57 protein-coding genes and 2 tRNA genes are annotated in these 53879 nt (G+C 45.1%); 1 reads left to right on the top strand and 58 read right to left on the bottom strand.

Going from position 1 to position 53879, the window contains the following annotated elements:
• Positions 1 to 320: 320 nt before the first annotated feature.
• The 48 genes from lysS to metG form a co-directional block, all read right to left on the bottom strand.
• Positions 321 to 1814, bottom strand: a complete 1494-nt coding sequence (gene lysS / locus QYF49_RS25485) for a lysine--tRNA ligase (protein WP_290402357.1) — start codon at positions 1812 to 1814, stop codon at positions 321 to 323.
• A 10-nt stretch (positions 1815 to 1824) separates the two neighbouring features.
• A complete protein-coding gene (locus QYF49_RS25480) occupies positions 1825 to 2247 on the bottom strand; it encodes a GreA/GreB family elongation factor (RefSeq protein ID WP_290402356.1) in 423 nt (140 codons plus the stop codon).
• 136 nt (positions 2248 to 2383) lie between these two features.
• Entirely contained in the window at positions 2384 to 3379 is a 996-nt protein-coding gene (dusB, locus tag QYF49_RS25475) for a tRNA dihydrouridine synthase DusB (protein ID WP_290402355.1), read from the bottom strand.
• A 6-nt stretch (positions 3380 to 3385) separates the two neighbouring features.
• Positions 3386 to 3610 carry a helix-turn-helix domain-containing protein gene (locus tag QYF49_RS25470; protein ID WP_290402354.1) on the bottom strand — a complete coding sequence of 75 codons (225 nt, stop codon included), beginning with the start codon at positions 3608 to 3610 and terminating at the stop codon, positions 3386 to 3388.
• Positions 3562 to 4089, bottom strand: a complete 528-nt coding sequence (folK, locus tag QYF49_RS25465; protein WP_290402363.1) for a 2-amino-4-hydroxy-6-hydroxymethyldihydropteridine diphosphokinase — start codon at positions 4087 to 4089, stop codon at positions 3562 to 3564. The genes QYF49_RS25470 and folK overlap by 49 nt, the downstream gene beginning before the upstream one ends.
• On the bottom strand, positions 4086 to 4448 hold the full coding sequence (gene folB / locus QYF49_RS25460) for a dihydroneopterin aldolase (RefSeq protein ID WP_290402353.1): 363 nt from the start codon (positions 4446 to 4448) through the stop codon (positions 4086 to 4088). Before folB ends, folK begins: the two co-directional genes overlap by 4 nt.
• A 6-nt stretch (positions 4449 to 4454) precedes the next feature.
• Positions 4455 to 5300, bottom strand: a complete 846-nt coding sequence (gene folP, locus QYF49_RS25455) for a dihydropteroate synthase (protein ID WP_290402352.1) — start codon at positions 5298 to 5300, stop codon at positions 4455 to 4457.
• Between the two features lie 14 nt (positions 5301 to 5314).
• The gene (gene pabC, locus QYF49_RS25450; protein WP_290402351.1) at positions 5315 to 6175 is read right to left on the bottom strand and encodes an aminodeoxychorismate lyase; all 861 of its coding nucleotides are present in this window, start codon (positions 6173 to 6175) and stop codon (positions 5315 to 5317) included.
• Positions 6160 to 6759: an aminodeoxychorismate/anthranilate synthase component II gene (gene pabA / locus QYF49_RS25445; protein ID WP_290402350.1), complete on the bottom strand. Its 600-nt coding sequence runs from the start codon at positions 6757 to 6759 to the stop codon at positions 6160 to 6162. Before pabA ends, pabC begins: the two co-directional genes overlap by 16 nt.
• 25 nt (positions 6760 to 6784) lie before the next feature.
• Positions 6785 to 8188 (bottom strand): aminodeoxychorismate synthase, component I, encoded by a 1404-nt coding sequence (pabB, locus tag QYF49_RS25440; protein ID WP_290402349.1) that lies wholly within the window; start codon positions 8186 to 8188, stop codon positions 6785 to 6787.
• Between the two features lie 183 nt (positions 8189 to 8371).
• Positions 8372 to 9304: a cysteine synthase A gene (gene cysK, locus QYF49_RS25435; RefSeq protein WP_290402348.1), complete on the bottom strand. Its 933-nt coding sequence runs from the start codon at positions 9302 to 9304 to the stop codon at positions 8372 to 8374.
• A gap of 123 nt (positions 9305 to 9427) precedes the next feature.
• Complete coding sequence (gene hslO / locus QYF49_RS25430; protein WP_290402347.1) at positions 9428 to 10309, bottom strand: Hsp33 family molecular chaperone HslO; 882 nt, start codon at positions 10307 to 10309, stop codon at positions 9428 to 9430.
• A 43-nt stretch (positions 10310 to 10352) separates the two neighbouring features.
• The gene (locus QYF49_RS25425) at positions 10353 to 11123 is read right to left on the bottom strand and encodes a type III pantothenate kinase (protein WP_290402346.1); all 771 of its coding nucleotides are present in this window, start codon (positions 11121 to 11123) and stop codon (positions 10353 to 10355) included.
• 110 nt (positions 11124 to 11233) lie between these two features.
• Positions 11234 to 13141 carry an ATP-dependent zinc metalloprotease FtsH gene (gene ftsH / locus QYF49_RS25420; protein WP_290402345.1) on the bottom strand — a complete coding sequence of 636 codons (1908 nt, stop codon included), beginning with the start codon at positions 13139 to 13141 and terminating at the stop codon, positions 11234 to 11236.
• A gap of 69 nt (positions 13142 to 13210) precedes the next feature.
• Positions 13211 to 13750, bottom strand: coding sequence for a hypoxanthine phosphoribosyltransferase (gene hpt / locus QYF49_RS25415; protein WP_290402344.1), 540 nt, complete (start codon positions 13748 to 13750; stop codon positions 13211 to 13213).
• Positions 13751 to 13764: 14 nt separating this feature from the next.
• On the bottom strand, positions 13765 to 15165 hold the full coding sequence (gene tilS, locus QYF49_RS25410) for a tRNA lysidine(34) synthetase TilS (protein ID WP_290402343.1): 1401 nt from the start codon (positions 15163 to 15165) through the stop codon (positions 13765 to 13767).
• 122 nt (positions 15166 to 15287) lie between these two features.
• Positions 15288 to 16265 carry a serine/threonine protein kinase gene (locus tag QYF49_RS25405; protein WP_290402362.1) on the bottom strand — a complete coding sequence of 326 codons (978 nt, stop codon included), beginning with the start codon at positions 16263 to 16265 and terminating at the stop codon, positions 15288 to 15290.
• Positions 16231 to 16977 (bottom strand): VWA domain-containing protein, encoded by a 747-nt coding sequence (locus tag QYF49_RS25400; RefSeq protein ID WP_290402361.1) that lies wholly within the window; start codon positions 16975 to 16977, stop codon positions 16231 to 16233. Before QYF49_RS25400 ends, QYF49_RS25405 begins: the two co-directional genes overlap by 35 nt.
• A gap of 94 nt (positions 16978 to 17071) precedes the next feature.
• Complete coding sequence (spoIIE, locus tag QYF49_RS25395; RefSeq protein ID WP_290402342.1) at positions 17072 to 19567, bottom strand: stage II sporulation protein E; 2496 nt, start codon at positions 19565 to 19567, stop codon at positions 17072 to 17074.
• Positions 19568 to 19756: 189 nt separating this feature from the next.
• Positions 19757 to 19831: transfer RNA gene (locus QYF49_RS25390), tRNA-Glu, on the bottom strand.
• 24 nt (positions 19832 to 19855) lie between these two features.
• A tRNA-Met gene (locus QYF49_RS25385) sits at positions 19856 to 19932 on the bottom strand.
• Positions 19933 to 20270: 338 nt separating this feature from the next.
• Positions 20271 to 20762, bottom strand: a complete 492-nt coding sequence (locus QYF49_RS25380; RefSeq protein WP_290402341.1) for a S1 domain-containing RNA-binding protein — start codon at positions 20760 to 20762, stop codon at positions 20271 to 20273.
• Between the two features lie 66 nt (positions 20763 to 20828).
• Positions 20829 to 21209, bottom strand: coding sequence for an FtsB family cell division protein (locus QYF49_RS25375; RefSeq protein ID WP_290402340.1), 381 nt, complete (start codon positions 21207 to 21209; stop codon positions 20829 to 20831).
• Between the two features lie 10 nt (positions 21210 to 21219).
• Positions 21220 to 21822, bottom strand: a complete 603-nt coding sequence (gene yabQ / locus QYF49_RS25370) for a spore cortex biosynthesis protein YabQ (RefSeq protein ID WP_290402339.1) — start codon at positions 21820 to 21822, stop codon at positions 21220 to 21222.
• Positions 21819 to 22127 carry a sporulation protein YabP gene (yabP, locus tag QYF49_RS25365; protein ID WP_290402338.1) on the bottom strand — a complete coding sequence of 103 codons (309 nt, stop codon included), beginning with the start codon at positions 22125 to 22127 and terminating at the stop codon, positions 21819 to 21821. The genes yabQ and yabP overlap by 4 nt, the downstream gene beginning before the upstream one ends.
• Before the next feature lie 128 nt (positions 22128 to 22255).
• A complete protein-coding gene (locus QYF49_RS25360) occupies positions 22256 to 22537 on the bottom strand; it encodes an RNA-binding S4 domain-containing protein (RefSeq protein ID WP_290402337.1) in 282 nt (93 codons plus the stop codon).
• The gene (locus tag QYF49_RS25355; RefSeq protein ID WP_290402336.1) at positions 22538 to 22810 is read right to left on the bottom strand and encodes an HU family DNA-binding protein; all 273 of its coding nucleotides are present in this window, start codon (positions 22808 to 22810) and stop codon (positions 22538 to 22540) included.
• 117 nt (positions 22811 to 22927) lie between these two features.
• Positions 22928 to 24379: a bifunctional methyltransferase/pyrophosphohydrolase YabN gene (yabN, locus tag QYF49_RS25350; RefSeq protein WP_290402335.1), complete on the bottom strand. Its 1452-nt coding sequence runs from the start codon at positions 24377 to 24379 to the stop codon at positions 22928 to 22930.
• A gap of 1 nt (position 24380) precedes the next feature.
• Entirely contained in the window at positions 24381 to 25976 is a 1596-nt protein-coding gene (locus QYF49_RS25345; RefSeq protein WP_290402334.1) for a putative polysaccharide biosynthesis protein, read from the bottom strand.
• Positions 25977 to 26175: 199 nt separating this feature from the next.
• Entirely contained in the window at positions 26176 to 26712 is a 537-nt protein-coding gene (spoVT, locus tag QYF49_RS25340) for a stage V sporulation protein T (RefSeq protein WP_290402333.1), read from the bottom strand.
• Positions 26713 to 26870: 158 nt separating this feature from the next.
• On the bottom strand, positions 26871 to 30404 hold the full coding sequence (gene mfd, locus QYF49_RS25335) for a transcription-repair coupling factor (RefSeq protein ID WP_290402332.1): 3534 nt from the start codon (positions 30402 to 30404) through the stop codon (positions 26871 to 26873).
• 178 nt (positions 30405 to 30582) lie between these two features.
• Complete coding sequence (gene fin, locus QYF49_RS25330) at positions 30583 to 30813, bottom strand: anti-sigma-F factor Fin (RefSeq protein WP_290402331.1); 231 nt, start codon at positions 30811 to 30813, stop codon at positions 30583 to 30585.
• A gap of 71 nt (positions 30814 to 30884) precedes the next feature.
• Positions 30885 to 31445, bottom strand: a complete 561-nt coding sequence (pth, locus tag QYF49_RS25325; RefSeq protein ID WP_290402330.1) for an aminoacyl-tRNA hydrolase — start codon at positions 31443 to 31445, stop codon at positions 30885 to 30887.
• Positions 31446 to 31652: 207 nt separating this feature from the next.
• Positions 31653 to 32321: a 50S ribosomal protein L25/general stress protein Ctc gene (locus QYF49_RS25320; RefSeq protein WP_290402329.1), complete on the bottom strand. Its 669-nt coding sequence runs from the start codon at positions 32319 to 32321 to the stop codon at positions 31653 to 31655.
• A gap of 100 nt (positions 32322 to 32421) precedes the next feature.
• The gene (locus QYF49_RS25315; RefSeq protein ID WP_290402328.1) at positions 32422 to 33375 is read right to left on the bottom strand and encodes a ribose-phosphate diphosphokinase; all 954 of its coding nucleotides are present in this window, start codon (positions 33373 to 33375) and stop codon (positions 32422 to 32424) included.
• Between the two features lie 52 nt (positions 33376 to 33427).
• Positions 33428 to 34798 (bottom strand): bifunctional UDP-N-acetylglucosamine diphosphorylase/glucosamine-1-phosphate N-acetyltransferase GlmU, encoded by a 1371-nt coding sequence (glmU, locus tag QYF49_RS25310; RefSeq protein ID WP_290402327.1) that lies wholly within the window; start codon positions 34796 to 34798, stop codon positions 33428 to 33430.
• Positions 34799 to 35013: 215 nt separating this feature from the next.
• Positions 35014 to 35304, bottom strand: a complete 291-nt coding sequence (spoVG, locus tag QYF49_RS25305) for a septation regulator SpoVG (RefSeq protein ID WP_053356264.1) — start codon at positions 35302 to 35304, stop codon at positions 35014 to 35016.
• Between the two features lie 162 nt (positions 35305 to 35466).
• Positions 35467 to 35844, bottom strand: a complete 378-nt coding sequence (locus tag QYF49_RS25300; RefSeq protein ID WP_290402326.1) for a RidA family protein — start codon at positions 35842 to 35844, stop codon at positions 35467 to 35469.
• Entirely contained in the window at positions 35845 to 36675 is an 831-nt protein-coding gene (gene purR / locus QYF49_RS25295) for a pur operon repressor (protein ID WP_290402325.1), read from the bottom strand.
• Positions 36676 to 36764: 89 nt separating this feature from the next.
• Positions 36765 to 37649: a 4-(cytidine 5'-diphospho)-2-C-methyl-D-erythritol kinase gene (gene ispE, locus QYF49_RS25290; protein ID WP_290402324.1), complete on the bottom strand. Its 885-nt coding sequence runs from the start codon at positions 37647 to 37649 to the stop codon at positions 36765 to 36767.
• Between the two features lie 136 nt (positions 37650 to 37785).
• Positions 37786 to 37962, bottom strand: coding sequence for a small, acid-soluble spore protein, alpha/beta type (locus QYF49_RS25285; protein WP_290402323.1), 177 nt, complete (start codon positions 37960 to 37962; stop codon positions 37786 to 37788).
• Between the two features lie 130 nt (positions 37963 to 38092).
• Complete coding sequence (gene veg, locus QYF49_RS25280; RefSeq protein WP_290402322.1) at positions 38093 to 38353, bottom strand: biofilm formation stimulator Veg; 261 nt, start codon at positions 38351 to 38353, stop codon at positions 38093 to 38095.
• Positions 38354 to 38567: 214 nt separating this feature from the next.
• A complete protein-coding gene (gene yabG / locus QYF49_RS25275) occupies positions 38568 to 39443 on the bottom strand; it encodes a sporulation peptidase YabG (RefSeq protein WP_290402321.1) in 876 nt (291 codons plus the stop codon).
• Positions 39444 to 39529: 86 nt separating this feature from the next.
• Positions 39530 to 40405 (bottom strand): 16S rRNA (adenine(1518)-N(6)/adenine(1519)-N(6))-dimethyltransferase RsmA, encoded by an 876-nt coding sequence (gene rsmA, locus QYF49_RS25270; RefSeq protein ID WP_290402320.1) that lies wholly within the window; start codon positions 40403 to 40405, stop codon positions 39530 to 39532.
• Positions 40402 to 40959, bottom strand: a complete 558-nt coding sequence (gene rnmV / locus QYF49_RS25265) for a ribonuclease M5 (protein ID WP_290402319.1) — start codon at positions 40957 to 40959, stop codon at positions 40402 to 40404. The genes rsmA and rnmV overlap by 4 nt, the downstream gene beginning before the upstream one ends.
• A gap of 147 nt (positions 40960 to 41106) precedes the next feature.
• Positions 41107 to 42303: a G5 and 3D domain-containing protein gene (locus QYF49_RS25260; RefSeq protein WP_290402318.1), complete on the bottom strand. Its 1197-nt coding sequence runs from the start codon at positions 42301 to 42303 to the stop codon at positions 41107 to 41109.
• Positions 42304 to 42521: 218 nt separating this feature from the next.
• Complete coding sequence (locus QYF49_RS25255) at positions 42522 to 43289, bottom strand: TatD family hydrolase (RefSeq protein WP_290402317.1); 768 nt, start codon at positions 43287 to 43289, stop codon at positions 42522 to 42524.
• A gap of 175 nt (positions 43290 to 43464) precedes the next feature.
• Positions 43465 to 45426: a methionine--tRNA ligase gene (gene metG / locus QYF49_RS25250; protein ID WP_290402316.1), complete on the bottom strand. Its 1962-nt coding sequence runs from the start codon at positions 45424 to 45426 to the stop codon at positions 43465 to 43467.
• A gap of 592 nt (positions 45427 to 46018) precedes the next feature.
• Here metG and abrB point away from each other — a divergent pair.
• Positions 46019 to 46303, top strand: coding sequence for a transition state genes transcriptional regulator AbrB (gene abrB, locus QYF49_RS25245; protein WP_290402315.1), 285 nt, complete (start codon positions 46019 to 46021; stop codon positions 46301 to 46303).
• 52 nt (positions 46304 to 46355) lie between these two features.
• On the opposite strand, the gene rsmI is transcribed toward abrB, so the two are convergent.
• The 10 genes from rsmI to QYF49_RS25195 all read right to left on the bottom strand — a co-directional run bounded on the left by rsmI (position 46356) and on the right by QYF49_RS25195 (position 53470).
• Complete coding sequence (rsmI, locus tag QYF49_RS25240) at positions 46356 to 47240, bottom strand: 16S rRNA (cytidine(1402)-2'-O)-methyltransferase (RefSeq protein ID WP_290402360.1); 885 nt, start codon at positions 47238 to 47240, stop codon at positions 46356 to 46358.
• A 29-nt stretch (positions 47241 to 47269) separates the two neighbouring features.
• Positions 47270 to 48013: a tRNA1(Val) (adenine(37)-N6)-methyltransferase gene (locus QYF49_RS25235; protein WP_290402314.1), complete on the bottom strand. Its 744-nt coding sequence runs from the start codon at positions 48011 to 48013 to the stop codon at positions 47270 to 47272.
• Positions 48014 to 48085: 72 nt separating this feature from the next.
• Positions 48086 to 48439 (bottom strand): DNA replication initiation control protein YabA, encoded by a 354-nt coding sequence (gene yabA / locus QYF49_RS25230; RefSeq protein ID WP_248251024.1) that lies wholly within the window; start codon positions 48437 to 48439, stop codon positions 48086 to 48088.
• 15 nt (positions 48440 to 48454) lie between these two features.
• Positions 48455 to 49282, bottom strand: a complete 828-nt coding sequence (locus QYF49_RS25225; protein WP_290402313.1) for a PSP1 domain-containing protein — start codon at positions 49280 to 49282, stop codon at positions 48455 to 48457.
• Positions 49283 to 49288: 6 nt separating this feature from the next.
• A complete protein-coding gene (gene holB / locus QYF49_RS25220) occupies positions 49289 to 50275 on the bottom strand; it encodes a DNA polymerase III subunit delta' (protein ID WP_290402312.1) in 987 nt (328 codons plus the stop codon).
• 9 nt (positions 50276 to 50284) lie between these two features.
• The gene (locus QYF49_RS25215; protein ID WP_290402311.1) at positions 50285 to 50719 is read right to left on the bottom strand and encodes a YaaR family protein; all 435 of its coding nucleotides are present in this window, start codon (positions 50717 to 50719) and stop codon (positions 50285 to 50287) included.
• An 18-nt stretch (positions 50720 to 50737) separates the two neighbouring features.
• Positions 50738 to 51067, bottom strand: a complete 330-nt coding sequence (locus tag QYF49_RS25210; protein ID WP_290402310.1) for a cyclic-di-AMP receptor — start codon at positions 51065 to 51067, stop codon at positions 50738 to 50740.
• Between the two features lie 22 nt (positions 51068 to 51089).
• Positions 51090 to 51731 carry a dTMP kinase gene (gene tmk / locus QYF49_RS25205; RefSeq protein ID WP_290402309.1) on the bottom strand — a complete coding sequence of 214 codons (642 nt, stop codon included), beginning with the start codon at positions 51729 to 51731 and terminating at the stop codon, positions 51090 to 51092.
• Between the two features lie 2 nt (positions 51732 to 51733).
• Positions 51734 to 53173: an aminotransferase class I/II-fold pyridoxal phosphate-dependent enzyme gene (locus tag QYF49_RS25200; RefSeq protein ID WP_290402359.1), complete on the bottom strand. Its 1440-nt coding sequence runs from the start codon at positions 53171 to 53173 to the stop codon at positions 51734 to 51736.
• A 111-nt stretch (positions 53174 to 53284) separates the two neighbouring features.
• The gene (locus QYF49_RS25195) at positions 53285 to 53470 is read right to left on the bottom strand and encodes a sigma factor G inhibitor Gin (RefSeq protein ID WP_290402358.1); all 186 of its coding nucleotides are present in this window, start codon (positions 53468 to 53470) and stop codon (positions 53285 to 53287) included.
• Positions 53471 to 53879: the final 409 nt, after the last annotated feature.

Genomic DNA, 53879 nt, shown 5'->3' with positions numbered 1-53879 from the left:
ATTGTAAAATCCCTGACTTACCTGGCTTTTGTTTGGTTTTCAAAGAACATTTTGTGTCAAACTTCACCGTTTATGCTGTCGTTTGCCGTCGCTCATTGGCGACTTTATTATCTTACCACGCTGCCTTTAAGCTGTCAACATTCTTTTTTAAAAAGTTTTTATAAAGTTTGTTGAGCAGATATGCTTTGCAGCGACAGGTAATAATATATCACCTTTTCGAATGTCTTGCAACACTATTTAAGAAAAAAGTTGAGATTTCTTTTGAAAGCATAAAAAAACCGTCTGCAAACGTTGTGCAGACGGTCTGAACCTGAGCGCCATTACTTATCGCTATGGCGCATTTGAGGGAATAACAGTACATCCCGGATAGAAGGAGAGTCGGTCAGAAGCATAATGAGGCGATCGATTCCGATCCCTAGTCCGCCAGTAGGAGGCATACCGTACTCCAGTGCTTCGACAAAGTCCTCATCCATCATATGCGCCTCGTCGTTCCCCTGGTCACGCTCTTTGAGCTGGGCTTCGAAACGCTCTCTTTGATCGATTGGATCATTAAGCTCAGAGAATGCGTTCGCGTGCTCACGGCCGACGATAAACAATTCAAATCGGTCAGTGAACCTTTCATCTTCAGGATTTTTCTTGGCAAGCGGAGAAATCTCAACTGGGTGGCCGTATACAAAGGTAGGCTGGATGAGTGTCTCTTCCACGAATTGTTCAAAGAACTCGTTCACGATATGTCCGTAAGACATATTGTCTGTTACAGGAACATTATGTTCTTTAGCCAGTGCCACAGCTTCCTCACGGCTCATTTGCGGCCAGAAGTCTACACCTGTTGCTTCTTTTACAGCATCAACCATGTGAACTCGTTTCCAGCGGGGCTCGAGATTTACTTCATAATCGCCGTATTTTACGGTCGTGCTGCCGTGTACCTCTTTCGCAACATGAGCAATAAGGTTTTCGGTAAGTTCCATGATGTCGTGATAGTCCGCATAAGCTTCATATAGTTCGATCATCGTAAATTCAGGATTATGGCGGGTAGAAACACCTTCGTTCCTGAATACGCGGCCGATCTCATACACCTTTTCCAAACCGCCGACAATGAGGCGTTTCAGATGAAGCTCAATAGCGATTCGCATGTAAAGCTCCATATCTAGGGCGTTATGGTGCGTAATGAACGGCCGCGCAGATGCCCCTCCAGGAATGGAATGCATGGTTGGAGTTTCAACTTCCAAATATCCGTGATCGTCCAGGTAGCGTCTCATGGAGCGGATGATCTTACTGCGGGCGATAAAGGTATCTTTTACTTCAGGGTTCATGATCAGATCGACATACCGCTGACGGTAGCGCTGTTCTACGTCTTTAAGCCCGTGGAATTTATCAGGCAGCGGACGGAGTGATTTCGTCAGCAGCTGAAAATCTTTTGCTTTTACGGAAAGTTCCCCTACTTTTGTTTTGAATACAGTGCCTGTGATTCCTACGATGTCACCGATATCAATCGTGTTGAACAGATCATACTGCTCCTCGCCTACTGCATCTGTTCTCACGTAGATCTGAATTTGTCCTGTAAGGTCCTGAACGTGGGCAAACCCGGCTTTTCCTTTTCCGCGCTTGGTCATGATGCGTCCTGCAATCGTCACTTCAATTGCTTGCTCTTCCAGTTCTTCTTTGGATACATCTTGATATTGGGCTGTTATGTCAGCAGCGGTATGTGTGCGGACGTATTTCGTGCCGAACGGATCTTTTCCGCTTTCACGGATGCTGTTCATTTTTTCTCTGCGGACCCGCAGCAAGTCATTTAATTCTAAGTCCTGGCTCATGAAAACTCTCCTACCTTTTGCAATTTTGTATGTTAATGATTTTATAAGAAATATGGCCCCCTGGAAGGGAGATATGAATCTTGGCATTCAGCGGCTTGCCGATAACCGCTTGAGCCACCGGGGAATCCGCCGCGATTTTAAACTCTCTCGGGTCGGCTTCATAGGGATGGACGATCGTATAGGTCATCTCATCCTGAAATTCAAGTTCGAGAAGTGTAATGGTGGATCCTACTTCCGCAGTTTGCCCCGGCTCCTTTTCGCTGGAGAGAAGCTGGGCATGGATCAGCACCTGTTCAAGCTGTTTGATCCTCTTGTCCAGAAAAAGGCCTTCTTCCTCAGCGGTGCATTTTTCTTTTTCCGCGATTAAGCTTTTAAGCTCATGCTTAAGCCTCCTGGTGCCTTCGTTCGTAAGCAAAACCGTTTCATGGTCCATTTGCTTTACCCCCATATCATTATTAAAAATAATACTTTTTGAACACACCAGGAAGCGTCATAATGAAGAAAACATAAGTGCAACAAAAGCCAGAAATAGGTTCTGGCTGTCGGTTAAAATCAATAGGGTGATTGGCTTAGCTCACTTTTTCTTGTTGTATGGCTTCTACTTCTTCAATATACCCGTAGAGGAGCTTGCTCATTTCATCCCTTGTTGTTTTTGTATTTACTTCGTTTCGGACCGAACCTGTTTTAGGAAGGCCTTTTAAATACCATGCAGCGTGCTTGCGCATCTCACGAACGGCCACCACTTCCCCTTTAAGGTCAATGAGACGGTCCATATGAAGCATGCAGATATCGATCTTTTCTCTTGGTGTCGGTTCCGCAGGGGTTTCTCCCGTTTCAAGGAACTGAACGGTCCGGTAGAGCATCCAAGGGTTCCCAAGCGCCGCGCGGCCGATCATAACGCCATCCACACCGTAAGTCTCAAGCGCATGCTTGGCATCGTGAGGAGTAGAGATATCTCCGTTTCCGATGACCGGAATGGAAACATTCTCTTTTACTTGCTTGATGATATCCCAGTTCGCTTTCCCTTCATACATTTGCACACGCGTCCGGCCGTGGACAGCTACTGCAGCACCGCCGGCCCGTTCTACTGCTTGTGCGTTTTGTACAGCGAAGATATGGTCTTCATCCCAGCCGACACGCATTTTGACCGTCACAGGCTTTTGAACAGCATCTACTGTAGCAGCAACCATCTCGTAAATTTTATTTGGGTCCAGAAGCCATCTCGCTCCTGCGTCACATTTTGTGATCTTCGGTACCGGACAACCCATGTTGATATCTATAATATCGGCATTTGTATGCTTATCTACATACTTAGCTGCCGCAACGAGAGATTCGCGTTCCCCTCCAAAGATCTGCAGGCTAAGCGGTTTTTCTCTCTCATCTACGTAAAGCATTCTTAAAGATTTTTCATTTTCGTAAAGAATCCCTTTATCGCTTACCATTTCGGCACAAACAAGCCCCGCTCCGAAATCCTTGGCGATCAGGCGGAATGCCGGGTTGCAGACACCAGCCATAGGTGCGAGAACTACAGGATTCTTCATCGTAATACCACCGATTTTCAACATTCTTTTTCACCTCGCTTTATTTTTGACATGGTCTTGCGTTAATTCATCTATAGAAACCTGAAAGATCGTTGCAATCTTAATCATGAGCTCGTCCTTCGGTTTGCGGTTGCCGCGTTCTACTTCTCCAAGTATAGAAACAGAGATCCCCAAGTCCTTCGCAAGTCCTTCTTGTGTATAGCCCTTCAGCTTTCGAAAGGCCCGTATTCTCCTGCCCCACTTTTCCTCTTCCATATGTGCACACCTTCTTTATTCTGCAGCTGCCTGAAGACGTCATTCAATGATACGCCTGCATCTGGGAATGTAAGATCTGGAGCAATCTCAAGCAACGGAATCATCACAAAAGCACGTTCCAGCATGCGCGGATGCGGAATGTGCAGCTGTTCTGACTGTATACGTTCATTATTATACAACAAAATGTCAAGGTCGATTGTCCTTGGGCCCCATCTGATTTTGCGTATTCTTTCCAGCTGATTCTCAATTTCCTGGTTTATGCTCAGCAAAGCTTCTGCAGACAGGCTTGTCTGCACCTTTACTGCCAAATTCAGAAAAGGGGGCTGATCAGTAAAACCGACCGGTTCTGTTTCATACAGCGAAGATATCCTTTCGACTTCAATGGCGGGATGATCACTTAATGCCTCGATGGCCTTCCTTATATATTCCTCCCGGTTCCCCAGGTTGGAACCGAGTGAAAGGTAAACACTATTCATCAGGCTCGGCTCCGGGTCATCTCTATGGCAACAGAGTCGTAATGCCCGGGAATCGGCGGGTCGGGCTTGATGACTTTAACCGTGCATTTCTGAATAAGCGGGTAACTGGAAAGAAGAGACGAGGCGATGCTTTCCGTTACCGTTTCGACCAATTTTATCGGCTCACCTTCAACGATCTCTTTTACGGTGGCATAGATGTCACCGTAGTTTGCTGTTTTTTCAAGATCATCCGTTGTACCCGCGGGCTGAAGATCCATTTCAAGGATTAGATCAACAAAAAACCGCTGGCCGAGTTTATTCTCTTCAGGGAAAACACCATGATAACCATAAAAGGAAAGGCCGTTCATATATATTTTATCCATGCGTTTTCATCCTTTTCCGAGCATGGCATCCATCATTCTTGCCATGCGGCCCATTTCTTTAACATCATGCACGCGAACAATTGTACAACCCCGCTCAATGCCGAGGCAAACGGTGGCGCCCGTACCCTCCATTCGTTCATTCACAGGAAGATCGAGGGCATGCCCGATCATGGATTTTCTGGAAGTTCCCAAGAGAACGGGATATCCCATCTCCACAATCTGGTCCAGGTTTCTCATCGTTTCGAGATTCTGCTCTTGGGTTTTGGCAAACCCGATTCCGGGATCTAATATGATGTTTTCGGGTCTCACGCCTTCTTTCGATACAATGGCGATGCTCCTGTTTAAATCCGCAATGATATCAGGCATCAATTCACCATAATTACGATCCGTCCGGTTATGCATGAGAATGATCGGCACGTTGAGCTTTGCCGCTGTGGAGGCCATCCGTTCATCCGCCTTTGCTCCCCAAACATCATTAATGATATGAGCTCCGGCTAGAATGGCTTTTTCAGCGACTTCTGCTTTGTACGTATCGATGGAGATCGGAACATTGACTTCGCGGGAGACGGCCTCGATGACCGGGATCACACGCCTTAATTCTTCCTCTGCCCCTACCTTTTCGCCGCCCGGACGGGTCGACTCTCCTCCGATATCAATAATATCGGCACCGTCTTCCACCATTTGCTTCGCATGGTCAACTGCGCGCTGGATCGTGTTGTACCTGCCTCCATCAGAAAAGGAATCCGGAGTGGCATTCAATATCCCCATAACATACGTTTTCTTCGATAAATCCAGCGTGTATGGGCCACAGGTTATGAAATTAAGATTCTTGGCTGTTGCTGTCTGTCCCATCAGAGGTTCTCCCTTCAAACAAGTTCATCAATGTTCCATAAACTTTTGCTGCATGAATGATATAGAAATAATAGCGAATGAGCAGTGTTCCCGCCGGCACCGGGAAAGTCCTTTCCCTGAAAGCTGCGTACGGGGACGATTTCCTGAATCGAATTCGTTAAAAAGATCTCGTCCGCATTCTCCAGATCACGAGTGGTGTATAAACCCTCCTCGGTATACATTCCCATCTTGGCCGCACAGGCGATCACGAACTGTCTTGTGATTCCGTTTAAGATGCCTGTTGCTATGGAAGGTGTACAGAGGACACTGTCCTTCACCCAGAACACATTTGAAACGGTTCCTTCACTGATAAAGCCATCTTCTGTCAAAAACAAGCCCTCCTGCTCATGAGGCCTGTTCAGCTCCCTTTTTCCAAGGATACTGTTTAAATAATGATGGGACTTTAAGCGAATTCTTCCTTCAGGGGTATTCCGCTTGGTTTGGAGCACAACAAGCTCCTTTTCGTTATATGGTCCGTACTCGGGCAACGGTTTGCCGTAAATGATGACCGTCGGGTTCAAGTATGGATCTGTCTGCAGGCCGACTTCTCCGGTTCCTGCTGATATGTTGAATCGGATATATGCGTTTTTCCATTTGTTTCGCCGCATTAAACGCCTTGTATCAATCCATGCGGCTGCACTGTCCAGTTCATGCTTAATATTCAGCTCAACGAGAGCTTCTTTTAGACGCTTCATATGTTCTTCCCATAAAAACGGATGGCCGTCATAGACCCTGATCGTTTCAAAAGCACCGAGGCCATACATAAATCCGTGGTCAAACGGGGAAATCGAAGCTTCATTTTTACTTACAAGTTTTCCATCTATAGAGAGGTACATACCATGTTCCCTTTATTTTTGTATTGATCGATAAAATTGCGCAGCAATTGCTTGCCGGATGATGTCATGATCGACTCCGGGTGAAACTGCACCCCTTCTACAGGGAGTGTCTTATGGCGAATGGCCATGATTTCTCCTTCCGGGGTCCAAGCCGATACAGTAAAACACTCTGGCAGCGTTTCTTTTTTTACAATAAGAGAGTGGTATCTCGTCGCCTTAAATTCTTTTTCAAGGCCGCTGAATATGGTCTTGCCATCATGGGAGATCGCCGACGTCTTTCCGTGCATCAAGCGTTCGGAGCGGATCACGTCCCCGCCAAATACTTGAGCGATCGACTGATGGCCGAGACACACCCCGAAGATCGGAACCTCTCCTGCAAAACGCTTGATAGCTTCCATACTGATTCCTGCTTCATTCGGCGAACACGGGCCTGGTGAGATCATAAGAAAATCGGGCTGAAGCGCCTCAATCTCTTCAATCGTTATTTCATCATTTCTCTTAACAATAAGTTCTTCTCCCAGCTCTCCTAAGTATTGCACAAGGTTGTACGTAAATGAATCGTAATTGTCAATCATTAAAATCATTCTCATCTTCCTCCTCTAAGCTCAGCTAAACTAATTCGTATTTGCTTTCTTCACTTAATTCTTTTGCCCGCCATAGGGCTGCTGCCTTTTTCAGCGACTCTTTGTACTCCGCTTTAGGATCTGAGTCGATCACAATGCCGGCACCAGCCTGTACATGGGCTATTCCGTCCTTGCAGACCATCGTGCGGATCGCGATGTTCAATTCCATGTCGCCGTCGTAGCCAATCCACCCGATAGAGCCAGTATATACTCCTCTGCGTACAGGCTCAAGTTCTTCAATAATTTCCATCGTCCGTATTTTCGGTGCACCTGTAATCGTCCCCCCTGGGAACGTCGCAGAGATCAAGTCAAAGGCGTCACAGTCTTCACGAAGTATTCCCCTCACATTCGAAACGATGTGCATGACGTGTGAGTATTTTTCGATCGTCATAAACTCATCTACTTCCACGCTGCCGTACTTGCTTACCTTGCCCAGGTCGTTTCTTTCCAAATCAACCAGCATGACATGTTCCGCGCGTTCTTTTTCGTTTTCGATCAGCGTTAATGCAAGCCTTCTGTCTTCCTCTTCCGTCTTTCCCCTCGAGCGTGTCCCTGCGATAGGGCGTGTACTGATTTGGTCTTTCTTTTTTTTCACCAATAATTCAGGGGAACCGCTGACGAGCTGAACTTCAGGCGAATGATAATAAGCCATATACGGCGATGGGTTGAACCGGCGGAGTTCATCATAAATTTCGTGTGGCATGGACATGAGCGGTTTTGACTGCCTAACAGAAAGATTGACCTGAAACACATCCCCTGCGGCAATATATTCTTTCACTTGTTTGACAGCCTGCACGAAATCTTCTTCTGCCATGGATACCGTTTCCTGGAGAAAAGAAAAAGGAGGCTTCTCGCTTTTTGCCGGCATGCCGCTTTGGATATCAGCGGTCCATTCTGATTTATAACGTGCGAGTTTGCTCTCAGCCTTTTGTTGATCCTGCTTTTCGTAATGAAGAATGAGCCAAAGCACTTCTTGCTCATGATCGTAGACGAACACATCATCAAATACCATAAGAGAGACATCCGGAAGCTGCAGATCATCCTCTGCCTTGTCGGGAAGCTTTTCAATCTCCCGTGCCACATCATAGCTGAAGTACCCGATGGCCCCTCCATTAAAATCAGGAAGCCCCGCTGGAACCTTACACGAAAACACGCTCAGCCAGTTCTTGATGATCGGAAGGAGTTTGCCTCTCTTCGTCGTAATATGGTCCTTATATCGAATGGATGCTTTATCGTTTTTGCCAGTAATACAAGCAACAGGGGTGAGTCCCATGATGCTGTATTTTCCGCTCCGCCCGCTTTCAAGCAAGACATGGTTTTCTTCATTGGCCGACAGCATTCTGTAACGGCGAAACCATTCGTTTTTGGATAAGAAAATTTTATCAAACATAATCTTTCGCTCTTCACACTTTGGATAAGGCACACTCGTCACGCTCCTGATCGTTCTTATGGATACTATTGTAACTGAAGCAGTGATTAAATTGGGGATAAAAAAGTGATTTCTATTCTAAGTTTTTTATCCATTAATAACCTTCATAAAAAAAGCTGACAAATTGTCAGCTTCATCCATTGATTATTCTGTTTCATCAAATTGATACAGCGGCGTGCTTAAATACCGTTCACCGTTACTCGGAATGATGGCAAGTACTTTTTTCCCTTTGCCCAGCTTCTCTGCCACTTTTAGAGCAGCAGCAATGGCTGCCCCTGAGGAGATTCCGCCGAGGATTCCTTCTTCTTTTGCCACACGGCGTGCAAATTCAAAGGCTTCGTCATTTGTGATCTGTACAACTTCATCATATACCTTCGTATTTAAGACCGACGGTACAAATCCAGCACCGATTCCCTGTATTTTATGCGGGCCTGGTTTTCCTCCTGAGAGTACAGGTGAATCAGCAGGCTCAACGGCGTACAACCGGATATCAGGATAGGCTTCCTTCAGTACTTCCCCCGCACCGGTGATTGTGCCGCCTGTTCCGATTCCTGAAATAAATCCGTCAAGTCCATCCGGAAATTGCTCTAGAATTTCTTTTCCGGTCGTTTGACGATGGATTTCTGGGTTCGCCTCATTACTGAACTGCTGGGCCAAGAAGTAGCCATGTTCTTTAGATAAAGCTTCCGCCTTGCGGATCGCCCCGCCCATTCCTTCAGCACCAGGGGTCAGGACAAGTTCAGCGCCATATGCGCGCAGCAGGTTTCTTCGCTCTAAGCTCATCGTGTCCGGCATGACAAGAATGGCCTTATAGCCTTTGGCCGCAGCCACCATTGCAAGACCAATTCCGGTATTTCCGCTTGTCGGTTCAATGAGGGTGTCGCCCGCCTTCAGTTTGCCTTCCTCTTCAGCTTTTTCAATCATTGCTAAAGCAATACGGTCTTTAACGCTGCTTCCTGGATTCATGAATTCCAGTTTCAAGTATACGTCTGCATGTGAATCATTTGTAATGCGGTTAAGTTTAACAACAGGTGTTCGTCCAATAAGCTCTGTAATTGAATTCGCAATTCTCGCCACTCTTACCACTCTCCCAATTCCGAGTAAATACATTGGTTTAAGTTTAAAACAGTACGAATCGTCTGTCAATTCTTATGCACTGCTTTATACCTATAGACCGAATACGGCTTGGATTCTTTGAACTTATCGGCTCTCGTTGTATAGGTCTTCCAATTCATCCTCTGAGAATAAATAAGTTTCATTGCAGAAGTGGCAATGGGCTTCAGCCTGTCCTTCCTCTTCAATGATCGAACGGATTTCCTCTCTGCCCAATGATACGAGAGCATTGGCGATGCGGTCTCTTGAACAGGTACACTGAAAGGAAACCGGCATCTTCTCCAGTATTTTAACGTTTTCTTTTCCAAGCAACTCAAAAAGGATCTCTTCAGGTGTAAGCCCTTTTTCCACTAATTTAGAGATCGGAGGAATAGAAGAGATTCGCTCCTCCAAAAGATCAATAATGGTGTCTGATGCATTCGGCAGCACCTGAATCACAAATCCTCCTGCAGCCAGAATGCTGTTATCCGGATTAACGAGTACACCAACCCCAACAGAAGAAGGCACTTGCTCCGACGACGCGAAGTAGTACGTAAAATCATCACCGATCTCCCCGGAAACAAGCGGGACTTGGCCGGTGAAATTGTCACGCAGACCGAGGTCCTTTACTACTGACAAAAATCCATCTTTCCCGACCGCGCGTGCAACATCAAGCTTGCCCTGCGGGTTTAGATCAAAGTGAACCTGCGGGTTTGTGACATAACCTCTTGTATGTCCATTGGGTGCAGCATCTACCAGAATCGCACCGATCGGCCCACCGCCCTCAATCTTAACAGTTATCTTATGTTTATCACTTTTCAGCATGGAAGCCATCATGGTGCTCGCCATCATCGTACGACCTAGAGCCGCTGATGCCGTCGGCCACGTTTGATGTCTGCGCTGAGCCTCTCCCACCATTTCACTGCCGCTCATGGCGTAAGCACGAATCTGCCCGTCAAAAGCCACAGCTTTTATTAAATAATCCGACATATATTATCACCTATCCTCATGTAATAGCTCAGAAGCACGCTGTTTATTTTCGGGTGTTTTTTAAATAGATCAATTGCAGGCCATTTAACGTTAGGTAAGGATCGACAACGTCGATCAGCTCACATTCCTCTGCAATCAAGCCCGCCATTCCACCAGTAGCCACTACCTTTGGATTTGTTTTCTCCTGAGCTTTTATCCTTTTAACAATACCCTCAACTTGTCCAACATATCCAAACAAAAGTCCTGATTGCATGGCACTAACCGTATTTTTACCTATTATATTCTCCGGTTTGGCAAACTCAATCCTCGGAAGCTTCGCTGCATTTTTATAAAGTCCTTCTGTCGCCACGTTAATTCCCGGAGCGATCGCACCACCCATATAATGTCCGGCCTCGTTGATGTAGCAGTACGTTGTGGCCGTTCCAAAATCAACGATAACCAGCGGATTTCCGTATTTGTGTATGGCGGCAACCGCGTTTACAATTCGGTCAGCTCCTACCTCTCTTGGATTCTCATATTTGATATTAAGGCCTGTTTTAATGCCAGGCCCGATTACGAGAGGTTTTCTATGGAAAAATTTAATGCACATCCGTTCCAACGTCGCCATGATATGAGGCACGACGGATGAGATGATAATTCCTTCCACTTCTTCCTTTCCGATTGCCGCATGATCAAACAGGCTGAGGAGGAGCATTCCGTATTCGTCTTCTGTTTTTTCTCTGGAAGTACTGATCCTCCAATGATGCTTCAGTTCATCTCCGTCATACATCCCCAATACGATATTCGTATTTCCTACGTCAAAAACAAAGATCATGGCAATGCCTCGCTAACGTTTGGATTTTAAGAATTATGGACCGCTTTAGATCGATACAAACTTCGATGCCTTTTAAAAAGGATGCCCCTATGTTAGGGGCATCCTTCGTATTAATCTTCCTTGCGATCTTCTTCGTCCTTTTTATGAATTGTAACCTTTACATCATTATCTGGAGAAGAAATGACTTTTCGCTCAGGAAGCTGTCCTGTTTTTACAAGCTCCTTAATTTGCTCTTCATCCAATGTTTCCACATTGAGGAGAGTTTGAGCGATAATTTCAAGCTTATCATTATGCTCAGTAAGGATTTGTTTACAACGTTGGTAAGAAGTTTTAATGATATCTTGGATTTCCATATCGATTTCATGGGCAATGGCATCACTGTAGTTCTGCTCATTGTTGAAATCGCGTCCAAGGAATACCTGTCCGCCTGAGCTTGAACCAAACTGCATCGGACCAAGCCTGTCGCTCATTCCGAACTCCGTCACCATGCGGCGGGCAATGCCTGTCGCACGCTGGAAGTCGTTGTGCGCACCTGTGCTGACTTCATTAAACGTGATCTCTTCCGCCACACGGCCGCCAAGGAGACCCACAATTTTATCGAGCAGCTCTGGTTTTGTCATGAAGTAGCGGTCTTCCTTAGGAAGCATAACCGTGTATCCGCCAGCCTGGCCGCGGGGAACGACGGTAACTTTATGAACCGTATCTGCCCCTTCAAGCACTAGGCCGATGACGGTATGACCAGCTTCATGGTAAGCGACAATATTCTTTTCTTTTTCCGAGATAACCCGGCTTTTCTTAGCAGGACCTGCGATTACCCGGTCAATGGCCTCATCGACATCGTCCATGTTAATTTTCTTCTTGTTTTGCCGCGCTGCCACGAGTGCTGCTTCATTAAGCAAGTTCTCGAGATCGGCTCCGGAGAATCCAGGAGTCCGCATGGCAATGGTTTTCAAGTTTACTTCCTCGCTTAACGGCTTATTGCGTGCGTGGACGCCGAGTACTTCTTCTCTTCCTTTTACGTCTGGGCGGTTAACCGTAATCTGACGGTCAAAACGTCCAGGACGAAGAAGAGCAGGGTCAAGAATATCCGGACGGTTGGTCGCAGCAATGATAATAATTCCTTCATTGGCTCCGAATCCATCCATTTCAACGAGCAATTGGTTAAGCGTCTGTTCACGCTCATCGTGTCCGCCGCCAAGACCGGCGCCGCGCTGTCGGCCAACTGCATCAATTTCATCAATAAAGATGATACATGGTGCATTCTTTTTAGCGTTTTCGAACAGGTCACGCACACGTGATGCACCGACCCCGACAAACATCTCTACAAAATCAGAACCCGAGATTGAGAAGAAAGGAACTCCCGCTTCCCCGGCAACTGCTCGGGCAAGCAACGTTTTACCCGTACCCGGAGGCCCCACTAAAAGAACCCCTTTTGGAATACGGGCACCTAAAGCAGCAAATTTACGCGGGTCTTTTAAGAACTCGACCACTTCAACAAGCTCCTGCTTTTCCTCGTCCGCCCCGGCAACGTCTTTGAACGTTACTTTTTTCTTTTCTTCGTTATACAGCTTCGCTTTGCTCTTGCCAAAGTTCATGACTCGGCTTCCGCCGCCCTGAGCCTGGTTGAGCAAGAAGAAGAACAGGATGAAAATGATGACAAACGGGATGATGGATGTGAAGAATGTTACCCAGCCGCTCGTCTGCTCTTCTGGCTTAATGTCAACATCTGATGTTTGGGCAAGCCTGTTAAGCGTTTTGATGGATTCTTCAGAGTCCGGTGTGTACGTTTCAAACACTTCGCCCTGCTTCGCATTCTCCAGCTTGCCTCTAACTACATAAACGCCGCCTTCAGGCTGGTACTCAATGCTTTTTACGCGCCCTTCCTGAATGTAATTCGTTAGTTGGTCATAACGAATTTTCTTCACTTCATTGTTGGTTCCGTTAAAAAAGCTTACGACACCAACTACAACTAAAAAGATTAACAAGTAAAATATGGTGTTCCGGAAGATCCGATTCATTCCTTACCTCCTCAACGACAATGAGACGATGAAATACATTTATTATTGCATGTTAACAAATAAACAGGATTACTTTTCGTATACTTCAGGCTTCAGAACCCCGATATAAGGAAGGTTGCGGTACCGCTCGATATAGTCAAGCCCATAACCGACAACAAACGCATCCGGTACGATAAAACCAGTAAGATCCGGTTTGATATCGACCTTTCTGCCAGTCGGTTTATCCAGCAGTGTAACAATTTTAACCGAATTGGCATTACGGTGCTTGAAGAGCTGAACAAGATAACTTAACGTCAGACCGCTGTCTATAATATCTTCGACAATGATGACATCTCGTCCTTCAAGAGATGTATCGAGGTCCTTAATTATTTTAACTTCCCCTGAAGAAACAGTGGACGCCCCATAGCTTGAAACGGCCATCAGGTCTATTTCAAGGTGGATATCCATCCGTTTGATAAGATCAGCCATAAAAGGAAGGGCTCCTTTTAAAACTCCGACAACAAGCGGAAATCGATCTTGATAATCCTCTGATAATTGTTTTCCGAGATCCTTGATCTTTTCCTGGAGAACTTCCTCGGAAATTAATACTTCTTTAATTTCATCATGCATGCTGCTTTGGCCTCCTAGACGTCCTGGCAGAAATTTTGAAACTGTAAGACTAACCATTGCTTAGGTTCGCTTGAACGGGGGACGGCTGCATGCTTTATGCCCGGGATCCAGATAATGTTTCCCTTCCCGTCTTCCAGCACGGGCCATATCTCACGTTTATCCCTCTCAAGCTTCTGGTCGATAAATATATCTTTCACCTTCCGGGTTCCGTTTACCCCTTGGATGGCGATACGGTCACCAGGTTTACGAGTCCTCGCAATGATTGGCAAACTTACACTTTTAACATCACATACAAAAACATCTTTTCCCTTTTTTTCATCCGGATACTCTTCTTTATACTCAGCGGTGATCACTCCTGCAGGAAGATTGAGCGTTCCCGGGATTTTCAGCTCGATTTGATAGCCGCCTATCGTTTCAGCAGTCCCGAACGTCAGCCTGCACCGGTCATAGGAGCGGATCACCTGCAAACCGCGGGGAAAATCCAGCTTTCCAGACGGATGTTCACTTCCGAGTAAAGTTAAAAAGCTTTCCTTATGTAATGAGGAAAGAGATGAAGGTGTTTGCTTATATAGATAGTTTAATATTAGTGTAATCGCCCTTTTTTGTAAAGGAATAGGCATGCTGAGAAATTTAGCAGCCGAAACTTCAACCAACGATGCTTTTTTCACTGTTACAACAGTTTCCAGGCTTCTTTTTGCCTGTTCCATTAGATACGTTTCATCCTCATAAAAAGTTTCACTTATTTGCTGAAAACGAAGATGAACATTCGGATTCTCTTTTTTTAGAAAAGGGAGCACATGATGCCTGAACCGGTTTCTGACGTAGTCATCGCCTTCGTTGCTTGGATCCCTTCTCGGTAAAATCGTATGTACTTTACAATAATGCTCTATTTCGTCCTTCGTTATTCCTAAAAAAGGACGAATAATACACCGGCCTTCAAAAGAGCGTTTCGCCTGCATTCCGCCAAGCGCGGTTCCAGAGCCCCCCCTTGTCATCCGCATCAGTATGGTTTCCGTCTGATCATCCCCATGGTGAGCCAGGGCGAGTGAATCGGCCTTATGCTTTGCCATGACTTCGGCGTAAAAGGCATACCTGCACTCTCTTGCAGCCGATTGTGTGCTCGTCAATCGGTTCTCTTTTTTATAGGCGGCCACATCCAAACGTTTGCCCTCAAACTGAATATCATTCTCCCGGCAGTAGGACTGCACATACAAGAGGTCCTCAGCAGACTCGCTGCCTCGCAGCATATGGTCAACATGGGCCGCAATGATGTTAAGCTCGTCGCCCTTTCTGCGGTTCCAAAGATAGTGAAGAAGCGCCATAGAATCAGGGCCGCCGGATACACCGACAACAATGGTCTGTCCCGATTGGATCAGATGGTGCCTTTTAATGAATTGTTCAACTTCCTGCAGCATTCCCTTCTCTCCTCATCTTAAACGGATCAGCCTTGCTTGCCTTCGTCTAGTTAATTTCATGAATTCAGCCTCTCGGGTAGTATACCAAAAAAGGAGAACCCTGTAAGAAGTTGAAACTGCCGCTACATGGACTGGCTGACCAGATAAAACAGATAGACAATAAATAAAAATGAACCTAGCAGAACCGTTTCAAACATGACCGCTCTTTTCTTTTTTTTCTTTTTAACCCTCTGCCCGGATCGGCTGGCCGTCCGCTGTCCTTTTGCAGGAGGTGCCGACATTCTGCTTGTTCCCTTATTATTCAGGACGGAAACCATATCATTGCGCATCTCTTCGGCACTCCTGTATTTTCCGTACAAGCCTTTAAGGAGCACCGATTGAAATGGAGAAAGCATAGAACTGTTTTTAACCGCCTCTTTCAGCTGCCCCCCTCCATCCTTCCTTTTCTCAAACCGCTGGGGGTAAGCCAGATTGATCATAATCATGCTTGCTGCGAACAGATCATAGGACGGTTCCGCTTTTCGAGTACCAAGGCCCCAATAGCCCCGGTCAAAAAACTCCGTATATTCCTTGATCGAACGCCCGACTTGGGTGGTCCCTCCTACATCAATCCATCGGACGCGGTGCGGCGGCCCAACGACAAGCAGGTTGTCGGGCTTTAAATCACCAAAGACCCATCCAGCCTGATGAAGCATCTGAAGATCGGTTAGAAGCTGGACGAGCAAAATTCCCGCCCATTCAGGCTTATGGTCTTTCATGAACTGAAACAGCGTCTCGCCTTTTAAGAACTCCATCACATAAAAAGGGATCTGCTGCTGGCCGTGAACGAAATCATCCACATCGATTAAAGAAGGCCCAAGGATTTTTCCTTGGACCCTTGAAAAGTGCTTGAGCACATTGACTTCGGAAATAATCGCCATGCTGTCATGACCAGTTTTTACAGCGACCTGGCCATTTCTTCCGGAGGCAAGATAAACGGTGCCAGTTGCGCCCGAGCCCAGTTCTCTAATGATGGAATACTCGTTTCGGTGCCATTTGCCTGTAATCCGTTCACCGGCTCTGAGTTTAAAAACCTGACCCTTCGATGTATTCTTCATCATCACCGGTGATCAATCTCCTTTTTGAACGCCTGTTCGTGAATTCATTGATCGCGGCTTTTATGGCCGGACCGGTCGGGGTAATTCCCCCCGATGATAACTTGCTGAACGCACTGGTAATTGAATTTAGCTGAGGAGTCCAATCAATCAGCTTTTCGGTATCGTCCTTTTTGCCAGGGAACGAAAACAGAGCGAATTGATTGTAGCCCATTCTGGAATTCAGAGAGATGGAGAGGTCAATGAGCGATTCCTGTACGGTAGCCAGCTTTTTCTCCATGCTGCCGGACGCATCTACAAGGATGATCAGCTCCAGATCCATCGTTTCTCCGAGATCGTCAACCACCTCCATAACTTCCCCTCGTTTTTCAGGCGGAAGGTCCTCAATAGTCGAATCTTTTCCTAGAATCTGCTGAAGCTCGCTGTTGATGACGCCATGAATCGTCTGCGTCATCCCTTTTCTGGTAACCATCTGAACGGTCTGGGAAAGCTGTGCCGTGTACACGATCTGGCTGACACCGCCTCCTGACAAAGATATGTCCTCCACTTCTTTTAAGCCTTTATGAAGGTATTCAGGACTGTTTTCTTCCATTATGCCGATGACATTTACCGTGATGCCGTGTTCACGGGCAAGCGCTGCCATCGCAACCGGATCCTCACCCTGATTGGAGCAGCCATCCGTGATTAAAAGCACCTGGCGCAGTGTACCTTTCTTCAAATCCATATTTAAACGTCTCCTCTCATCATGTTTTTGCTGTTATCATCCTTGTCATCGATGAGAGGATTTATACTTTTATTCTTCTTTATCTTTCTTATTGAGCCTTCGGGCGTTTAATATTGATCTTCGGGAAATGAGGGATGGAAGCCCACTTCGGAATATTGCGGTTGATTTTAGCGACGACCACCGTCATATCATCTTCTATTGAATTGGATCCTGTACGAATGACTTCCTCCATCAGCAAGTCGGCGACTGCTTGGGGATCATCTGTCCCCATCTCTTTGATTTTCCGTTTCATCCATGCATTAATGTTCTCAACATGCTTAGGCCCTTCATAGATTCCGTCGCTCATCATGATGAGCAGATCCCCTGCCTTAAGCTGCTCACTGACCACATCCACTTCAAACTCTTCTATAATGCCGATCGGAAGGTTGCTCGCCTCAATGATCCTTACTTGGTCACCGCGCTTCACAAAGCTTGGCGAAGAGCCGATTTTCAAAAATTTCAGCGATGCGTCCTGAAGATCGATCATCGCCAGATCAAGGGTAGAAAAAATTTCGTCGGTTGTGCGAAGAGAAAGTACAGAATTGACCGACTTGATCGCTACTTCCTCATCAATTCCTGATTTTAAAATCTTTTGAAGCAGCTCCAATGTTTCATTGCTCTCCTTGAAGGCCCGCTCCCCGTTTCCCATACCGTCTGATATCGCGATCGCATATTTTCCGCCGCCGAGTTCGATGGTGGAATGGCAGTCTCCGGAAAGCCAAGCCCCGCCCTTCGCCGCAGAAGCGATGCCTGTCTCAATCACAAACTCGCGGGCCGATCCGAACGACACGTGACAGTAGCCGTTCTGGTAATAACCGCACTCCTCTTTTTTTACGACAATCGTCTCCTGAAGGATATCCGATAAAAGCGGGGCGATAATCTTTTCGCACTCCCCGCTGCCCTGGCAATACGGCAGGCTTAGTTCAATATCAACATTGGACGCCTCAAGGCTGTACACATCAATATGCCCCAGTTCAATGCCCGCATGAAGGATTGCCTCTTTAATCTGCCCCTCCTGTACCTGGTGATTGGCATGTTCCCGCTGGATTTCCTTCGCAAAGTCCCCCATGACCTGCGAAACGCCGAGCAGTTGATTGGCAACGAGCTTCCGGCTTTCCTGCACCTGCTGCTTTAGCTTCTGGCTCGCTCGATACTGAGAAAGCTCTTTCGCGATGGCTTCTGTGATCTTTTGCGGCTTCACACAATGTTTTTCCCATTCCAGTTTAAGGCGCCGGTCCCTTATTTCTTGATAATGTTCCTGCTCGGTCATAATTTGGGACATCATCTCATACGTTTTAGTAAAATTAACCGCCCAGCACTGTTCCTTCTTAAAACAAGTCTGGCACGTTTTCTCTGTGATATTGCTTAAGAACAAATCAACTTCACGGTCGCTGCTCTCTTCATATTCATCTTCTCCATAAGATGAGAAGGAATGAGAGAGCGCCTGAAACATGGAAGAAAACTGTTCCACACGATTCGCTGTCACATCTCTGATTTTCTTTACATATTGCTGCTGTTCGTTCGAATGCTCCCGGGATCCGGGCACATAGCGCGCAATGCCTGAGATTGCAGCATTAGGAGTAAGCAAAAACAACGCGATCGCGATCGCGGACTCTATCATGGTTTGAACAATGGCCACATTACCTTCCCCATACAGTCCAATCAGCAGAGTACCTATCAGAAGGCCGACTCCGACACCCAGCCGCTTCCCTTCCTTCAGCAGCCCGCCAAGCAGTCCGGCAAAAGCAAGCAGGCTCATCTGATAGAGGCTTCCTACATTCGCCAGGCTTAAGATTAACCCTGTGACGACGCCGACCGTTGAGCCGATCGCCGCTCCGCCGACAAACGCGAACATCAGAACTAAATATCTCGATACGATATGTTCAACCGAATAATGGTGTATTTCCCATCCGATGGTCCCGGTCATGACAGAAGCCAGCAGTATCATAAAACAAATAATTTCTTCATTCTTTAACGATTGAGGAATACGCTTGAAGTTTAAGAGAGGAATGCTTTGCAAAAAGATTAAGGTCAGTACCATGCCAAGTGCGGCTTCAACCGTCCCCATCATGTACTCACTGATCTGCGGAACTCCAGAAGTAAAGAAAATCGTCAACAGCCTGGCGGTTAAGCTTGTCATGAATACGACAGCCGGTACCCATCTCGCCCGGTTCTTTGTCAGCAGGTCAGCGGCTTTCTGATAGACAGCATAGATAATGACGCCTGTTATTATGTACAATGCATTGATGGGCATATGGGAAAGCGCACCGGCCACCAATGATAAAATGGCCATGCCTGTCCGTTCCTTCCGCAAGATGAACACTGACGCGATCAGCGGCAGCGCAAAAGGTGTTATTTCTGATAGAATCATAGCCCGTCCAAGTAAAAATCCAACCGCGAACAACAACAGTCTCCAGTTCAAGAGCACACTTTCCAGTCTGTGCATGAAGCGTTTACTCATACCGATTGAAAGATTCTGCGTTTTCTCCAACCAAACCATCGCCCGAAGAGGTTCCATTACATTTCTGTCCGCCTTTTGATACATCCTCCACACCACCCCGTTTAGTTTTTGTGTGTATCATTATAACCACAGCCGATTCACATTTTTTGTCAAATCATTAGAGGATGTTCAAAAAACTTCTCGACGAACAAATACAAAAAACCCTGTATTTAGGACAAATGCTTTTTCATCGCATTTGTCCCCAAAAATACAGGGTGAATAATTATAAGTAAATGGTGACCCGTACGGGATTCGAACCCGTGTTACCGCCGTGAAAGGGCGGTGTCTTAACCGCTTGACCAACGGGCCCTCTTCATTTTTTGCAGAAAAACATGGTAGCGGCGGAGGGAGTCGAACCCACGACCTCACGGGTATGAACCGTACGCTCTAGCCAGCTGAGCTACACCGCCATGTTAAAGACACAAATAGTATATTACAAGAATCCTAGTAACCTGTCAACGTTTTTTCATAAAAAGATAAAAAGAAAAGGTGAAGTGACCGGCTAGACTCGACAAGCGCTGGAGTTCTAGAGCATAAAACGGATTTTTTGTTTTCTGCTCAAGAGCGGAGCGACCCCGAGGGTCTGGTCACTGGAGCTGGACAAAACAAGAAAAGATGAAACTGGATCAAATGAACAGATGAGAAGCCGATTGTCCTGAATTCCTCAAAAAGAAAAGACATCCCGTTGTGAGATGTCTGTATATTTATATAAGGTTGTGAAGCTTGAGCATTCGGAATCAGCAGCCTATTAGCCTCGGCGAGCTCCGCGTCCGCCGCGTTTTGACTCAGTTTGGCGTTTCAATGTTGCCAGACGGTCTTCACTGTCTTTTAAGAATTTACTCATTTTATCTTCAAATGTTACAGCCGTGTTAAAACCACCGTTGCCGCGAGGGGAACCTTTGCGCTGTTTGTTGAATCCGCCTTTAGATGGGCCGAAACCGCCGCTTTTCGGTGCACCAAAGTTTCCTTTGTTTGCTCCGTAGCTGTTTCTCATCGGCGCAGGGTTATCCTTTGCTTTTTTAATGGACAAGCCGATTTTGCCGTCTTTTTCAATATTCATGACTTTAACTTCGACTTCATCCCCGACTTTTAAGTGGTCGTTGATGTCCTTAACATAGTTGTCTGCAACTTCACTAATGTGCACAAGTCCGGTTGTTCCTCCTGGCAGCTCGACAAACGCTCCAAAATGAGTAATCCCTGTAACCTTACCTTGCAACTTGCTGCCTACTTCAATTGACATGAAGAAAATGCTCCTCCTTAGGTATTCATAAGTTTACTTTATTATACATGTGAAAAATTCATGATGTCAATCCGACGAAGACCCAGGTACTTTAAATACGGTCTCACCCTTCTTTGACATAAAATAATCACGTCTTGCAATCTCGCCGATATAATCAACGTCTTTTAGTTTATGCACTTCATCTTTTAATTGTGACTTCTTATCCTTTGTCTCCACTAATTTGGCCTTCAGGTATTTCTCCTGCTTTCCTTTTTCCTCAATAGTGGCCATCTGGGAAGTGATGGTTGAGATCAGCATAAAGGCAAAGAAGGAAAAAACCACCATAAAAACCGCCAGGCGCCGATACAATCCACGTTTTTTCTTCGCGTCGATCTTTTGCTGGAGATGATGTTCTTTAACGTAGCCCGTATTTAATTCAGTGATATTCTCTTTATTAAACTGGACCATGTCCACCCTCCTATTTCTCCTGTTTGCGGAACCAATTTTTGACTGTATTCTTCAGAGAAATAAGAATCCCTGCTTTTTTTAGCCATTTACCTTTTAAATTATACCATGTTTGCATGGGAATGAAACGTGAAATCAGTCTAAATAACCATTTTATTGGAGAGAAAATAATCTTCAGCAGGGTGAAAACAATGGCCCATATCCATCTTGACGCCAATAGCCCTATGGCAAAAATGATAGAAATTGCCCATTTTATAGGTTTTATGATAAGTCCATAGAAAAGCTGTATGAAAAAGCGGAACAATTTTGTGACGATGCGGATCAGCAATTCCAGCAAACGTTTATAGCCAGTTTGAAGCAAGGCCTTATAAAAACTGAAGCCGCACAATAGAGCCGCAAAAATATACAAACGGAGATTGGCATGGTTCACATGAAGCAGAACATAAAAGACAATCAAGGCCTGCAGAAGCCAGAAAATCACATCATTGATAAAGTGCAGCCAGTACCATTTTCGGCGTTCATGGACGAAACGGCCATACGTGTCAATGGCCATCCCGATCCATATCCCCATGGCTGCCATGGACAGCATCGTCTGAAATTGAACAGATAAGGTCATTTGAAAAGCTTGCCGAAAAATCCTTTAGTTTTTTCCCCGCTCTGCTGGTCAAGATAAACAAGGTCGAATACTTTCCCTTCTATGGACACCATGCCGGATTCCACATCCAGATTTTTCATCTTCAGGTTGGTTCCACGGATCGCCAAAAAGCCCATTGTCGTTTCCAGGAGAAACTCTTCGTTGTCAAAACTTTCCACCTGCTTGACACCGGTGATCTCAAGTTTTTTCCGGCCGACCATCTTCACATCGTGATCCGGAAGATTCGTATTGCTAGTCAAGGAGCCATAGTTATGATATTGGTCCATTCTAATCCCCCTCTTTCGCTTTATGTTTATGAAAAGAGGGACAACTTTAGAACAGCGATGAAAACAAGAAATTCGTTTTCGGCCTTCCTCTGTAAATTGAAATCATTTATAGAACAAAAAAGAAGAACCTAAAACTTAGGTTCTTCTTCCGTTGATTGAAGTGATTCCTCATTGATGATGGTATACATTTGGTCAGCGTCCTCTTTTTTCGTGTGTTCCTTCAGCTCGTCTACACGGACGGTGACAAGCTTTTGCCCGAAACGGATCGAGAGCTCGTCACCCGCTTTTAAAACCGAAGAGGATTTCGCCTGTTTGCCGTTGATGGCGATACGGCCTTGATCGGAAATTTCTTTTGCTACCGTCCTTCTTTTAATCAGACGGGAGACTTTAAGAAATTTATCAAGACGCATTTACTTTACAGCTTCCTTTAGCTTGTTGCCAGGACGGAAAGCCGGAACTGTAGAAGCAGGAATATTAATTTCTTCTCCAGTTTGGGGATTGCGCCCCGTACGGCTTGAACGCTCTCTTGTTTCAAACGTTCCGAATCCGACAAATTGTACTTTGTCTCCGCTTTTCAACGCATTTGTAATCTCATCAACAAGACCGCTTACTACCACTTCAACGTCTTTCTTTGTTAAACCTGATTTCTCAGCAATATTTGTGACTAATTCATTTCTGTTCATTTTAAAAAAACCTCCTTCGTCATTCTTTCAAAAGATTCGGGGAAAGTCCAGAAAACTTAAGGGTTCTGCTGGCTCTCGAACAATATTCTCTAAGAAAAAACAGATTCCTTCCGGGTTTTACAAATTTTCTTTTGCCTGATTCCAGAGCTTGTCCATCTTTTCAAGAGAAGCATCCCCAGGAGCTAACCCTTCTTTGTTTAATTCGTTTTCAATATAGCGAAAACGGGTGTAGAACTTTTGATTCGTCATAGCCAGGGCCTCTTCCGGATGAATGCCGTAGAAACGCCCAAGGTTTACCAAGGTGAACAGGATGTCACCGAATTCCTTTTTGCGTTCATCGTCCGATTCCGCGGCCTTCCATTCATCGAACTCCTCCCTGAGTTTATCTAATATAGGCGTGACTTCATCCCAGTCAAAGCCGGCCTTCGCCGCTTTTTTCTGATAATCATAAGCTTTATGTAGAGCAGGAAGCCCTTTAGCGACCCCATCCAGCAGTGAGCGGCGGTGCTCATTGCCTTTCTCAGCGGACTTGATCTTATCCCAATTTTGAAGCACTTCATCCGCTGTGTCGGCCTCCACGTCACCGAACACATGCGGGTGGCGCCTGATCATCTTTTCCGCGAGGACAGAGATTACTTCGTCCATTGAAAAATATCCTTCATCTTCACCGATCTGGGCATGCAGCAGGACTTGGAGAAGAACATCACCCAATTCCTCTGCCAGATGGTCATCATCTTCTTCATCGATTGCTTCCAGTACTTCATAGGATTCCTCGATCAAATACTTTTTCAGTGACTGGTGTGTCTGCTTTTTATCCCAAGGACAGCCGTTTGGCCCGCGTAACTCTTTAATAATCCCGCGGAGATGCTCAAAATCCCGATACAGCATCTCCTCATGATCTACCGGAGGAACATAGACGGCAGTCAGGTTGTTGAGCGTTACCGAACGGTCAAGCTCATAAAGCGGAACCCATTGAATGGATTCCCCGGCACTTCCTGCAGCCGTAACAACAGCCACCTTAAAGTCATCAGGATACTTTTCCATTAACGTCAGTTTCACTTCAGAAGCAATGAAATCGTCGTAAACTTGAACGATGATGACGTGGTTTCGAATCTGAATCTGTTCCTTTTTCAAGCTGGTTCCATCCAAAATCTGGCACCCTTCGATCGGGTCAATTTTTAGAGCTGTATACATCTCATCCAGGAAGCTTTTTCCCCCTGCCACTTTCACTTCAATACCGCGGCTGTCCGCTTCGTTCAACAGCAGCTGTACCGTTTGCTCTGCAACCAGTGGATGGCCGGGCACTGCATAGGTTATATGGCCGGAAGATGCTTTTTCAAATAACACCGAGGTGATCTCACGATAAACTTCTTCAAAAGCATCATGTTTTTCATAAATATCATCAAAGAAAGTCATGCTGACGCCTTCCCGCTCCAGCTCAGAAACAGCCGGATGGTCTTTTGTACGGACGTAGACATGCTGTGACTGAAGCAGCGTTCGGTATACACCGACCGTAAGCTGGTGTATATCCCCTGCTCCCAGTCCAAGTATTGTAATAGAGTAAGGCATATTAACTCCTTCTTTCTGTCCATCGTTTCAGCACATGCTGTAATTTTTGCAGTCTAGGGATGCTTACCAGTTCTTCTGCCTCAATTACCTTCGCTGTGGTGAGTGCCGCCAGAAGAGCGATCCCCCCTCCTGCACTGGCAGCGATCGAAATGACAGCATCAGAAATCCTGGATTCCGCCAGCACCTGATCCAGGCCTGACTTAATGAGCCATGCAGCCAATGACATTACAGCCGCGGCCCCTCCAATGCGTATCCCATGAAATTTTCCTGCAGCAGCAAATGCCGTTTTTCTTTCCAAAATAACAAGGTTTATTGCTGCGGCGGCTACGGATGCAAGTACAGTGGCAAAGCTTGCACCCAAAGAACCCCATAATGGCATGAGGACAAAGTTCCCTGTGATTTTTGCGATAAAAGAAGCGGATACGCTCATCACTGGAACCGTACTGCATCCTAACCCCTGCAAAAGGCCGGTGGATACAAGGAAAAGTGAAACGGTCAAGATCGAGATTCCAAGGACTGCCATCTCAAGTGACCCCTCAGTACTTTCAAAAAGCATTCGGTTTACAGGTTCGATGATCACGGCTAGTCCTGCCGCTGCTGCCAGACCGATAATAAAAACAGCCTTGATGGAAATCCCGCATGTCTTTTGAATTCGTCCATAGTCCATGTGCATTTTTGCAGAGGCAACGGCTGGAACAGCTGCAAGTGAAACAGAAGTAGCTATGACGGTACCCAGCTGAAGAAGCGGCTGAGCTCTGTCAAAGATCCCTTTTAGGCTCCTCGCTTCCGCTGGGTCCATGCCATTTTGCCGCAATAGATTAACGAACGTAAACGCATCCGCCAGCTGAAACAAAAGCAGGATCATGGAGCTGATTGATAGAAGAATACCCGCTGAGAGCAGCTGAAAGCCAGTCTGTATGGAAGGCTTTAACCCTATGGTCCATCCTTTTTTCCGATTTTCAGACCTGTAGAAATAGATAGCCATAACGAGCAGCCCTGCTAGAGAACCGGCTACAGAACCTATCGAAGCCCCTGCACCCGCCATATATACATTGTAGCCATGTGATATAAAATAATATGAAAATCCAATGATACAAGCCACCCGGACCGACTGTTCCGTTACCTGGGAAACAGCGGTCTGTTTCATTTGTTCACACCCTTGAAAGATTCCCCTGAACACCGCCACAATGGGTACGGTCAAGTAAATAAATGAGGTTGCCTGTATCGGAACTTGAAGCCCGGGGTCCCCCATCCAGAAAGCGATCTTAGCTGACCCCAAAAACAAAACAAGAAACAAGAGCAGCCCCGCTGCAAAAAATGCGGTAAACCCACTCTGAATAATGGTTCCCCGCTCTGTATCTCCAAGGTTATCTGACCTTTCAGAGAGCACTCGGGAAAGAGCAACAGGAAACCCTGCAAGTGCAAACGTTGATGCGATGCCGTAGAACGGATACACCTGCTGAAACACATAAAATCCAGTATCCCCTGTTATATTTTGATAAGGAATGCGGTAAACCACACTTAAAATTTTTACGATGAACATAGCGATGGTCAATAAAAGCGCTCCATGCCATATCCGTTTTGAATGTTCGTCCATACCTGCTCCTAACCATGGTTCTAACGACATATTATAACATAGATAGAAAAGCTGAAGCGCCTGGTTAGAGACGAAAAGCGGTGGAGCTCCCACACAGCAAGTGTGAGAGCGTAGTGCCCGAGTCTCTGGGCGGTGAAGCTGGGTCAGGCAACGGCGCGATCGTTAACGCAAAAAAAGAAGGAGCCTCGGCATCCTTCTTTTAGTGTTCCATTTGTCTGGCTAGAAACCCTGCTGCAGTTTCTGCAAGCTTTTGCTCGAGTTCTGTGATTTTCTTTCCTTCTTTCGACAGTAAAGCAACGGCTCCAATTGGATCCCCGCTCGCTACGATCGGTGCGATAACGTAAGATGATGATTCTCTCGTTCCATCCACAATCTCTACTTCACTGCCATTGGAATCGAGCAACGATTTTCTGTCGTTCATTGAGGATTCAATCACTTTCCCGATCGCTTTGTTCAGATAGTCCTTCTTTGATCCCCCTGCTACTGCAATAAAGGAATCACGGTCAGCAATAAGAACGGAATGCCCTGAACTTTCAGCCAAGGATTCTGCGTATTCTTTTGCAAAATCACCGAGCTCATTGATCGGCGAATATTTCTTTAAGATGACTTCACCATCTCTATCTACAAAGATTTCTAGAGGATCTCCCTCTCTGATGCGGAGCGTGCGGCGGATCTCTTTCGGTATAACAACCCGGCCAAGGTCATCGATACGGCGTACAATGCCTGTTGCTTTCATGGAATAATGCCCTCGCTTTCAAATGATGTAATCACTGGATGTATATAATAAATGAAACCTTCTTTTGAAGATTGTTCCATTCCCTGCTAGTATTATTTGTTACATTAACAGTTCTATTCATCAAAAGCGTGTTGTTTTTGGCCGGGCATTATTTTCCACTACGATCTTGTCTTCGCTTTGTCCTTTTTGACACTTTTCAGTTTCTTCAGCACCTGCTCCATCGCCTGGAGGAGTTCTTTATCAGAGATGCGTTTTTTGTTGAATACGATTTTGAGTCTTTCTTTTTCTACACCAAGATTAATAAATCTGCCGAGCTTGTTCACAATATCAAACAGCTTCGCACCGTCAGTTTTCTCTGTTGCTTCCTTCGACAGCATGATGTTGACGACATCACCTTTTTGTTCGATACTGTCCACGCTTTCCTGTTTGGCGAGTTCCTTGATCCGGGCGATAAACAGCAAGCACTCCACTTCAACCGGATAGTCTCCGAAACGGTCGATCAGGCTGTCATGCAGTTCATCCACATCCTTCAGTGAGTTAACTGCCTTAAATTGCTTATACATGTCAATTTTTTGTTTGCTGTCTTCTATATAGGTTGAAGGAATATAGGCGTCCACTTCAATATTAATGTCGATCACTGGCGTCGTTTTCTTCGGTTTATCCCCTTTTCTTTCTTCAATGGCCTCCTGCAGCATCTGAGAATAGAGGTCGAAACCTACCGAGTCGATGAAGCCGTGCTGCTGAGCTCCCAGCAGGTTTCCCGCTCCCCTGATCGACAGGTCACGCATGGCAATTTTAAAGCCTGAACCAAGCTCTGTGAATTCCTTGATCGCCTGAAGTCTTTTTTCAGCTACTTCCGTAAGAATTTTATCCCGCTGATACGTAAAATACGCATAGGCCACCCGGTTGGAACGTCCAACCCGCCCCCTTAATTGATAGAGCTGGGATAGGCCCATTTTGTCAGCATCATATACGATCAATGTATTTACGTTCGGGATGTCAACACCCGTTTCGATAATGGTCGTAGAGACAAGAACATCGGTGTTGCCCTCAAGAAAGTCCAGCATGACCGATTCCAGTTCGTTCTCTGACATCTGTCCATGGGCTGCAGCTACACGGACATCAGGAATCAAAGCGGATATCTGTTCTGCCATCCTGTCGATCGTTTCTACACGGTTATACAAGAAGTAAACCTGGCCTCCGCGCCCCAGTTCCCGTTCGATGGCTTCTCTCACAAGGGAGGCGTTATATTCCACCACATACGTCTGGACAGGGAAACGGTTTTCAGGCGGTGTTTCAATGACCGATAAATCCCGTACCCCGAGCATCGACATATGAAGTGTCCTCGGTATTGGTGTCGCAGTTAAAGTCAGTACATCGACATTGGATTTCAGCCGTTTGATCTTCTCTTTATGAGTAACACCAAACCTCTGTTCCTCATCAATAATAAGCAGCCCAAGGTCATGATACTGAACATCCTTGGATAGTAAGCGGTGGGTACCGATCACGATATCAACGGTTCCGTTCTTCAGCCCTTTTGTCACTTCCGACTGTTCCTTTTTGGAACGAAATCGGCTCAATGATCCAATGGTAATCGGAAACTCTGCAAAACGTTCACGGAAGGTTTCATAGTGCTGCTGAGCCAAAATCGTAGTTGGGACAAGAAATGCCACCTGCTTGCCGTCCATGACCGCTTTAAAAGCTGCCCGGATCGCCACCTCGGTTTTTCCGTAGCCGACATCACCGCAAAGAAGGCGGTCCATCGGGCGTGTTCGTTCCATATCCGTTTTGATCTCGTTGATCGCCCTAAGCTGATCGTCCGTTTCCTGATAAGGAAAAGAAGACTCAAATTCCTGCTGCTCCGCTCCGTCTTTTCCGAACGCATAGCCGACACTGGCTTCTCGCTCAGCATAAAGCTTGATCAAGTCATCCGCAATATCCTGTACAGAAGATTTAACTTTGCTTTTGACTTTCTTCCAGTCATTGCCGCCCAAAGCATAGATTTTCGGTTCCTTCGCTTCTGAACCGACAAACTTCTGCACCTGGTCGATCTGCTCGACCGGCACATAGAGCTTGTCATTTCCGGCGTAGCGAATATGAAGATAATCTTTATGGACCCCCTTGATTTCAAGAGTTTCAATTCCCAAGTACTTCCCGATCCCGTGATTGACGTGTACGACGTAGTCGCCGACTTTAAGCTCTGAGTAGCTTTTGATCCGCTCTGCATTTGACATTTTTTGAGAGCGAACGGGACGCCTTGCTTTCTTTGTAAAGACCTCTTCTTCTGTGATGACGGCGAGCTTCTGTTTTGGAGATTCAAACCCGCTCGACAAGTCACCGATCAAAATTTGATTCACTCTAGGCTTCAGTGCTGTATCACCGGAGATCAGGCTCGCTTCCATCTCGTAATCAGCCAATACACGTTCCAGACGCTTGGCGCGTTCCTCGTTCGCCGCCAGGAAGACAACCGTGTATCCTGTCTTCTTCCACCGATCCAATTCACCTTTCAGCACATGAAGCTGGCCATGAAAATTCTGCATTCCTTTGATTTCGACATTTAAAATATTCTGCGGATTCGTATGCGGTACATGGCGAAGGAAAAGCGAAAGATAGATTTTGTGGAAGTTCGCCTTCTGCAGGATATCACCCTCCTGTGATAAACGGATATCTGTCAAGATCTCTCCCTGCATTAGCATCGAAGTATGCCATTCTGCCTCTTCTTTTTCAAGCTGATTCGACATCTCCTGAACACGGCTCACTTCATCCATTACGATAATACTGTTATTCGGCACGTAATCCAGCAGACTGGCAGGCTCATCATAAAATAAAGAAATATATTTATACATCCCTTGGAAGCGCTGCTTTTCTTTAAATTGGCCAATTTCATAGGCTGTATGTTCAACTAGCGTTTCTTTGACATGCTTGTCTTTCACCTTTTTAAGAGTAGCGGCCACTCCCGCTTCCATCTTTTCAACGGCATTTTCAAATTGTTCATTGTAGAGCAGAATCTCCTGTGCAGGCCCGATTGATATTTTATCGGCCTTTTTGTCAGAACGCTGCGTATCCGCTTCAAAAAAGCGGATTGAATCGATTTCCGTATCAAACAGCTCGATTCGGACTGGCATTCTTTCGGTTAGCGGATAGATATCCAGAATTCCTCCGCGCATGCTGAACTCGCCTGGTGCCGACACCATGCTTACCCTTTCGTACCCTATGGCCACGAGAGTGTTTAATACGTGCTCAACATCAATGTCCATTCCCGTTTCAAAATCAATCTGGCTTTGTTTCCATACATTTTTCGGCGGCAGAAATCTTCTGACACCTGCAATCGGAGCTATAATAACGCCTTTATCCTTGTGAGACAAAAAGTTCAGTACCTCTAACCGCTGAGCTTTTAACTCCGGACTGGCAATTGCGATTTCTGAAGAGATCAAATCATTGACCGGATAGAGAAAAACCTCATCTTCCGGAAGCAGGCTGCATAGGTCTTCATAAAGCTTTTGAGCCTGATAGAGATTATGAGTGATAACAAACTGTGTTTGTCCGGTCTGCTCATATAATGAGGCAATCAGCAGCGTTCTGGCGGATCCGGATAATCCTGCAACAAGCTGCTCCTTCAGGTTTTCCTTTAAACCAGTCAGTACAGCATGAAAATCATCGCTCTTGCTGTAGAGCTGTTTAAGTCCTAACATGTAAACCTCCCCCCTGATGAAATACAAACCCGCGTATTCCTCAGTACTATGTTGTATATGCTTACTGTTCGTGTTTCTTGCTCTTTTCCCGTCTATGATGGAAATATTCTATGCTTCCACACAGCAGAATCTGTTCAAAAACAGAAAAAGGCCTTGGCCAGCTGCCAAAGCGACTTTCTTATTGAATAAAAGAATCGAGCGCATAGTAATCCGGGTTTCGTTCAAGCGCTTCATGACAATCCTCGCAAATGGTTTTGACTTGTACATGCCCTTGCTTGTCATAATTGATCATCGCTTGCCTTTCTTCAGATGTAAGCTCATGAAAACCAAGCTGTTCCGAAGTCAGTTCCTTCTGATCCAGACTCCCCACGTGCTTTCCACAATGGCGGCAATGATAATGAATAGCCAATACTCTAGCCCCCTATCCGGTTCACATTATGTTATGTTACAACCATTATGAACGGAACCGGGGATTTCTATTCAGCCGTTGTACTTATTCATAACGCGTGAAAAAGGCATGGAAAGGAAAGCTTCGCACGCGTCCGCTGACCGTTTTAGGGCTGACTCTATAAGAGGGGCATCCTCTTTAGAGAACGGACTGAGAACAAAATCCGGTACTGGCTGAGCATTGGCCGGCCGTCCAATGCCAAAGCGGACCCTGTTATATTCCTGAGTGCCAATATGGGCAATAATAGACTTCATTCCATTATGTCCGCCGGCACTTCCTTTTTCCCTCAGCCTCAGTTTTCCTGCTGGCGTATCCAGGTCATCATAGATCACGACCATATCCTCCACAGAAAGTTTGAAGTAATCCTTAAATGGGCGGACACTTTCTCCTGATAAATTCATATACGTTAACGGCTTTAATAGATATACCTTTTCTCCATTGATCACACCACTTCCATAGATTCCTTTAAATTTCGACTGATTCAATGGAATATCAAGACGTTTCGATAATTCATCGATTACCCAAAAGCCCACGTTGTGGCGTGTATTTTCATATTCTCTGCCCGGATTTCCGAGACCTACAAACCATTTCACATGAAATCCTCACTTTCTAAATAAAAAAAGGCATTGTCCAGCAGCTTATAATGCTAACCCTTATTATACACTAAACGGTGCTGCTCATTAATTAAGAATGCCTGCACAGAAAGCTCAATGGTCCTTTTTACGCGGCCTGAGCCAGACAACGATCAAAACAAACGGCGCAGCCTGCTAGCTGCGCCGTTCTTTATCGGTATCTTTTGCTTATTTATCCTGGCCGGTACCCTTGTCCTCTTCATCCACAGCTTTTCCTTCTGCATCTCCGCCCGGATCAGCTTCTGCCTCTTCTCGATCTTCATCATCTTCGACTTCCGTATCAGCAACAGTCGGAGGTGTAACGGTTAGAACAACTTCCTCCTGATCATCTACAATTTCATAAGAAGAAGAGGTTTGAAGATCTTTTACAAGGAGGGAATCCCCGATATTCAGATTTTCGGCATTCACTTCTATGTGATCCGGAAAATCATTCGGTTTAGCTTTTACTGTCACCGTATGAAGAATCCGTTGAAGAACTCCGCCTTCTTTAACTCCAGGAGATTCGCCTGTAACCGTAAGAGGTACATCGGCTTCCATGGCTTTTTGAAGGTCAACCACGATGAAATCAATATGTCTGACCTCATTTTTCAAGTGGTCTCTTTGTATTTCCTGAACCATCACCGACAATTTTTGCTTATCATCAGTAACAAGGGAAATAACTCCGTTCATTCCATGATCTTTAATAACTTTTATAAACTCTGTTTCGGTAACAGCTACAGACTGGGGTTCTGTGCCGCTGCCGTATACTACTGCGGGCACGTCGCCTTTTTGTCTAAGTTGAGTGATATAAGAACGCTTTGTGGTATTTCGTTTATTGGCTTTGAGTTCTGTTGCCATATTATTTCACCCTTCCTAAATATGAGTCCCTATAAGAATTACCCTATTTTACGAAGTTTAAAACTAAGCAAGCAAAAAGCATGCCTCCAAAAGCTGTCTTTTAATCAAATAGTTTCGAAACAGAGAGCTGTTCGTGAACGCGAATAATCGCTTCTCCAAGCAATGGAGCCACAGATAGCTGAGTAACTTTGTCCGTGCGTTTTTCGTTTGGAAGAACAATCGTGTTTGTTACGACAAGCTCTTTAATCCTGGAATTCTGGATGCGCTCCATTGCAGGACCTGATAATACAGGGTGTGTACAGCAAGCATAGACTTCCTTCGCCCCGTTTTCAACAAGGGCGTTTGCCGCAAGTGTAATGGTACCTGCTGTATCGATGATATCATCAATCAGAATCGCTGTCTTGCCTTCAATGTTACCGACAATATTCATCACTTCGACAACATTCGGACGCGGGCGTCGTTTGTCAATAATCGCGATTGGAGCTTTCAGGCGGTCCGCCATTTTTCTGGCACGCGTTACTCCGCCGTGATCAGGTGATACCACAACAATATCATCGAGTTTTTTATCTTCAAAGTAATTGGCAAGAATAGGAACACCAAGAAGCTGATCCACTGGAATATCAAAGAATCCCTGAATTTGGGTGGCGTGAAGGTCTATGGTGATAACCCTTGTCGCCCCTGCAGTTTCTAAAAGGTTTGCTACTAGTTTTGCTGTAATCGGTTCACGTGCACGCGCTTTTCGGTCCTGGCGGGCATATCCGTAATAAGGAATAACCACATTGATCGTTTTGGCTGAAGCACGTTTAAGCGCATCAATCATAATTAGCAGTTCCATTAAGTGCTGATTAACTGGGTCGCTTGTAGACTGAATAATATAAACTTCGCTTCCGCGTATGCTTTCTTCGATGTTGATTTGAATTTCACCATCACTGAAGCGGGTAACAGAGCTCTTTCCAAGATCAATTCCGATATGCTTCGCAATTTCCTGTGCGAGTTCAATATTTGAATTTAACGTAAAAACCTTTAACGTAGAATCAACATAACTAGTAGCCATTAACACCTATTCCTTCCGTTTTATAAACTTCATGCCATTTTCACAGCTTTTATTATTTATTCTTTAATTTTGAAACGTAATCTTCTTTCGTCGTCTGTCTGCTTCTGGCGATGGAAAAGGCTTCACCAGGAACATCATCTGTAATGGTTGATCCTGCAGCCACATAAGCATTTTGACCAACTGTAACCGGCGCGATCAAATTAGAGTTGCAGCCGATAAAGGCGCCATCTTCCACTTTCGTTAGATACTTGTTCTTTCCGTCATAATTGACGGTGATCGATCCGCAGCCGAGGTTCACTTCTCTGCCAATCTCTGCATCACCGATATAACTAAGATGAGACGCTTTGCTACCTTGCGCCATCACAGACTTTTTCACTTCAACAAAGTTGCCAATCTTTACTTGGTCTTCAATAGAAGAAGCTGGGCGGATATGGGCGAATGGCCCGATGTTTGCTTCATTCCCGATCTCGCTGTCATGAACCACGGACTGTTTGATCGTATTTCCATTTCCGATCTTGCTGTCTTTAATTTCGCTGTTCGGACCAATGATATTATTTTCTCCAATGACAGATGATCCACTAATCATTGTCCCAGGATAAAGGATGGTGTCTCTTCCGATGACTGCATCAGACGAGATGTACGTTTGTTCAGGGTCAACGATGGTGACACCGTTTCTCATGTGCCCTTCATTGATTCGTTTTTTCATCGTTTTCTCTGCTTGAGAGAGAGCTACGCGGTCGTTGACACCAAGCGTTTCATCAAAAGATGGAGTCTGATAAGCCGCTACGACCTCACCTTTTTTCTTTACGATCTCAACCACGTCCGGTAAGTAGTATTCTCCCTGAGAGTTATCATTATTGACAGAAGAAAGAGCCTCAAATAAAGACTGGTTATCGAAGCAATAGGTTCCCGTATTAATTTCCTGTACTTTCTTTTCTTCGTCACTTGCATCTTTGTGCTCAACAATTCTTTCAACTGTGCCGTTTTCATTGCGAAGTACACGTCCATATCCTGCAGGGTCTTCTGCCTTTGCGGTGAGGATGGTAACTTTCGCATTCGTAGCTTGATGCTCATCGATCAGCTTCTGCATCGTTTCTGCAGTAATCAGAGGAGTGTCGCCGCATACGACAAGCGTAATGCCTTCTTCCTTTGACAAGGCGTCATCTGCCTGCATGACTGCATGAGCTGTACCTAGTTGTTCTTCTTGAAGTACATATCCTGAACGGTCTCCGAGCTGGTCCTTTACCTTTTCGGCTCCATGACCCACTACCGTTACAATCTTTTGCATGTCCAATTGAGAGATCTGATCGACCACGTGTTGTACCATCGGTTTGCCGCAGACAGGATGCAATACTTTATATAGACTGGATTTCATTCTCGTTCCTTGACCTGCAGCTAACACTACTGCGAAGCGTTTACTCATAAATGACCTCCACTATGATTTTTACTATTACATTGCTGATATTCCCTTACGAATATATCTTATAATCACAGTCATTTCAAGGAGTGTGAAGGATTTGTCAATCTATTGTTAAAAAGCTCCAATCCTATGGCAGAGACCGGACCGCGCGCGTCCGTTAGATTAAAGCCACAAAAAAAGAACTCCTCTTTGATGAAGGAGTTCTTTTGTTCACGTTATTAGGATGCCCCTGCTTCTTCAAAAGCAGATTCCATCTCACCCATTCTGTGATACTCCGTCAACACCGCGTTTTGAATCTTTTCGCGTGTGCTGGACGTAATTGGGTGAGCGATATCTCTGAATTCACCATCCGGCGTTCTTTTGCTAGGCATAGCAACGAACATTCCGTTATTCCCATCGATTACTCGAATGTCATGGATTACAAACTCATGATCAATCGTAATCGAAGCAATCGCTTTCATACGTCCTTCCGTATTCACCCTTCTAAGTCTTACATCAGTCACTTCCATTCCAAACACCACCTTTTTCCATAAATAAGAACGTATAACAACATTTCTTCATTCTCTTTCAAAATCCTTCTATATAAAATAAAAATTTTTAAAAAATTGCGTAAAATAAAAAATAGCCCCTTTAAAATTAAAAAGGGGCTATTTCCCTATATTTCTTACCTTTTATGGCCTGACTAAAGCAATGACTTCAATTTCAATTTGCGCATCTTTCGGCAGACGGGCAACCTCCACACAAGAACGGGCAGGTTTGTGTTCTGAGAAATATTCGCCGTATACTTCATTAATGGTTCCGAAATCATTCATATCCTTGATAAAAACGGTTGTTTTCACCACTTGTTCGAGTGAAGAGTTTGCTTCTTTCAATACAGCCTGAAGGTTTTTAAAGACCTGATGGGTTTGTGCGGCGATATCGCCTTCCACCATCGTTCCTTCTGCGGTCAATGGAATCTGGCCGGAACTGTAAAAAAGATTATTCACAACCATACCCTGTACGTATGGTCCGATTGCTGCAGGTGCTTTTGCCGTCTGTACCTTGTTCATTTATCTCTTCTCCTTTTGAATGAAGTAGTTTCCTTCCTCAACCTCTATCTTTTGTTCCTTTTCGTTCACACTGGCAAGCCGGGTTAATGACACGTAATCATCAACGAGCCTCTCTGCTCCATCCTGTGCTTCTACGAGCACACCGATCCCTGCCACTTCCGCCTGGAATTCCTTGATCAGGCTGATCATTCCGCGGATCGTGCCGCCGGCCTTCATGAAGTCATCAATAATGAGCACGTTGGCACCCTTCTGGATGCTTCTTCTCGCCAGCGCCATCGTTTGAATGCGTTTTGTCGAACCGGATACATAGTTGATGCTGACAGTGGACCCCTCCGTCACTCTGCTGTTGCTGCGTACGATTACGACAGGAACATTCAGCTGCGAGGCCACTGCATATGCCAAAGGAATACCTTTTGTTGCAACCGTCATTACCGCATCTATCTTTTGATGTGAAAACACAGAGGAGAATAGCCGTCCGACCTGATTGACAAGATTAGGATTGCCGATAATGTCCGTTAAGTAAAGATACCCGCCGGGAAGAAGCCGTTCTGGATCTTCCAGCATCCCGGTCAGTTCCTCTATGATCTCTTTTGCCTCACCTTCAGAAACAGATGGGATAAACTTTACGCCGCCGGCTGCACCGGCCACCGTATGGATAGAACCAATTCCCTGATACTCAAAATTTTCTTTAATGATGGCCAAGTCTTCGCTGATGGATGATTTGGCAGACTGGTACCGCTCTACAAAGTATGATAATGGAATCAACTGATGGGGATGCTGCAGCAAGTACGTTGTTAAGTCAACCATTCTTCCGCTTCGTTTTAACTTCATCCTGATCCTCCAAAAACCGAATATTTGAAGTTAATATACCATTTTCATACGTTTTTTATCAACAACAAATGAAATTTCCCGTAAGAACATTAACCTTTAAAGTCTTCTTGGCCTTCGCCAAGCAAACGTACAGCGTAAACTTCATGGCAAAACCCTCTTAGCCCATTGTACACACGATTAACGCGTGACTCGTGCTGGAATAAGCCAAAAACCGTGGGGCCGCTGCCACTCATGAGCACCCCGTCTGCGCCGAGTCGATGCATTTGATCCTTGATCTGTTTAACTTCCGGATGAAGTGGAAGAGTCACCGTTTCAAGGACATTGCCCAGCTCTCCGCAGACTCCTTCATAATCGTTTGATTCGATCGCACGAATCATGGCCTCAATGTCCGGATGATCAATGGAATCAGTATCGAGCCTGCGATACACTTCAGCGGTCGATACACCGATCGGCGGCTTGGCAAGGAGAACCCAGCATGGCGGAGGAGCCTTAATATGCTGAATATGTTCCCCTCTTCCTGAAGCGACGGCCGTACCGCCATACACACAAAATGACACGTCAGAACCAATCTTCGCCCCTAGGACAGCGAGTTCATCCAAGGAAAGCCCTAACTCCCAGAGCTCATTCAGCCCTTTTAACGCAGCGGCCGCATCACTGCTTCCCCCTGCGAGGCCAGCGGCAACTGGAATATGCTTTGAAATATGGATCCCTACTCCTTTTTTGACCCCAAATGTCTTTTTGAGCAGCAGGGCCGCTTGAAAAGCCAGGTTCCGCTGATCGAGTGGTACGAATCCTCCAGTCGACTCAATCGTGATCCGATCTTCCTCAAGCAGTGTCAGTTCCACTCGGTCGGAGAGGTCTACCGTCGTCATGATCATTTTTACTTCATGGTACCCATCCTCCCGTTTACCGAGAACATCCAATGACAAATTAATTTTTGCCGGAGCCTTGATGGATATCTTATTATCATTCATAAAGATTCCCCTATATTATTAAGATAACTTGATACTATCATAAAACGGAAGGAGCCACTATATTGAATAGCGCGATCTGCTGAAACCGTTTATTCCATACAAAAAACCGGAGCATGGCTCCGGCGTCTCGCATATTTTATTGCTGTCGGGACAGGTTCTGCTGCGCGATTTCAATGGCGCGCTTTACCATATTGCCTGCATCCTTTGACCTGATTCCGCCCCAGCCTTCCTGTTGGACGGTATCATAAAATCCAAGGTCCTTTGCAAGCTCCATCTTGAATTGTTCAGACATCATTCCACGTCTTCTGCTCATGATGCAATACCCCTCTCAAAAATAAGCGATAAGGGTAGTATTTTACTATGTTTCAATAGTTATGTATCAGTGATTGGCTATCCGTGCCTTCCTTTATGGAAAATAGACAAAAAAAAAGCAGTAAGGATTCTTACTGCCCGCTAACCACCTGGGATTCTTCTAAGAAAGTTAGTTCAACGGTTTCTGTTAATACGTCAGCGTAGCTGTAAGAAACACGTTCAAAAGCGTTGGTGTCCTGATCCAGTTTAATAATAAATACGGCAGGGTATGTTTCTTCTAAAGTGCCAAGTCGTTCGATCGTTTTGCGACGACCTCCGTTGGCTCTTAGAGAAAGTCTCTTACCCACGTTAGACTCTAAAATTCGTCTAATGTCCACAATTGTTTTACTCATATCGGCTCCACCTCACTTAGACAAATTGTAACACAAATCGCTACTTTTTGTCAAATTAAAACTAAAATTATAGCAATTATGAAGTTCTAATGTCAATGAAAAATTATCCTTTTTTTCACTTTTATTATGTTGCAAATTGTAAAAAGTATGTATAGCTGCCAAGAATCTTTTTTTCGGAAGCAAAAAACCTCCAGCAAAATACGCTGGAGATCCCTTATTGAATATAGGTTTGTGATTTAATCGGCATGCCAGTCCGCAAGAATCCTTTTGATTCGACCCCGCCAAGCCCATCCCGTCCTGTAAGGGTATTCCTCAGCACATCCATGACGTTTACGTGCTCCATAAAGGAGGTGAGACTGATTTTGGAAACGATATAGACAGGATCCAGGGCATGGATATTAATTCTTGCCGGCGAACTCGCAAAATTGCTGCCCGCTTTTATTAATGATTCAAAATGGGATTGGCAGGCTCCCGCAAAAATCATTAAATGATCCAGCTGAGGGTATTTTCTCCGTATTTCTCTAACCGTTCTTACAAAAAATTTAGTATGCCGGTACGCCTGCATATCATCTATCGATCCTTTGCTCTTCATGTATGCATCGTGACCAGTGATAACCAGAATATCGGGACGAACCTCATCGACGAGTGCTGGCACTTTATCCGGCATCTCTGTTTCCTTAAGATGGATGCCGTATACAGGAACACCTAGCCGCTTGTAGAGCTCCAGGCATTTGCTCAGATATAGGGGATCGCCATCTACATGAAGAACCCGGCCCGGCAGCTCAAAATAAGATTGATCATACTCATAGCCGTTTGTTGACAGGTATTCCCTCTTTTGCCTGAGCAGGTAGTAATCCTGTCTGAACAATTTATAAGAGGACTCTTCTTTTTCCTGCCCGGCCTGCCGTCTCTCATGCTGCTGCTGCGGCGACATGGCTACAAGATCAGCGACTGGGGCATCAGCAATCAGCCTCATCTCTTCTCCTGCCAGATCAGCCACCGTTTTATCTTCATTAAACCCTACGATACGAAACAATAGGTCACATTGATATGACGTTCTGCCAACCACTGATCCGATTTCAAGTTTCATCGAACTCCCCCTGTTTGGAGAAAAGTACAAATCCCAGTTACATCATCCTTTTTAAAGATATGATACCGGGACTTGAAACATGATTCTCATTTTAGGATGGGCGCTAAAGCATCCGCCAGTTTTGCGAATTCTTCAATGGTCAGTGTCTCGCCTCTGCGTTTTGGATCAATCTGTATCTTCTCAAATACCTTTTCAAGCGGCTCTCGCTTCTCCTTTAATGGAAGGTTGTTCAGCAGGTTGTTCCAAAGTGTTTTTCTCCTTTGGGCAAATGACGACCGAATCACTTCAAAGAAAAAGTCTTCATCCTTTACCTGAACAGGGGGCTCTTTTCTAAGCGTCAGCCTGATCACAGCGGAATCCACGTTTGGTGCCGGAACAAACACCGTTTTAGGCACTTTAAGAACCGTCTCTGCTTTTGCGTAGTATTGAACGGCGATCGAGAGGGAGTTATAATCCTTTGTTCCCGGTTTAGCTGCAAGCCTGTCCGCTACTTCTTTCTGAATCATACAAACGATTCCGCGAATCGGAAGTTTCTCTGTTAAAAGCTTCATGATGATCGGTGTGGTTACATAGTAAGGAAGGTTTGCCACTACCATAATATCTTCGATCCCCTGAAACTCTTGCGCGATCACTTGAGAAACGTCGGCTTCAAGAATATCAGAATGAATGACTTTTACGTGTGGATAGGGCCCCAGTGTTTCGCTTAAGATGGGGAGCAGACGCTGATCGATCTCGAAAGCAACGACCTTTTTTGCCTGGCGTGCGATATGCTCTGTTAATGCACCGATTCCCGGTCCGATTTCAATGGCGCCAGACTCCTCTGTTAAATCAGCTTGAGCTACGATATTATTCAATATATTACGGTCAATCAAAAAGTTTTGACCGAGGCTTTTCTTAAATGTAAAGCCATGTTTTTTTAATATGGCTTTTGTACTTTGCGGATTTGAGATATCCTTCATCATTCCCGCTCCTCCTGTAAAATTTCCTTCATGGCGTCAGCAAATTGCTGTTCAGTGATCTGAAACATCATTAATCGCTTATGCAGCTGCTTTCCGTTCATATAGCCGATCTTCAAGCTTTTTCCAAGCTTTTCTCTTCGAGCCTTTGCCTTGTCCCCACCAACGAGGCCGGCAGATACGAGATCGTTCCATGAAATTTTTTCTGTTTCTTCTATATATTCTTCTTTCACATGACGCAGTGCTTCTCTTATCGATTCCTTGGAGGCATGTTCCACTCCAACTCCTCGTTTATTTCTTGCGATCGCTTCCTTTTTGGGAAGGAACGCATGTTTGCAGCCGGGTATCCGGTTTGAAATGATCTTCCTGATCCGCTCCCCCGGATAATCGGGGTCCGTAAACACGATAACTCCCCTTTTTTCCTGAGCAAGCCTGATTCGTTCTATCGTCTCCTCACTGATCTCTGAACCGTTTGTTTCAATGGTGTCCGCATTGACCGCATTCTGGATCACGATGGTATCACTTTTTCCTTCTACCACGATTACTTCTTTAATTTTCATGATTTCCTCCCAGGTCATGCAAAAACTACTTCCTAGTATACCCTTACTTTCCTGTAAGGAAAATAAAAAGCAGAGGATAGGCATCCGTACCCGCTTCTGCGGGCATGATGCAGTTCCCCTGCTTCTCTACAATACCTGGAGTATAGCTTATTTAATAATTTTAATTCTTACCGTTTTTCTTCCCCATTTGGTAGCCTGAGATTGAGAGGAGAAGAAAACATCGATCCGGTTTCCATTGATGGCGCCACCTGTATCAGAAGCGATCGCATAGCCATATCCTTCGACATACACTTTGCTTCCAAGCGGAATGACGCTTGGGTCAACGGCAATGACTTTTGCGTTAGGATTAGCATGAAGGTTCAAGCCTGTCCTGGTCTTGCCTGAACATCCGGCGCAGTTCGCTGTATAAGCGGTACTTGTAACATAAAGTTCCTTGCCTCCCGAAGGAGCACTCTTGCTGCGTGAAACCGTAACAGGTTTCGGCTTTGTGCCGACAGCGATTACTTTATCTGAGCTTTCTTCCAATGTTTTTTCGCTCTTCAGCTTTCGGGAAACCTCTTTCCCATTTTCAAGTACGACCTCATACTTTTTCGATACCCGGCCTTTAGAGCCCGGTTCTACCACTTTTTCTTTTCCTTTTGCCAGTTTTCCGTCTTTGCGGGTGACGGTAGCAAATGGCGTATCTTCTTCCACTACATCGGTGACCTTTTCTACTCTGATGACATTAACCTTCATGTTGTCTTTGATGTCCGTCTCTTCAGCGGGCTCTACCCGATCAAGATCTCCTAGTTTCACTTGGTTTTGCTTTAAAAGGTCAGCGACCGTAGTCGAAGTGGTCCAAACTTGCTTTTCTTTTTTTCCATCCACAAGCTTCACCGGAACAGCTTGCTGAAGGTTGATATGCTGCTGAGTTTTGAGCGGCGTATCTAAACCAGGCTTAATTTTATCATGCTGGTTGACCCTTATATTTCGTTCGCCTAAAAATTCTTTAACTGTGCTGGCTGTTGACCAAACCGATTGTTTTTCTCCATCCTGCGTGAAATTGATCTTATGTGCAGATGTATATTCAATCTTCATGCCGTTCTTGAGCGGCTCATTTAGTCCTGGTTCCACCTCATCATGGCGGTTAACCGATATTCCGAAATCAGAAAGTGCATCCCTAACATTTTCTGCATGTGAACTAAACGATTTCTCTTTCCCATCAACCATGATCATAACATCCGTTTTCGAAGTTTCATAGCTAACGAAACCTGTTGTTACAGCCAGAACGATGATTGCCGCAGCAGCCAATACGAGCTTTTTCGTAATGAAATCGTAAAAAAGCTTATTCTTGCTCCTGTTCATGTCATCCATTCCCCCTTTACAAGGATTGAAGTATAATCGTTGAATAATTTGTTGTCAAATCCCCCCTCTTATGCAAAATAATTACACAAGCCCAATTATGTAAGGGAAAAGGGTAAAAGTGGAAGAAAAAACGTTCGACAGTTTCCTCTTCCATATTGTAGATTTTGCTGGATTTACAACGTTTTTTGCTTGTTTTTCTCTCTTTTCGACATTATCGGTCAGCGATTGATGCCGAATAACTGTCTAGCATTGTCGGACGTTTTTTTAACTAAATTTTCCAAAGGCATCTCTCTTAATTCAGCGATAGCCTCTGCCACGTATTTTACATACGATGGTTCATTTCGCTTGCCCCTCAGCGGATGGGGGCTTAAGTAAGGACAATCCGTTTCAATGAGAAGCCGGTCGAGTGGGATCTCCCTCGCCACTTCTTTTGGTTTCTTGGCATTCTTGAATGTAACAGGTCCTCCAAAAGAAATGTAAAAGTTCATTTCCATACACTGTTTCGCAACCTCCAGGCTGCCGCTGTAACAGTGCATGATTCCGCCGACTTCCTCGGCTCCTTCACTTTTCAGGATATCAACGACATCCTGTGTGGCATCGCGATTATGAATAATAATCGGGAGCTTCACTTTCTTAGCCAGTTGAATCTGCTGGCGAAAGACCTTTTTCTGAACATCCTTCGGTGATTTATCCCAATGGTAATCCAGGCCCATCTCGCCTAAAGCCACCACTTTAGGGTGAGATGCGAGTTCCTCAATCCATTGTAAATCCTCCGTTGTCATGTCCACCGCATCTACCGGGTGCCATCCTACAGCTGCATAGATAAAATCATATGTATCAGCCAACTTTATAGCGCCTTTAATGGTCGGCCGGTCAAACCCAACAACAACAATATGTGAAATTCCTTCATCCAAAGCTCTTTGTATTACTTCTTCCAGATCCTCTTCAAACTGAATTGCATTTAAATGTGCGTGTGTATCAAACATGAAGAAAGCCCTCCTATTAACACTTTCACAGTTTATCATACCTTTGTCCTATAACACCAAGTCGTCTGGATAACAATTGCATTACAGTTTTATTACATACTGGAAATTACACACATCTTTTTACACCGATAAATGAAAAAAGGAAGCCCTATTAGGCTCCCCTTACATGCTTGCTTTATTTGACTTTTGCACCGTTTGGCAAACTTTGATCCACGGTTGCCAAAGTCAGCTGATCTCCGGCAGAGCCAGCTAATATCATGCCTTCTGATAGTTCACCCCGGAGCTTTACCGGTTTAAGGTTGGTCACACAAATCACTTTTTGCCCCACCAGGTCTTCCGGGCGGTAATACTTTGCAATACCTGAAACCACCTGTCGTTTTTCAAACCCAAGATCCAGCTGCAGTTTCAATAGCTTGTCTGCCTTTTTCACCGGTTCAGCCTCGACCACTTGAGCCACCCGAAGATCCACTTTCATAAAATCATCGATGGAGATCTCATCTGTTTCTTCCTTTTCCACGATGACTTCTGGTGTCTTCTCTTCTTGCGCTGCCGCGGGTGCACCGCCCATTGACTGCTGAATATAGCTCACTTCCTCCTCTGTTTCCAGACGAGGGAAGATCGGATTCCCTTTTTGTACCTTCGTTCCCGCAGGCAGTTTGCCAAATTCATAGACGGTATTCCAATCTGTAAGCTCTCCTTGTTGAATCCCGAGCTGTTCCCATATTTTCGCAGGCGCATTAGTCAGGAATGGCTGTATCAATACAGAAACAATACGGATCGACTCCGCCAAATGGTACATTACGGCGCCCAAGGCGTTTTTTTCTTCTTCATTTTTCGCCAAGATCCATGGCTGTGTTTCATCGATATATTTATTCGTGCGGCTGATCAATTGCCAGATGCTGCTTAAGGCTACAGAAAATTCCATGTTCTCTAGGGAATCCTCCGCTTTTTTAACTGTGGTATGAACAAAATCAACAAGGGATTGATCAAAGTCTGTTACGTTCCCTTCATAGGCAGGAATGGCTCCGTCAAAGTACTTATTGATCATCGCCACTGTTCGGTTCACAAGGTTGCCGAGGTCATTGGCAAGGTCATGGTTCACACGGTCTACAAAGCTTTCAGGCGTAAAGACACCGTCAGAACCAAAAGGAACTTCACGGAGAAGATAATAGCGCAGCGCATCCAGACCGTAACGGTCAATCAAAGTCACCGGATCGACTACGTTTCCTTTGGATTTAGACATTTTTCCGTCCTTCATGAGCAGCCAGCCGTGGGCAAAGACCTTTTTAGGAAGCGGCAGATCCAGTGCCATCAGCATGATTGGCCAGTAAATCGTATGGAACCTGACGATTTCTTTCCCTACAAGGTGAACATTTGCCGGCCAGAATTTTTTATATTTTTCATCGTTTCCAGATCCATAACCGAGCGCTGTAATGTAGTTGGAGAGCGCGTCAATCCAAACATAGATCACATGCTTCGGATTGCCCGGCACTTTCACACCCCAGTCGAAAGATGTACGCGAAACCGCTAGATCTTCTAATCCTGGCTTGATAAAGTTGTTGATCATTTCATTTTTGCGGGATTCAGGCTGAATGAACTCCGGATTCTCTTCATAGAACTGAAGGAGCCTGTCTGCATATTTGCTCATTTTAAAGAAGTAGCTCTCTTCTTTCACACGCTTTACTTCTCTTCCGCAGTCCGGGCATTTACCGTCGACCAGCTGAGTTTCAGTGAAGAAGGATTCACACGGCGTACAGTACCAGCCTTCATACTCTCCAAGATAAATATCCCCTTGATCCAAGAGCTGCTTAAAGATTTTTTCCACACTCTCTTTATGGCGGTCTTCCGTCGTACGGATGAAATCATCATAGGAAATATCGAGCTTTTGCCAAAGGTCCTTGATCCCTGTTACGATCTCATCTACATAATGCTGCGGTGTTACTCCGGTTTCCTCCGCTTTCTGCTGAATCTTTTGTCCATGCTCATCCGTTCCAGTCAGATACATCACTTCATAACCTTTTAAGCGCTTATATCTTGCTAACGCATCGCCTGCTACAGTGGTGTAGGCATGGCCGATATGAAGTTTTCCGCTTGGATAATATATAGGTGTTGTTAGATAAAATGTTTTTTCTCCCATAATGGATTCCTCCGTTTAAAAATTTAATAAACTATGAAAAAAGCCCCTGCTAAAGGAGGGACATTTTATTTACAGGAAAAAGTGACCGAACATTGCGCCTATCAAATTTGTCAGTTCTATGAAAAGTGTAAAAAAATGTTTGTTCTGGGACATAAAATACAAAACAGGTGCGAAATCACTTTATGTAAATACTTTCATTATGCTCTTTTCTTCACTCAAAATATACCTAATCCCGTAAAGTCATGTCAAGGTAAACAGGATGTACGGTGAAGAATAGGCTAAGAGAGTATTTTTTAAAAGTCAGTTTTGTCGAATAATGACGAATTTATCAAGAATAATTCCCAGTAATTTTTTTGAAAAACAAGAATAAATTTCTAAACCTGATTTTACCTGTTTGTTAAGATAATATGATATGGTTGAACTTATAGTAAAACGGGTAAATAGATATAGAAATTTTTGTTTGCAAAATAGTTGACCCAATCTGGAAATATTGTTATGATGAATCCGTAAGATTTTGTCGAATTCTGACGATTATATATATAAATAATAGTTAGGCATTAAAATATCTACTATTCGGGAGGAGATTACTAAAATGAAATCTACAGGTATTGTTCGTAAAGTTGATGAACTAGGACGTGTGGTAATTCCAATCGAATTACGACGCACACTTGGAATTGCTGAAAAAGACGCACTTGAAATCTATGTTGACGATGACCGCATCATCCTAAAAAAATACAAGCCTAATATGACTTGTGCAGTAACTGGGGAAGTTTCTGATGACAACTATTCACTTGCTGGCGGAAAAATCATTCTTAGCCCAGAAGGTGCAAAAGAAATCATGAACGAACTTCAACGACAACTTCAAACAGCAAAATAAGGTTTGAACATAAAACGGCCTCCTGAACACAGGAGGCCCTTTTTTTGTGCATTTAGTTTTCATTTTCAATATGATAGGCTTGGTATACCTCACGCTTTGGCAGATTTCGGTCCACCGCCGCTCTTTTTACTGCTTCTTTGCTCTTCAGTTCTTCTTCATCGATATAATGCTGTACATGCTCGGCAAGAGTCAGAGTATCCCACCACTGAGATTCGGCTGTTTCTTCCCTCTTCTCGGACGATCCTTCAACCACCAGACAAAACTCTCCTCTGATCTCCGTTTCCTTGGACCACTCCATCATTTTCCTTAACGGACCTCTGATGAACTCTTCATATTTCTTCGTCAGTTCTCTCGCCATCGAAACATTCCGGTCACCAAGGATCTCATGCATCAAGGATAAGGTCTCCTTTAAACGGTGAGGAGATTCATAAAAAATCATTGTAAATGAATAATATTTGAGCCGCTCAAGCTGTTCTTTCTTTTCTTTCTTTCCCCGAGGCAAGAATCCGTAAAAGTAAAAGTCCTTCGTATTAAGGCCTGAAGCAATCAGTGACGATAATGCCGCGTTCGCTCCCGGAAGCGGAACAACAGGAATCTTTTCCTGCAGTGCGCTTACCACCAGTTCATACCCTGGGTCCGAAATGGCCGGTGTCCCGGCATCCGATACGAGTGCCACTGTTTTGCCTTCTTTCAGCAGATCGATGAGTTTCATGCCGCTCACCTCTTTATTATGTTCGTGGTAGCTGAAAAGTGGAGTCTGAATCTCAAAGTAATTGCAAAGCTTTTTCGTCTGTCTCGTATCCTCTGCCCCAATATAGTCGGCTTCCTTTAAAATCCGTATCGCACGAAAAGTCATGTCCTCCAAGTTCCCGATCGGAGTCGGAACTAAGTAGAGTACACCTGTTTCGTGGCTCTGATAGCTATTCTGCTGCCACATCATATACAGCGCCTCCTTCCCTGATTTGATTATTTCCCATAGAAAACCTTCTTCAGTTCTTCTGTATATTTCCCATCTATGCCGTATACGGTCAGTGGAGGCAGAATATGAAGATCAGGCTTGCCATCCTTCATCCCCTCAACAAGCAGCATGTTTGCCTCTCCGCCTGGTTTTGGATAAACAAACTGCAGCCGTTTTGGCTCTAGCCTGTATTTTCTCATCAGGCTTAAAATGTCCATGAGCCGCTGGGGACGGTGAACAAAAGCTGCTTTGCCGCCCTGTTTGACCAGCCTGCTGCTCACAGAGATCACATCTTCAAGCGTACAATGAATCTCATGCCTGGCTACTGCCAGATGCGGGTTCTCATTATAATCTTTTTCATTGACCGAGGAAAAATACGGCGGATTGCAAACGACCGTATCAAACGTACCTGTCCCAAGCTTTCCAGGAAGATTGATGATGTTGTCAGTCAATATGGAAACCTGGTCCTGCAAGCCGTTGATTTCCACGCTCCTGCCAGCCATATCACTGAGCCGTTCCTGAATTTCCACCCCAGTAATCGATGCCTTCGAACGCTGTGTCATCAGCAGTGCCACAGCACCGTTTCCTGTACACAGATCAATGATTTTTCCTTTTTGTATAGGTACATAGACAAACCTGCTCAGCAGTACCGCATCAAGAGAAAATGAAAAGACGGACGGGCTCTGAATGATCTTTAACGATTCATCCACGAGATAATCCAGCCGCTCGTCTCCTTTTAACAGGTATTCCATTACATCACTCTTTCTCAATAGGTTGTTGAATCAGATGACATAGAAAAGAGTCTTCCCCTTTGGAAAGACTCTTTATTTTTTATTAAGAAATGACAGACAGAACAGGCAGTCGCCCTCTGTACGAACACTTCCATAATGAAGATTGCAAATATGAAATCCTTCTTGATACAGCCTCGCCAGGTTGTCATAGCCTTCCCCGATATCTGCCGATTCTTGTGACAGTGGCCGCTTTTTAACAGAGGATTTGGATCCTTTTTTTTCCTGTGGCTTCAGAGCACTTCGCAAATTATAATTTTCCATTTGCAGGTTGTGATTCTGTTCCAATAAGGCGACAAGGTCTGCTTTTAAGTCTCCAATTTGCTCCGTTAAAGCTGCCAATTGCTGCTCCATATGGGTCACCCGGGAAAAAATCTGATCTTTCTCCACGTGCTTTCCACCTCGTTATTCTGTAGCTTGCGTAAATAATTCCTTTTCTTTCATGAGCTCATCAATTGTATATTCCGTTACTTTCTCAAGTTCCGGCAGTTCGACCTGTACAAGTTTCTCGAGCATATTCAATCCAACAACGCGACCTCTTCCGTGGGGAGTGGCAATCTGTTCACCCACATCCGGAAGCTCTCTTTTGACTTCTTCATAATAATCATTTTCGTATTTTAAACAGCACATCAAACGGCCGCATAACCCAGAAATCTTTGCAGGGTTAAGTGAAAGGTTCTGGTCTTTAGCCATTTTAATGGATACGGGTTCAAAGTCACCAAGAAAAGTAGAACAGCACAGCATTCTTCCGCATGGTCCGATGCCGCCGAGCATTTTGGCCTCATCACGGACTCCGATTTGCCGCAGCTCGATCCGCGTCCGAAAAATGGAAGCAAGATCTTTAACCAGTTCCCGAAAATCGATGCGCCCATCTGCCGTGAAATAAAAAATGACTTTATTTCGGTCGAAGGTATATTCGACATCCACCAATTTCATGTCAAGCTTATGTTCAGTTATCTTTTCCGTGCACAGTTCAAAAGCATTTTGGGCAGCTTTTTTGTTTTCATCGACCGCGAGCATATCTTTCTCGTTTGCGTTCCTTACTACCTTTTTTAAAGGAAGTACAACATCATTCTCCCCAACTTGCTTCTTGTCTATGACGACTTTACCGTACTCAATTCCGCGCGCTGTTTCAACAATTACGAATGTATCCTTTATGATATCAAGGTCGCCAGGATCGAAATAGTATATTTTTCCCGCTTTTTTAAAACGGACTCCGACTACTTCATACACAGGCTTTTATCCCTCCCGTAATCGTAACACCAACTGCTCCATTAGGAGCTGGGGGTTTACGTTTGCACCTAAGCGTTGCTTGGCTGTTAAGATAGCCAGCATTTTCTCACTGATTCTTTTCTGTGAGGTATGTAGAGCTTGCTGCTCTAACGTTTGCCGCTGATCGACAAATACCAGGTGCTCCGGCTCTGAAAGCTGTATAAATAAAAGATCTTTGTACCAGATCAATAAAAGGCTTAATGCATTGTCGAGCTGATCTTTTTCCTTAAAAAACGACAACCAGTTATCCTGTAATGAAACAAATACCTGGCTGGGACGAGTCCTCAACTCTTCAGTTAATTGTATCACTTTGTCTCGTGCTTGTGCAAACCACTCTTGCCTACAAATTTCGAGCGCTTCTGACTTATCGCTCGTTAATGCGGCAGCCATAGCTGCCATCGGCAAAGAAATCCCTTCTTCCTGCAAAGATTTAACCAGCTGTTCTGGGGGAAGAGGAGAAAAGGACAGAACCTGTGACCTGGACAGAATGGTGTCAAGCAGACGATGCACCTGTTCCGTTAATAAAAAGGCGATCGTGGAGGACGTCGGTTCTTCCAAAAATTTAAGCAGACTATTGGCCGCCTGTACCGTCATACGATCAGCATGTTCCACGATGTAGACTTTCTTATCCGATTCCATTCCATGATAAGCAAATTCTTTTTGCAAACCACGAATCTGATCAATTTTGATGGATTGCCCTTCAGGCTGTACAATATGAACGTCCGGGTGGTTTCCTGAGTCAATCCTCTTGCAATCCTTACATTCACCGCAAGGTTCAACACTCGTTGTTTCCCTGCACAAAAAAGTTTTTGCGAGCTGAAGGGCCATATCCATTTTTCCTGTTCCATGGCCCCCCTCAAACACATAAGCATGAGCGAGACGATCTTTCTTAACACTATTCGTTAACGTTTTTACCACCCTTGGCTGCCTTTCACTTAATTGTTCCCAGCTCATTTTTCCCACCTACGTATATAAATTAATCAAGAGCCCCTTCATTTCACCGATCTTATCAAGCAGGCCGATTGATTTTTCTTCCTTCATCAGGTCAGCCATTTCCAGAAGCTTGGCATCCACTTCCTGAACGAGCCTTGTCGTCTGCTGCCTTCCCTGGCTGTTCCAGCCGCGGCTATGTTTTAGATTCATGCCAAAATCAACAGCTTCTTTTACAAAACGCTGCACAAGCTGTTTATATTGGCTAAAATCTCTCATGGTCTGATACTGAGCAAGCCGCTGCCCCTGCTTCTCCACGTCCTTCAATAGGGCGCCGAGCTGATCGGATTGCAGCTTTTCCTGATGGCTCGCAACAGCTTTTCCAAACACATCTCCGCTTTTGCCGCTGAGCCTTTCTTCTTTTTGTTTCAGATCGATCATTGGGCGGGGATCCTGGCCAATTTTCATTCTTACTCCTCCGTCATATTAAAACTGCTGAAAGCTTTCCACAGGAAGAACAAATACAGTGGCTCCTCCAACTTCTACTTCAACAGGATAGGGAACGTATGCATCCGCATTGCCGCCCATCGGTGATACCGGGGCAACCAGCTGATTGCGGCTCTTGCAGTTCTCTTTGATAATTTCCAGGACACGGTCCACTTGCTGGTCTTCCACACCAATCATGAATGTCGTATTACCTGCTTTAAGGAATCCACCGGTCGTCGCCAGTTTGGTCGCACGGAACTCATGCTTAACAAGCGCATCCGCCAAACGGCTGCTGTCCTTATCCTGAACCACTGCTATGATCATTTTCATACGTTTTCCCTCCTGTGATTTATTAGTTATATCGGTTCGCTAGAAGAAGATGAATATCCTTTTTGATCACATCAAAAACTTGATCTATCGTCTGGTTTCCATCCACAAGAAGAAAACGCTCCTTGTTTTCTGAATAAATTTTCCTAAATCCTGTCCTTACTCTTTCGTGGTATTCCAGCTGTTTCTGCTCAATGCGGTCGAGACCTTCTCCACTATAGCGGCTGACCATGCGCTCCCTGCCAGCCTCAGGAGAAATATCGATCAGATAGCTTCGATCCGGTTGTAATCCTCCTGTAGCAAAGCGATTGATCGCCTTAACTTCCTCAACGGGGATGCCGAGGCCATAAGCTTGGTAAGCAATGGACGCATCGACAAAACGGTCACACAGGACAAGTTTGCCCTCCTGCAAAGCCGGAACGATTTTTTCTTTAACATGCTGAGCCCGGGAAGCGGCGTACAGCAGCACTTCCGTTTCATCTGTCATTTCGGGATGGGACGGATCAAGAATCAACGATCGGATCTTGTCACTGATCGCTGTTCCTCCCGGTTCGCGGGTTAATATATATGGAATATGGCTTTTTTCTAAATAACCTGCCAGTTTTTTTATCTGTGTTGATTTTCCTGAGCCATCAGGGCCCTCGATCGTAATAAATAGTCCGTTCACATCTACTCTTCCTTCTGTTCAGCATATACGATTATTTTTTTGCCTTGTCCACCCTGAAACCGGGTACCCTGCGCTAAAAGATATTGATATTCTTTCACCATTTCCTCCGTAATCCGTTCTCCTCTGGCGATCAGCGGGATGCCGGGCGGATAGGGAACAATGGACTGAGCAGCTATAAGGCCTGAAGATTGGGAGATCCATACCTCTGAACTTTCCATCATCAGCAGTTCTTTATAGCCAGCTGCAAGAGCACTGATGCCTGTTCCTGTACTCTGTAATGGAAGCCGGGAATGTTTCTTGTGAAACATGTCGTCTGACAAAGCCCCTCGAATAGTTTCAATCAATTCATCAAGACCCGGTATCCTGCCGAGAGGAAGCACAAACAGGACATTCAAAGGATCAGCGAGTTCCGTAAAAATCCCCTTATCCTCCAGCTTCTCCTGCAGCTCATACCCAGTACGGCCTGTGGTGCTCTGTACAGTAACTTTCAAAGGATCCAGCCCATAGTCCCGGGGTGAATTCAACACCGTCAGCTGAGGAATACTGTTCAGAGCGTCCCTAAAGTGTTCCGCATCCTTTTTAATCGCCTTAAAATCCTCTGGAGTAAGACTGCCCACGTAGGCTCTTGCCAAGTCCAGCGAGGCCATAATCGGATACGATGGCGAACTCGATTGAAGGGCCTGTAAATAATGTTTTACCCTATTTTCATCCATGCGAAAACTGTTGCAATGCAAATAAGCACCCATCGTCATAGCAGGAAGTGTTTTATGGGCAGAGTGGACAACCATATCAGCCCCAGACTTGATCGCACTCTCAGGAAACCATTCGCTCCTGCCAAAATGGGCTCCATGAGCTTCATCAACGAGCACGATCAATCCGTGTTCATGCAAATAATGAATCATTTCCTTTAGATCTGCAGCCCATCCATAATAGTTTGGGTTCGTCAGCATGATTCCTTTGGCCTCAGGGTACTTCGTTACCGCTTCTTTCACCCTTTCAAGTGTAAGCCCAGTGGCAAACTGTCCGACCGGATCGACGCCGGGCGAAAGAAATACCGGCTCAAGCCCTGCCAGCTCCAGTCCGTTCAAAACTGACTTATGGCAGTTCCGCTGAACAAAAACAAGATCATTCTCTTGAAAAGCAGATAAAAGCATGACCAGATTTCCTGCTGTACTTCCTCCCACCAAAAAATAACTGGAGTGGGCACCATACAGAGATGCCGTCAATTCCTGCGCCTCTTTAATCGCTTCAGAGGGTTCATGGAGATCATCCAGTCCCGTCAGCTCCGTTACGTCCATAGGAAGAATGGAGGCAAATGCGTTGTTTTCGCTGTCTTTAAAGCCGATGGTTCCATTTTTGTGCCCTGGAACATGAAAGGACCATTTTGTTTTATGGCTATGCCGTATAAGGGCATCATATAAGGGAGTTCTTTGTTCTCTAATCATGTATAATCCTTTTTTCTTACATCAAGTACTGTTTATCCTTCTATTTTAGCATAACTCTATGCTGTCTGCTTTTCACTCCAATCAGAAAAACAGGCCCTGTCGGCCTGTTTATACGGAAGAATTCGCTAATTTTAATTTTCTTAATTGATTTAAATAGTGTTTGTAATATTCGTCATTCGTTTCAGCAGAAACTATTTTTTTCTCACAGTCCATACAGATGTATTGATGTAAAATGTGAATCCCGGTCTCCTTATACTCCTCACATATTAAACACAATTCCCCTGTTGGTTGCATCGATGATTTCATTTTCATCCACCTCCATTACTCCATTCTTCCCAGAGTTCTCCCGCTCTATACTCTCGTACCTTAGTAATCTTCGTTTCTTGTTTAGGCTCTAGTTCAATGTATGTGCTCCTGAATTTGTTCGTGTCTGTCTTGAAAATTTAAAGCATTTCCCAGCCTAAACAAGGAAAGAAATGGTTCTAAGCACAGCGTACATGCGGCTAAAAATGATGGTTCGCGGCTGTGTCAGCGAAGTTATGAAGAAGTAGGCAAGAAGTGGAATGAGGGAGATTGTATTTGAAGATTTTTATGCGCCTTACTTTATCTTTTGGCGTTTACATGCGGGTTTGCTGCTTTTACATGCGGATTTCGCCCGATTACATGCCACTTTGAAGCGTTTACATGCGGGAATGGACACTTT

The sequence above is a fragment of the Fictibacillus terranigra genome, assembly GCF_030412265.1.
GTDB lineage: Bacteria > Bacillota > Bacilli > Bacillales > Fictibacillaceae > Fictibacillus_C > Fictibacillus_C terrinigri.
Note: the sequence above shows the minus strand (reverse complement) of the source record. Positions and strands in the feature narration are given on the sequence as shown.

What these genes read in the sequence shown, in the direction of transcription:
- lysS (WP_290402357.1), bottom strand. Translation starts at nt 1,814, where the DNA reads ATGAGCCAGGACTTAGAATTAAATGACTTGCTGCGGGTCCGCAGAGAA.
- QYF49_RS25480 (WP_290402356.1), bottom strand. Translation starts at nt 2,247, where the DNA reads ATGGACCATGAAACGGTTTTGCTTACGAACGAAGGCACCAGGAGGCTT.
- dusB (WP_290402355.1), bottom strand. Translation starts at nt 3,379, where the DNA reads ATGTTGAAAATCGGTGGTATTACGATGAAGAATCCTGTAGTTCTCGCA.
- QYF49_RS25470 (WP_290402354.1), bottom strand. Translation starts at nt 3,610, where the DNA reads ATGGAAGAGGAAAAGTGGGGCAGGAGAATACGGGCCTTTCGAAAGCTG.
- folB (WP_290402353.1), bottom strand. Translation starts at nt 4,448, where the DNA reads ATGGATAAAATATATATGAACGGCCTTTCCTTTTATGGTTATCATGGT.
- folP (WP_290402352.1), bottom strand. Translation starts at nt 5,300, where the DNA reads ATGGGACAGACAGCAACAGCCAAGAATCTTAATTTCATAACCTGTGGC.
- pabC (WP_290402351.1), bottom strand. Translation starts at nt 6,175, where the DNA reads ATGTACCTCTCTATAGATGGAAAACTTGTAAGTAAAAATGAAGCTTCG.
- pabA (WP_290402350.1), bottom strand. Translation starts at nt 6,759, where the DNA reads ATGATTTTAATGATTGACAATTACGATTCATTTACGTACAACCTTGTG.
- pabB (WP_290402349.1), bottom strand. Translation starts at nt 8,188, where the DNA reads ATGTTTGATAAAATTTTCTTATCCAAAAACGAATGGTTTCGCCGTTAC.
- hslO (WP_290402347.1), bottom strand. Translation starts at nt 10,309, where the DNA reads ATGTCGGATTATTTAATAAAAGCTGTGGCTTTTGACGGGCAGATTCGT.
- QYF49_RS25425 (WP_290402346.1), bottom strand. Translation starts at nt 11,123, where the DNA reads ATGATCTTTGTTTTTGACGTAGGAAATACGAATATCGTATTGGGGATG.
- ftsH (WP_290402345.1), bottom strand. Translation starts at nt 13,141, where the DNA reads ATGAATCGGATCTTCCGGAACACCATATTTTACTTGTTAATCTTTTTA.
- hpt (WP_290402344.1), bottom strand. Translation starts at nt 13,750, where the DNA reads ATGCATGATGAAATTAAAGAAGTATTAATTTCCGAGGAAGTTCTCCAG.
- tilS (WP_290402343.1), bottom strand. Translation starts at nt 15,165, where the DNA reads ATGCTGCAGGAAGTTGAACAATTCATTAAAAGGCACCATCTGATCCAA.
- QYF49_RS25405 (WP_290402362.1), bottom strand. Translation starts at nt 16,265, where the DNA reads ATGATGAAGAATACATCGAAGGGTCAGGTTTTTAAACTCAGAGCCGGT.
- spoIIE (WP_290402342.1), bottom strand. Translation starts at nt 19,567, where the DNA reads ATGTATCAAAAGGCGGACAGAAATGTAATGGAACCTCTTCGGGCGATG.
- QYF49_RS25380 (WP_290402341.1), bottom strand. Translation starts at nt 20,762, where the DNA reads ATGTCAATTGAAGTAGGCAGCAAGTTGCAAGGTAAGGTTACAGGGATT.
- QYF49_RS25375 (WP_290402340.1), bottom strand. Translation starts at nt 21,209, where the DNA reads ATGGTCCAGTTTAATAAAGAGAATATCACTGAATTAAATACGGGCTAC.
- yabQ (WP_290402339.1), bottom strand. Translation starts at nt 21,822, where the DNA reads ATGACCTTATCTGTTCAATTTCAGACGATGCTGTCCATGGCAGCCATG.
- yabP (WP_290402338.1), bottom strand. Translation starts at nt 22,127, where the DNA reads ATGGACCAATATCATAACTATGGCTCCTTGACTAGCAATACGAATCTT.
- QYF49_RS25360 (WP_290402337.1), bottom strand. Translation starts at nt 22,537, where the DNA reads ATGCGTCTTGATAAATTTCTTAAAGTCTCCCGTCTGATTAAAAGAAGG.
- QYF49_RS25355 (WP_290402336.1), bottom strand. Translation starts at nt 22,810, where the DNA reads ATGAACAGAAATGAATTAGTCACAAATATTGCTGAGAAATCAGGTTTA.
- yabN (WP_290402335.1), bottom strand. Translation starts at nt 24,379, where the DNA reads ATGCCTTACTCTATTACAATACTTGGACTGGGAGCAGGGGATATACAC.
- QYF49_RS25345 (WP_290402334.1), bottom strand. Translation starts at nt 25,976, where the DNA reads ATGGACGAACATTCAAAACGGATATGGCATGGAGCGCTTTTATTGACC.
- spoVT (WP_290402333.1), bottom strand. Translation starts at nt 26,712, where the DNA reads ATGAAAGCAACAGGCATTGTACGCCGTATCGATGACCTTGGCCGGGTT.
- mfd (WP_290402332.1), bottom strand. Translation starts at nt 30,404, where the DNA reads ATGTTAGGACTTAAACAGCTCTACAGCAAGAGCGATGATTTTCATGCT.
- QYF49_RS25320 (WP_290402329.1), bottom strand. Translation starts at nt 32,321, where the DNA reads ATGGCAACAGAACTCAAAGCCAATAAACGAAATACCACAAAGCGTTCT.
- QYF49_RS25315 (WP_290402328.1), bottom strand. Translation starts at nt 33,375, where the DNA reads ATGGCTACTAGTTATGTTGATTCTACGTTAAAGGTTTTTACGTTAAAT.
- glmU (WP_290402327.1), bottom strand. Translation starts at nt 34,798, where the DNA reads ATGAGTAAACGCTTCGCAGTAGTGTTAGCTGCAGGTCAAGGAACGAGA.
- spoVG (WP_053356264.1), bottom strand. Translation starts at nt 35,304, where the DNA reads ATGGAAGTGACTGATGTAAGACTTAGAAGGGTGAATACGGAAGGACGT.
- QYF49_RS25300 (WP_290402326.1), bottom strand. Translation starts at nt 35,844, where the DNA reads ATGAACAAGGTACAGACGGCAAAAGCACCTGCAGCAATCGGACCATAC.
- purR (WP_290402325.1), bottom strand. Translation starts at nt 36,675, where the DNA reads ATGAAGTTAAAACGAAGCGGAAGAATGGTTGACTTAACAACGTACTTG.
- ispE (WP_290402324.1), bottom strand. Translation starts at nt 37,649, where the DNA reads ATGAATGATAATAAGATATCCATCAAGGCTCCGGCAAAAATTAATTTG.
- QYF49_RS25285 (WP_290402323.1), bottom strand. Translation starts at nt 37,962, where the DNA reads ATGAGCAGAAGACGTGGAATGATGTCTGAACAATTCAAGATGGAGCTT.
- veg (WP_290402322.1), bottom strand. Translation starts at nt 38,353, where the DNA reads ATGAGTAAAACAATTGTGGACATTAGACGAATTTTAGAGTCTAACGTG.
- yabG (WP_290402321.1), bottom strand. Translation starts at nt 39,443, where the DNA reads ATGAAACTTGAAATCGGATCAGTGGTTGGCAGAACGTCATATCAATGT.
- rsmA (WP_290402320.1), bottom strand. Translation starts at nt 40,405, where the DNA reads ATGATGAAGGATATCTCAAATCCGCAAAGTACAAAAGCCATATTAAAA.
- rnmV (WP_290402319.1), bottom strand. Translation starts at nt 40,959, where the DNA reads ATGAAAATTAAAGAAGTAATCGTGGTAGAAGGAAAAAGTGATACCATC.
- QYF49_RS25260 (WP_290402318.1), bottom strand. Translation starts at nt 42,303, where the DNA reads ATGAACAGGAGCAAGAATAAGCTTTTTTACGATTTCATTACGAAAAAG.
- QYF49_RS25255 (WP_290402317.1), bottom strand. Translation starts at nt 43,289, where the DNA reads ATGTTTGATACACACGCACATTTAAATGCAATTCAGTTTGAAGAGGAT.
- metG (WP_290402316.1), bottom strand. Translation starts at nt 45,426, where the DNA reads ATGGGAGAAAAAACATTTTATCTAACAACACCTATATATTATCCAAGC.
- abrB (WP_290402315.1), top strand. Translation starts at nt 46,019, where the DNA reads ATGAAATCTACAGGTATTGTTCGTAAAGTTGATGAACTAGGACGTGTG.
- rsmI (WP_290402360.1), bottom strand. Translation starts at nt 47,240, where the DNA reads ATGTGGCAGCAGAATAGCTATCAGAGCCACGAAACAGGTGTACTCTAC.
- QYF49_RS25235 (WP_290402314.1), bottom strand. Translation starts at nt 48,013, where the DNA reads ATGGAATACCTGTTAAAAGGAGACGAGCGGCTGGATTATCTCGTGGAT.
- holB (WP_290402312.1), bottom strand. Translation starts at nt 50,275, where the DNA reads ATGAGCTGGGAACAATTAAGTGAAAGGCAGCCAAGGGTGGTAAAAACG.
- QYF49_RS25215 (WP_290402311.1), bottom strand. Translation starts at nt 50,719, where the DNA reads ATGAAAATTGGCCAGGATCCCCGCCCAATGATCGATCTGAAACAAAAA.
- QYF49_RS25210 (WP_290402310.1), bottom strand. Translation starts at nt 51,067, where the DNA reads ATGAAAATGATCATAGCAGTGGTTCAGGATAAGGACAGCAGCCGTTTG.
- QYF49_RS25195 (WP_290402358.1), bottom strand. Translation starts at nt 53,470, where the DNA reads ATGCAACCAACAGGGGAATTGTGTTTAATATGTGAGGAGTATAAGGAG.